56 protein-coding genes and 1 pseudogene (1 of these 57 cut by a window edge) are annotated in these 56434 nt (G+C 65.2%); 26 read left to right on the top strand and 31 right to left on the bottom strand.

Annotation, left to right across the window (positions count from 1 at the left end):
* Positions 1 to 151: the final stretch of an AAA family ATPase gene (locus AB0I14_RS31600; protein WP_358030769.1), read on the top strand. Its footprint begins 1028 nt before the window's first position; only the last 151 of its 1179 coding nucleotides appear in the window; its start codon lies off the left edge, out of view; it ends in the stop codon at positions 149 to 151.
* Here the strand turns inward: AB0I14_RS31600 and AB0I14_RS31595 are convergent.
* Together AB0I14_RS31595 and AB0I14_RS31590 are read right to left on the bottom strand one after the other, a co-directional pair.
* Positions 148 to 1047: an SDR family oxidoreductase gene (locus AB0I14_RS31595; protein WP_358030766.1), complete on the bottom strand. Its 900-nt coding sequence runs from the start codon at positions 1045 to 1047 to the stop codon at positions 148 to 150. The two genes, AB0I14_RS31600 and AB0I14_RS31595, sit on opposite strands and share 4 nt — an antisense overlap.
* A gap of 32 nt (positions 1048 to 1079) precedes the next feature.
* A complete protein-coding gene (locus AB0I14_RS31590) occupies positions 1080 to 1724 on the bottom strand; it encodes a TetR/AcrR family transcriptional regulator (protein ID WP_358030763.1) in 645 nt (214 codons plus the stop codon).
* A gap of 128 nt (positions 1725 to 1852) precedes the next feature.
* Between AB0I14_RS31590 and AB0I14_RS31585 the strand changes: the two genes are divergently transcribed.
* The 3 genes from AB0I14_RS31585 to AB0I14_RS31575 all read left to right on the top strand — a co-directional run bounded on the left by AB0I14_RS31585 (position 1853) and on the right by AB0I14_RS31575 (position 4665).
* Positions 1853 to 3334 (top strand): cytochrome P450, encoded by a 1482-nt coding sequence (locus tag AB0I14_RS31585; RefSeq protein WP_358030761.1) that lies wholly within the window; start codon positions 1853 to 1855, stop codon positions 3332 to 3334.
* Between the two features lie 93 nt (positions 3335 to 3427).
* Positions 3428 to 3907, top strand: coding sequence for a MarR family transcriptional regulator (locus AB0I14_RS31580; RefSeq protein WP_358030759.1), 480 nt, complete (start codon positions 3428 to 3430; stop codon positions 3905 to 3907).
* Between the two features lie 92 nt (positions 3908 to 3999).
* Positions 4000 to 4665, top strand: a complete 666-nt coding sequence (locus tag AB0I14_RS31575; protein ID WP_358030908.1) for a nitroreductase — start codon at positions 4000 to 4002, stop codon at positions 4663 to 4665.
* Between the two features lie 5 nt (positions 4666 to 4670).
* Here the strand turns inward: AB0I14_RS31575 and AB0I14_RS31570 are convergent, their stop codons facing one another.
* Positions 4671 to 5183 carry a homocitrate synthase gene (locus AB0I14_RS31570; RefSeq protein WP_358030756.1) on the bottom strand — a complete coding sequence of 171 codons (513 nt, stop codon included), beginning with the start codon at positions 5181 to 5183 and terminating at the stop codon, positions 4671 to 4673.
* A 191-nt stretch (positions 5184 to 5374) separates the two neighbouring features.
* Here AB0I14_RS31570 and AB0I14_RS31565 point away from each other — a divergent pair, with 191 nt between their 5' ends.
* A complete protein-coding gene (locus AB0I14_RS31565) occupies positions 5375 to 6136 on the top strand; it encodes a sulfite exporter TauE/SafE family protein (protein WP_358030753.1) in 762 nt (253 codons plus the stop codon).
* Positions 6137 to 6162: 26 nt separating this feature from the next.
* Here the strand turns inward: AB0I14_RS31565 and AB0I14_RS31560 are convergent, their stop codons facing one another.
* The gene (locus AB0I14_RS31560; RefSeq protein WP_358030751.1) at positions 6163 to 7227 is read right to left on the bottom strand and encodes a phosphotransferase family protein; all 1065 of its coding nucleotides are present in this window, start codon (positions 7225 to 7227) and stop codon (positions 6163 to 6165) included.
* 30 nt (positions 7228 to 7257) lie between these two features.
* On the bottom strand, positions 7258 to 8073 hold the full coding sequence (locus AB0I14_RS31555; protein ID WP_358030748.1) for a methyltransferase domain-containing protein: 816 nt from the start codon (positions 8071 to 8073) through the stop codon (positions 7258 to 7260).
* A 159-nt stretch (positions 8074 to 8232) separates the two neighbouring features.
* Between AB0I14_RS31555 and AB0I14_RS31550 the strand changes: the two genes are divergently transcribed.
* Positions 8233 to 8907: a helix-turn-helix domain-containing protein gene (locus AB0I14_RS31550; RefSeq protein WP_358030745.1), complete on the top strand. Its 675-nt coding sequence runs from the start codon at positions 8233 to 8235 to the stop codon at positions 8905 to 8907.
* A 4-nt stretch (positions 8908 to 8911) separates the two neighbouring features.
* Here AB0I14_RS31550 and poxB read toward each other — a convergent pair whose 3' ends face one another.
* Both poxB and AB0I14_RS31540 read right to left on the bottom strand, forming a co-directional pair.
* A complete protein-coding gene (gene poxB, locus AB0I14_RS31545; protein WP_358030742.1) occupies positions 8912 to 10648 on the bottom strand; it encodes a ubiquinone-dependent pyruvate dehydrogenase in 1737 nt (578 codons plus the stop codon).
* A gap of 71 nt (positions 10649 to 10719) precedes the next feature.
* Positions 10720 to 11487 carry an SDR family NAD(P)-dependent oxidoreductase gene (locus AB0I14_RS31540; RefSeq protein ID WP_055112536.1) on the bottom strand — a complete coding sequence of 256 codons (768 nt, stop codon included), beginning with the start codon at positions 11485 to 11487 and terminating at the stop codon, positions 10720 to 10722.
* A 157-nt stretch (positions 11488 to 11644) separates the two neighbouring features.
* Here AB0I14_RS31540 and AB0I14_RS31535 point away from each other — a divergent pair, with 157 nt between their 5' ends.
* The 6 genes from AB0I14_RS31535 to AB0I14_RS31510 all read left to right on the top strand — a co-directional run bounded on the left by AB0I14_RS31535 (position 11645) and on the right by AB0I14_RS31510 (position 17950).
* Positions 11645 to 12025, top strand: a complete 381-nt coding sequence (locus tag AB0I14_RS31535) for a glutamyl-tRNA amidotransferase (RefSeq protein WP_358030739.1) — start codon at positions 11645 to 11647, stop codon at positions 12023 to 12025.
* A 21-nt stretch (positions 12026 to 12046) separates the two neighbouring features.
* A complete protein-coding gene (locus AB0I14_RS31530; protein ID WP_358030736.1) occupies positions 12047 to 13570 on the top strand; it encodes an ATP-dependent DNA ligase in 1524 nt (507 codons plus the stop codon).
* Between the two features lie 114 nt (positions 13571 to 13684).
* Positions 13685 to 15991, top strand: a complete 2307-nt coding sequence (locus AB0I14_RS31525) for a carbon starvation CstA family protein (RefSeq protein WP_358030733.1) — start codon at positions 13685 to 13687, stop codon at positions 15989 to 15991.
* A complete protein-coding gene (locus AB0I14_RS31520; protein WP_358030731.1) occupies positions 15925 to 16128 on the top strand; it encodes a YbdD/YjiX family protein in 204 nt (67 codons plus the stop codon). The genes AB0I14_RS31525 and AB0I14_RS31520 overlap by 67 nt, the downstream gene beginning before the upstream one ends.
* Positions 16129 to 16220: 92 nt before the next feature.
* The gene (locus AB0I14_RS31515; RefSeq protein WP_358030728.1) at positions 16221 to 17507 is read left to right on the top strand and encodes an amidohydrolase family protein; all 1287 of its coding nucleotides are present in this window, start codon (positions 16221 to 16223) and stop codon (positions 17505 to 17507) included.
* A gap of 77 nt (positions 17508 to 17584) precedes the next feature.
* On the top strand, positions 17585 to 17950 hold the full coding sequence (locus tag AB0I14_RS31510; RefSeq protein ID WP_358030725.1) for a VOC family protein: 366 nt from the start codon (positions 17585 to 17587) through the stop codon (positions 17948 to 17950).
* Here AB0I14_RS31510 and AB0I14_RS31505 read toward each other — a convergent pair.
* On the bottom strand, positions 17939 to 19174 hold the full coding sequence (locus AB0I14_RS31505; RefSeq protein ID WP_358030723.1) for a cytochrome P450: 1236 nt from the start codon (positions 19172 to 19174) through the stop codon (positions 17939 to 17941). The genes AB0I14_RS31510 and AB0I14_RS31505 overlap by 12 nt on opposite strands.
* Positions 19171 to 20226 carry an LLM class F420-dependent oxidoreductase gene (locus AB0I14_RS31500; RefSeq protein ID WP_358030720.1) on the bottom strand — a complete coding sequence of 352 codons (1056 nt, stop codon included), beginning with the start codon at positions 20224 to 20226 and terminating at the stop codon, positions 19171 to 19173. The genes AB0I14_RS31505 and AB0I14_RS31500 overlap by 4 nt, the downstream gene beginning before the upstream one ends.
* Before the next feature lie 155 nt (positions 20227 to 20381).
* Between AB0I14_RS31500 and AB0I14_RS31495 the strand changes: the two genes are divergently transcribed.
* A complete protein-coding gene (locus AB0I14_RS31495) occupies positions 20382 to 21878 on the top strand; it encodes a carboxyl transferase domain-containing protein (RefSeq protein WP_358030717.1) in 1497 nt (498 codons plus the stop codon).
* Between the two features lie 95 nt (positions 21879 to 21973).
* On the opposite strand, the pseudogene AB0I14_RS31490 reads toward AB0I14_RS31495, so the two are convergent.
* From AB0I14_RS31490 to AB0I14_RS31475, 4 genes and pseudogenes are all read right to left on the bottom strand, one after another.
* A pseudogene (locus tag AB0I14_RS31490) lies at positions 21974 to 22207 on the bottom strand (FAD-dependent oxidoreductase); the annotation flags it as partial.
* Between the two features lie 90 nt (positions 22208 to 22297).
* Positions 22298 to 23362, bottom strand: a complete 1065-nt coding sequence (locus AB0I14_RS31485; protein ID WP_358030714.1) for a TIGR03857 family LLM class F420-dependent oxidoreductase — start codon at positions 23360 to 23362, stop codon at positions 22298 to 22300.
* Positions 23359 to 23736, bottom strand: a complete 378-nt coding sequence (locus AB0I14_RS31480; protein ID WP_358030712.1) for a nuclear transport factor 2 family protein — start codon at positions 23734 to 23736, stop codon at positions 23359 to 23361. Before AB0I14_RS31480 ends, AB0I14_RS31485 begins: the two co-directional genes overlap by 4 nt.
* The gene (locus AB0I14_RS31475; RefSeq protein ID WP_358030710.1) at positions 23733 to 24827 is read right to left on the bottom strand and encodes a phosphotransferase; all 1095 of its coding nucleotides are present in this window, start codon (positions 24825 to 24827) and stop codon (positions 23733 to 23735) included. Before AB0I14_RS31475 ends, AB0I14_RS31480 begins: the two co-directional genes overlap by 4 nt.
* A gap of 64 nt (positions 24828 to 24891) precedes the next feature.
* On the opposite strand from AB0I14_RS31475, the gene AB0I14_RS31470 reads away from it, so the two are divergent.
* Positions 24892 to 25503, top strand: a complete 612-nt coding sequence (locus AB0I14_RS31470; protein WP_358030706.1) for a TetR/AcrR family transcriptional regulator — start codon at positions 24892 to 24894, stop codon at positions 25501 to 25503.
* Here AB0I14_RS31470 and AB0I14_RS31465 read toward each other — a convergent pair.
* From AB0I14_RS31465 to AB0I14_RS31455, 3 genes are read right to left on the bottom strand one after another with little or no spacing between them, the layout of a single operon-like run.
* Entirely contained in the window at positions 25486 to 26541 is a 1056-nt protein-coding gene (locus AB0I14_RS31465) for an alpha/beta hydrolase (protein WP_358030905.1), read from the bottom strand. The two genes, AB0I14_RS31470 and AB0I14_RS31465, sit on opposite strands and share 18 nt — an antisense overlap.
* 31 nt (positions 26542 to 26572) lie before the next feature.
* Positions 26573 to 28201, bottom strand: coding sequence for an NAD(P)/FAD-dependent oxidoreductase (locus AB0I14_RS31460; protein ID WP_358030703.1), 1629 nt, complete (start codon positions 28199 to 28201; stop codon positions 26573 to 26575).
* The gene (locus AB0I14_RS31455) at positions 28198 to 29217 is read right to left on the bottom strand and encodes an NAD-dependent epimerase/dehydratase family protein (RefSeq protein WP_358030700.1); all 1020 of its coding nucleotides are present in this window, start codon (positions 29215 to 29217) and stop codon (positions 28198 to 28200) included. The genes AB0I14_RS31460 and AB0I14_RS31455 overlap by 4 nt, the downstream gene beginning before the upstream one ends.
* 78 nt (positions 29218 to 29295) lie before the next feature.
* Here AB0I14_RS31455 and AB0I14_RS31450 point away from each other — a divergent pair, with 78 nt between their 5' ends.
* Positions 29296 to 30237, top strand: coding sequence for an LLM class F420-dependent oxidoreductase (locus tag AB0I14_RS31450; RefSeq protein ID WP_358030697.1), 942 nt, complete (start codon positions 29296 to 29298; stop codon positions 30235 to 30237).
* A gap of 62 nt (positions 30238 to 30299) precedes the next feature.
* On the opposite strand, the gene AB0I14_RS31445 is transcribed toward AB0I14_RS31450, so the two are convergent.
* A complete protein-coding gene (locus AB0I14_RS31445; protein ID WP_358030694.1) occupies positions 30300 to 30734 on the bottom strand; it encodes a nuclear transport factor 2 family protein in 435 nt (144 codons plus the stop codon).
* Positions 30735 to 30813: 79 nt separating this feature from the next.
* Positions 30814 to 31377, bottom strand: coding sequence for a nuclear transport factor 2 family protein (locus AB0I14_RS31440; RefSeq protein WP_358030691.1), 564 nt, complete (start codon positions 31375 to 31377; stop codon positions 30814 to 30816).
* Between the two features lie 141 nt (positions 31378 to 31518).
* Here AB0I14_RS31440 and AB0I14_RS31435 point away from each other — a divergent pair, with 141 nt between their 5' ends.
* On the top strand, positions 31519 to 32163 hold the full coding sequence (locus tag AB0I14_RS31435; RefSeq protein ID WP_358030688.1) for a TetR/AcrR family transcriptional regulator: 645 nt from the start codon (positions 31519 to 31521) through the stop codon (positions 32161 to 32163).
* 12 nt (positions 32164 to 32175) lie between these two features.
* Here the strand turns inward: AB0I14_RS31435 and AB0I14_RS31430 are convergent, their stop codons facing one another.
* From AB0I14_RS31430 to AB0I14_RS31405, 6 genes are all read right to left on the bottom strand, one after another.
* Positions 32176 to 33354 carry an acyl-CoA dehydrogenase family protein gene (locus AB0I14_RS31430; protein WP_358030685.1) on the bottom strand — a complete coding sequence of 393 codons (1179 nt, stop codon included), beginning with the start codon at positions 33352 to 33354 and terminating at the stop codon, positions 32176 to 32178.
* A 96-nt stretch (positions 33355 to 33450) separates the two neighbouring features.
* Positions 33451 to 34377, bottom strand: a complete 927-nt coding sequence (locus tag AB0I14_RS31425) for a TIGR03564 family F420-dependent LLM class oxidoreductase (protein WP_358030682.1) — start codon at positions 34375 to 34377, stop codon at positions 33451 to 33453.
* Between the two features lie 10 nt (positions 34378 to 34387).
* Positions 34388 to 35251 carry an SDR family NAD(P)-dependent oxidoreductase gene (locus AB0I14_RS31420; protein ID WP_358030679.1) on the bottom strand — a complete coding sequence of 288 codons (864 nt, stop codon included), beginning with the start codon at positions 35249 to 35251 and terminating at the stop codon, positions 34388 to 34390.
* Positions 35252 to 35272: 21 nt separating this feature from the next.
* Complete coding sequence (locus AB0I14_RS31415) at positions 35273 to 36640, bottom strand: cytochrome P450 (protein WP_358030902.1); 1368 nt, start codon at positions 36638 to 36640, stop codon at positions 35273 to 35275.
* A gap of 10 nt (positions 36641 to 36650) precedes the next feature.
* A complete protein-coding gene (locus AB0I14_RS31410) occupies positions 36651 to 36881 on the bottom strand; it encodes a ferredoxin (RefSeq protein WP_358030900.1) in 231 nt (76 codons plus the stop codon).
* 72 nt (positions 36882 to 36953) lie between these two features.
* Positions 36954 to 37727, bottom strand: coding sequence for an SDR family NAD(P)-dependent oxidoreductase (locus AB0I14_RS31405; RefSeq protein WP_358030676.1), 774 nt, complete (start codon positions 37725 to 37727; stop codon positions 36954 to 36956).
* A gap of 152 nt (positions 37728 to 37879) precedes the next feature.
* Between AB0I14_RS31405 and AB0I14_RS31400 the strand changes: the two genes are divergently transcribed.
* Both AB0I14_RS31400 and AB0I14_RS31395 read left to right on the top strand, forming a co-directional pair.
* Positions 37880 to 39067, top strand: a complete 1188-nt coding sequence (locus AB0I14_RS31400) for a cytochrome P450 (protein ID WP_358030673.1) — start codon at positions 37880 to 37882, stop codon at positions 39065 to 39067.
* Between the two features lies 1 nt (position 39068).
* Positions 39069 to 39890: a mycofactocin-coupled SDR family oxidoreductase gene (locus AB0I14_RS31395; RefSeq protein WP_358030670.1), complete on the top strand. Its 822-nt coding sequence runs from the start codon at positions 39069 to 39071 to the stop codon at positions 39888 to 39890.
* A gap of 63 nt (positions 39891 to 39953) precedes the next feature.
* Here AB0I14_RS31395 and AB0I14_RS31390 read toward each other — a convergent pair whose 3' ends face one another.
* The 4 genes from AB0I14_RS31390 to AB0I14_RS31375 all read right to left on the bottom strand — a co-directional run bounded on the left by AB0I14_RS31390 (position 39954) and on the right by AB0I14_RS31375 (position 43705).
* A complete protein-coding gene (locus AB0I14_RS31390) occupies positions 39954 to 40724 on the bottom strand; it encodes an SDR family oxidoreductase (protein ID WP_358030667.1) in 771 nt (256 codons plus the stop codon).
* A gap of 113 nt (positions 40725 to 40837) precedes the next feature.
* The gene (locus tag AB0I14_RS31385; protein ID WP_358030664.1) at positions 40838 to 41323 is read right to left on the bottom strand and encodes a hypothetical protein; all 486 of its coding nucleotides are present in this window, start codon (positions 41321 to 41323) and stop codon (positions 40838 to 40840) included.
* 73 nt (positions 41324 to 41396) lie between these two features.
* Entirely contained in the window at positions 41397 to 42998 is a 1602-nt protein-coding gene (locus AB0I14_RS31380; RefSeq protein ID WP_358030660.1) for a GMC family oxidoreductase N-terminal domain-containing protein, read from the bottom strand.
* 83 nt (positions 42999 to 43081) lie between these two features.
* Positions 43082 to 43705, bottom strand: a complete 624-nt coding sequence (locus AB0I14_RS31375) for a carboxymuconolactone decarboxylase family protein (RefSeq protein ID WP_358030658.1) — start codon at positions 43703 to 43705, stop codon at positions 43082 to 43084.
* 29 nt (positions 43706 to 43734) lie between these two features.
* Between AB0I14_RS31375 and AB0I14_RS31370 the strand changes: the two genes are divergently transcribed.
* The 4 genes from AB0I14_RS31370 to AB0I14_RS31355 all read left to right on the top strand — a co-directional run bounded on the left by AB0I14_RS31370 (position 43735) and on the right by AB0I14_RS31355 (position 48000).
* Positions 43735 to 44547, top strand: coding sequence for an SDR family oxidoreductase (locus AB0I14_RS31370; RefSeq protein ID WP_358030655.1), 813 nt, complete (start codon positions 43735 to 43737; stop codon positions 44545 to 44547).
* Positions 44548 to 44670: 123 nt separating this feature from the next.
* On the top strand, positions 44671 to 45723 hold the full coding sequence (locus AB0I14_RS31365; RefSeq protein ID WP_358030652.1) for a Rieske 2Fe-2S domain-containing protein: 1053 nt from the start codon (positions 44671 to 44673) through the stop codon (positions 45721 to 45723).
* Complete coding sequence (locus AB0I14_RS31360; RefSeq protein WP_358030648.1) at positions 45720 to 46337, top strand: cysteine hydrolase; 618 nt, start codon at positions 45720 to 45722, stop codon at positions 46335 to 46337. The genes AB0I14_RS31365 and AB0I14_RS31360 overlap by 4 nt, the downstream gene beginning before the upstream one ends.
* A 19-nt stretch (positions 46338 to 46356) precedes the next feature.
* The gene (locus tag AB0I14_RS31355) at positions 46357 to 48000 is read left to right on the top strand and encodes an acyl-CoA synthetase (protein ID WP_358030645.1); all 1644 of its coding nucleotides are present in this window, start codon (positions 46357 to 46359) and stop codon (positions 47998 to 48000) included.
* Here the strand turns inward: AB0I14_RS31355 and AB0I14_RS31350 are convergent.
* Entirely contained in the window at positions 47984 to 49471 is a 1488-nt protein-coding gene (locus tag AB0I14_RS31350; RefSeq protein ID WP_358030643.1) for an aldehyde dehydrogenase family protein, read from the bottom strand. The two genes, AB0I14_RS31355 and AB0I14_RS31350, sit on opposite strands and share 17 nt — an antisense overlap.
* Positions 49472 to 49631: 160 nt before the next feature.
* Here AB0I14_RS31350 and AB0I14_RS31345 point away from each other — a divergent pair, with 160 nt between their 5' ends.
* From AB0I14_RS31345 to AB0I14_RS31335, 3 genes are all read left to right on the top strand, one after another.
* Positions 49632 to 50417 (top strand): SDR family oxidoreductase, encoded by a 786-nt coding sequence (locus tag AB0I14_RS31345; RefSeq protein ID WP_358030641.1) that lies wholly within the window; start codon positions 49632 to 49634, stop codon positions 50415 to 50417.
* 82 nt (positions 50418 to 50499) lie between these two features.
* Positions 50500 to 51720 carry a cytochrome P450 gene (locus AB0I14_RS31340; protein ID WP_358030638.1) on the top strand — a complete coding sequence of 407 codons (1221 nt, stop codon included), beginning with the start codon at positions 50500 to 50502 and terminating at the stop codon, positions 51718 to 51720.
* 12 nt (positions 51721 to 51732) lie between these two features.
* On the top strand, positions 51733 to 52431 hold the full coding sequence (locus AB0I14_RS31335) for a TetR family transcriptional regulator (RefSeq protein ID WP_358030636.1): 699 nt from the start codon (positions 51733 to 51735) through the stop codon (positions 52429 to 52431).
* A 2-nt stretch (positions 52432 to 52433) separates the two neighbouring features.
* On the opposite strand, the gene AB0I14_RS31330 is transcribed toward AB0I14_RS31335, so the two are convergent.
* Both AB0I14_RS31330 and AB0I14_RS31325 read right to left on the bottom strand, forming a co-directional pair.
* A complete protein-coding gene (locus AB0I14_RS31330; protein ID WP_358030633.1) occupies positions 52434 to 53969 on the bottom strand; it encodes an aldehyde dehydrogenase family protein in 1536 nt (511 codons plus the stop codon).
* Positions 53970 to 54000: 31 nt separating this feature from the next.
* Positions 54001 to 56217, bottom strand: coding sequence for a molybdopterin-dependent oxidoreductase (locus tag AB0I14_RS31325; RefSeq protein ID WP_358030630.1), 2217 nt, complete (start codon positions 56215 to 56217; stop codon positions 54001 to 54003).
* Between the two features lie 95 nt (positions 56218 to 56312).
* Between AB0I14_RS31325 and AB0I14_RS31320 the strand changes: the two genes are divergently transcribed.
* The coding region (locus AB0I14_RS31320) for a zinc ribbon domain-containing protein (protein WP_358030898.1) at positions 56313 to 56434 on the top strand (122 nt) is incomplete at its 3' end.

Here is a 56434-nt window from a genome sequence, read left to right as displayed (position 1 = left end):
CACGCTCTTGGACTTCCTGGAAACCACCCCGGCGGCGGACGAGGAGCGCGGCACCGCGATCGAGGTCGAGCTCTACAAGCAATGGGGTGAGACGAAGGTGGAGGGGTTCGGCATGCTCAACACGCCCTCGTGGCATTGGGGAAAGCGTTAGCGCTGCACGGATTTCGGCCGCAACGCCCGGCTGAAGAGCACGTTGACCTGGCGCATGGCCACGCTGTAGGGCCACCACGCGACACGTTTGAAGGCGTACAGGACGCGGATGTCGACCGACGTGTAGATCAGGAACCGGTTGCGCGTCATCCCGGCGAGGATCTTGTCGGCAGCCTTCTCCGCCGAGATGGCGTGGCCGGCGAACCGGTCCACCCATTTCTGCACGTTCGGATCCTCCCGGTCCACGCCGGCGATCTGAACCGTCTGCACCAGACCGGTTTTCACCGCGCCCGGCACCACCACCGACACCCCGATGCGGTGACGCGCCAGGTCGAAACGCAGTACTTCACTCAGTCCGCGCAGCCCGTACTTGCTCGCGCTGTAGGCGCTGTGCCAGGGCAATGCCACGATGCCGGCGGCCGAGGACACGTTCACCAGGTGGCCGCCGCGGCGGGCCTGCACCATCGGCGGCAGGAACGTCTCGATCACGTGGATCGGGCCCATCAGGTTGACGTCGATCATCGAGCGCCAGTGTTGATGGGTGAGTTGGTCGACGGTCCCCCAGGCCGACACCCCGGCGATGTTCATCACCACGTCCATCGACGAATGCGCCGCGTGGACGTCGGCGGCGAAGGCCGCCACCTGGTCATAGTCGGAGATGTCCAGCGCCCGGTGCGCGGGTACGTCGGCGCCGAGTGCCTTGGCGTCGGCGACGGTCTGAGCCAGCCCCACTTCGTCACGGTCGGTGAGGTACAGCTCAGCACCCCGGGCCGCCAGAGCCAGGGCGGTGGCCCGGCCGATGCCGCTCGCGGCACCGGTGATCAAGCACTTCTTACCCTGGAAGTGCCCCCGAAGACTCGCCTGCTTGCTTCCCACGACGTCGCTCCCCTGCGCCATGGAGTGACCTTACCGCGGACCTGCGGTACCGGTTACCCGCCCCACAGCGCGTTGAGCCACAACCGCTCGAGAACGTCGCGAGCCCGCTCTGGATCCTCGCCGCGCCCGATGAACGCGGGATCGTGGGCAAGTGTCAGCGCAGTGGTCGAGGTCAGCATCCGCACCAGCGCAGGAATGTCGTCGCTGATCGGCCGCGCACCGCGATCCTGTTCGACGAGCCCGACGATCTTGGCGATCACCACATCCTCGAAATCGTTCATTAGTTCGCGGATCTGCGCGTCGGTGTTCTGCGCGACCGTGCAGGCCGACATGATCGGGTCGTTGGTGGCGAACACGGCCGCGGCACTGCCGACCATCCGCTTGGCGAAATCCGCCGGTGACTCATCGGATTCACGCGGTGCGAAGTTGTGGGTCAGCGCGTCGAGTTCCTCCATCGCCTCGGCCACGATGACGGCAAGAACGGCGTACTTCGAGTCGAAGTAGAAGTAGAAGCCCGACCGGGCCACCCCGGCGCGTTCGCTGATGGTGCTCACCGACAAATCGGCGAACGAGTGCTCTTGGAGCAGTTCCCGCACAGCCGTCACGATGGCCTCGCGTTGCCGGTCACCCCGGCTGCGTCGGGCCTGCGGACGCCCGGTGGAGTCACTGCTGCTCCCCGGTATCGATTCGGCTGTCATGGCATTAGACCTTTGCATCCGCGACGCGCCAGTTCAAAACTTGACATGCGTCAAGTCTGACAGTCAGGATGGCCCCAAGTGGTGACATCGACCACACTTCGTCGGACTTTGTTGGTCAGGAGCGGCCCATGACAACCATCAGCACCCCGCAATACCTGCTCGATCAGGCCAAGCGCCGGTTCACCCCGACGCCCAACACACTGCCGGGCATGGGTGCGCTGGAAAAGCGCCTCAAGGCCAAGGACTGGGACCAGTTCGTCTTCGCCGAGCCGCCGGCCGGCAGCGGCCTCAAGCCGATCATGGGCGACTCCGGTTTGCCGATCATCGGCCACATGATCGAGATCTTCCGCGGCGGTCCTGACTTCATCCTGGAGCAGTACCGAAAGAACGGGCCGCTCTACTACGCGCAGTCGCCCGCCCTGTCATCGGTGATGGCGCTGGGGCCCGACGCCACCCAGGCGGTCTTCTCCAACCGCAACAAGGATTTCTCGCAGCGCGCCTGGGACCCGGTGATCGGCCCGTTCTTCGAAGGCGGCCTGATGCTGCTCGACTTCGACGAGCACATGTTCCACCGGCGGATCATGCAGGAGGCGTTCACCCGCACCCGGCTGAGCGGCTACATCTCCCACATCGACTCGGTCGCCTCGGCTGTGCTGGCCGACGATTGGGTGGCCAACGACCCTCGGTTCCTGTTCCATCCGGCGATCAAGGAGCTCACGCTCGACATCGCTTCCGAGGTGTTCATGGGCGTCCCGGCGGGCACCGACCGCGCCCTGGTCACCACGATCAACAATGCGTTCACCACCACCACGCGAGCCGGCAATGCGATCGTGCGGACGCCGGTGCCGCCGCTGAAGTGGTGGCGGGGCATCCAGGCCCGCAAGACCCTCGAGAACTACTTCGCCAGCCGCATCGGCGAGAAGCGCCAGTCGGAGAGCACCGACATGTTCAGCGTGCTCTGCCATTCCGCCGACGAGGACGGTCAGACCTTCACCGACGACCAGATCATCAGCCACATGATCTTCGTGATGATGGCCGCCCACGACACGTCCACCTCGACGATGACGACGATGGCCTATCACCTGGCGGCCAATCCGGAGTGGCAGGAACGCCTGCGCGACGACTCCGCGCGCATCGGCGACGGACCGCTGGACTTCGAGTCGCTGGACAAGCTGGAAACCTACGACCTGGTGATCAACGAGTCGCTGCGAATGATGACGCCGCTGCCGTTCAACTTCCGCGAGGCCGTGCGCGACACCGAGCTGCTGGGGTACTTCATCCCGGCCGGGACGAGCGTGGTGACGTGGCCGTCGATCAACCACCGGCTGCCCGAGTTGTGGACCGACCCGGACAAGTTCGACCCGGAGCGCTTCGCGGAGCCGCGTAGCGAGCACAAGCGTCACCGCTATGCGTTCGCTCCGTTCGGCGGTGGCGCGCACAAGTGCATCGGCATGGTGTTCGGCCAGTTGGAGATCAAGACCGTGATGCACCGGCTGCTCCGCCGCTACAAGTTGGAGCTCGCCAGCCCGGATTACCGGCCGAGCTACGACTACGGCGGCATGCCGGTCCCGATCGACGGCATGCCGATCGTGCTGCGCCCGCTGCACTGACGCAGCGCACCGCCTTGGCCGGCTATTGCTCAGCGGACCGTATCGCCGTGCAATAACTGGCCATTCGGCGTCGCGGCCGTCTAACGTCGCGACATGACCGCCGACGCCGCCAAGGAGTCATCCGCGCCACACGCGACCGACCGCGCCGGCGACACCTCGCCGTTCGCCCTGGGATTACTTCTGAGGCGGGCCCACTGGCATGCGGCGGCGGTGATGTCGGAGGCACTTGCGCCGCTCGGTATCGAGATGCGGCATTTCGCGGTTCTGCTCGAGCTGATCAACCACGGCCCGACAGAACAACGGGATCTGGTGGAGGCGACCGGGTCCGACAAGTCCGCGATCATGCGCGTCATCGACGACCTGGAGCACAAAGGCCTGGCGGTACGTAAGGCCGTCCCAGGCGACCGGCGCGTGCGGGCCGTTGAGATCACCCCGGAAGGCATGGAGCTTTTCGATGCGGCGCACGTGGCCGCGCAGCCACTGGCGGAGCGGCTGGTCTCCACGTTGCGCCCCGGCGAGGTTGAGCAACTGAAAGACCTCCTGATCCGCCTGAGCCCGCCACCGGAGTCCTAGGCGCCCCCGGCACGGCCGGGAATAATCTCCGGTTGGATCGTCTTGAATAAGATAGTCGCAAACGCGACGATCCAGCCGGGAGGCACACGATGATTGACGTGTATGACGCGGTCACCAGCCGACGGGCGGTGCGCGGATTCACTGATCAGCCCGTCCCAGCCGAAGTCCTACAGCGCGTGCTGGAGGCCGCCGCTTCGTCCCCGTCGGGCTCGAACATCCAGCCCTGGCACATCTACGTGGTAACCGGGGCGCCGCTGGCCGAGCTCAAGAAGCTGGCAACCGAACGCGTCGCCACCGGCGTGCCATGGGACGAGCGGGAGTACGAGATGTATCCCGCCGACATGAAATCGCCCTACCGCGACCGCCGCGCGGCCTTCGGCAAAGAGCGCTACAGCGCCCTCGGCATTGCCCGAGACGACTGGGAAGCCCGCCAACGCGCCGCAATCGCCAACTGGGACTGCTTCGGCGCACCGGCCGCGCTGTTCTGCTACATCGACCGCGATCTGGGACCCGCGCAGTGGGCAGACCTGGGGATGTACCTGCAGACCGTCATGCTTCTGCTGCGCGCCGAAGGCCTGCACAGCTGCCCGCAGATGGCCTGGTCCCAGGTCCGCACCACCGTCGCCGACGTCCTCTGCCCTCCGCCGGAACTGACCCTGTTCTGCGGCATGTCCATCGGCTACGAGGACCCCACCGTCGACTACATCCGCACCGGCCGCGCGCCGCTGGACGAGACCGTCACCTTCGTCAGCGGGTAGTCGGCTCAGGCCGTCGCGAGATACCGGTTGGCCATCAGCCGATTGGCACACGCGATCACGGCATACAGCGCCGACTGCTCGGGATCCTCGTCGAGCCCCATGGCCCACTCGCTGTGCAGGCCGTCGCAGCCCTCGATGAAAGTCACGATCTGGCCGCCGGTGGGCAGCTGATGAAACGACTTGGTCTCGACGGTGATCCCACGCGCGTAGAGCATCTCGGTGAGTGCGGCGATGGGTCCACTCGCAGCGGCGGTCGATGTACTGATGGTGTCGCCGAGAGCCAACGTGGCCTCGTAGTGGCGAGCCTGCGGCCCCAACCTGCTGGCTGACCGCTCCGTATCGGTGCAGGTCCACTGCCCCAGTTTCAACGCACCCGGGCCGGCCGCATATTCGTCGAGGAACTGCTCCCAGGAGGCTGACTCGCCGGCTTCGCGCAGGCCGCGCGGTAGCGGGTTGGAGAAATGAGCGGCGAACGACGAAGTGGCGCTCGATTGCGGTGCCGATGAAGTGAGATACATGTGCCGGTCTTCTCTGGCTAGAGGAAGTGACCGACGAAGTAGCGAACGACCCACAGCGAGGGGTCGGTCTGATCAGACCCCGCTGCGGGTTGCTACTACAAATCGCCTTGGCACGTTGGCGATGCTAGACGCAGCTCGTCCGGTCACGCAAACACTTTTTGGCTACGTAGTCTCGGCGGGGTGGATGGCTCATGAGCGTCGGTGAGGTCGTCCTGCTCGTGGTGGCCGGCATCGGCGGCGGACTCACCGGCAGTATCGCCGGGCTGGCCTCGGTTGCGACCTATCCCGCGCTGCTGCTCATCGGCCTACCTCCGGTCACCGCGAATGTGACCAACACCGTGGCGTTGGTGTTCAACGGCGTGGGTTCGGTCTTGGGGTCGCGGCCCGAGCTCGCCGGGCAGGGCGCCTGGATCAGGCGGATCATCCCGATCGCCGTTGTCGGCGGGGCGGTCGGCGCGGCACTGCTGCTATGCACCCCGGCCGAGGGCTTCGAGAAAGTGGTGCCGGTGCTGCTGGCGTTCGCGTCGGTGGCGATCCTGCTGCCCCGAGGTCGCGAGCCGGGTACACGGGTGGCCAACCACCGCGACCATCGGATCAAGGTGACGCTCGAAGCCGGGGCCATCTTCCTGATCACCATCTACGGCGGGTACTTCGGCGCGGCCGCGGGCGTGCTGCTGCTGGCCCTGCTGCTGCGCACCGGCGGTGCGACGCTGGCACACGCCAACGCCGGCAAGAACGTGATCCTCGGCGTGGCCAATGCCGTTGCCGCGGTCGCGTTCATCGTGGTCGCCCCGGTGTACTGGCCGGCGGTCCTGCCGTTGGGCGCCGGGTGCCTGATCGGTTCGCGACTCGGTCCGATGATCGTGCGGCATGCGCCCGCCGCCCCGCTGCGGTTCCTGATCGGCGCGGCGGGCGTGGCGCTTGCGATCAAGCTCGCACTCGACACGTACTGATCTCTCCAGCGGGAGCGGCCCGGAGGCTACTCGAAGGGGTTGTCCCCCTTGGCAACCCGCGTCCCCAGCGCGAGGAGGTTCTCTGCTGACGCGTGCAGCTGCTCGCCGGCATCCCGGCTGGCCCGCCCGGCAAGGTATCGCGACCAGGTGCCCTCGATGACGATGCCGAGTTTGAAGCAGGCCAGCGCCACATACCAATCCAGCCGGTCGGTCTGACGGCCTCCGGCGGCGCGGTACGCCTCGATCAGTTCACTGCGGTGGGCCAGTCCGCCGAGGGCGGCCAGTGCCGAACCCGCGTTGATCGGATTGGGATCGTCGGGCCAGCACACCAGCATCCACCCGAGATCGAGCAGCGGATCGCCGATCGTGCACATCTCCCAGTCGATGAACGCGGCCAGTTCGGGGGTGTCCCGGCGCAGCAGGACGTTGTTGAGGTGCGCGTCGCCGTGCATGATGCCGGGTTCGGCGTCTGGCGGGCGGTTGTCCTCCAGCCACTGCGCCAGGTCCCCGACGCCCGTCAACGACTCGGGTGAATACAGCTCGTGGCGATAGCTTTCGAGCAATCCGAGGAACTGCGGAACCTGGCGGGCCAGAAACGATCCCGGCCGACGGATGGCGGCGAGCTCACTGTTCTCCCAGGCGACATTGCCCAGCTCCGCGAGACTCCCCGCATAGGACAGCCCGACCCGGTAACGCAGGTCGGCGTCGTCCCGGTAGGCCTGACTCACGTCGGTGCCCGGATTGAACCCGTCGACCTCCTCCATCAGGTAGAACACCACGCCGATCACGTCCAGATCGGTGCAGGCGGCGATGAATCCCGGATGCGGCACGGCCGACCCCGCCAGCGTGCGCAGCACCGCGATCTCCCGCAGCATGGTCTTGTCACTGTTCGGTCGGGGGTGTAAAGGCGGGCGCCGCAACACCATTCGACGTCCGTCGACGCACATGCCCACCACGATGTTCTGCGTCCCGCCGGTCAGCGGCGCCACGTCGGTCAGTGTCGTTCCGATCCCCTGCGCTCGCAGCCAGCGCCCAATGGCGTCCCGATCGGCGGCGCTGAGCGTGGGCAATTCCTGTACGTCGTCGGGCATGCCAGTCATGTTGCCAGCTGCCCGCTCCGATCAGTGCGTGTTCACCACGGTCAGCAGGTATTCCCACGGCATCGAGGAACCGGTGAGGAACCGGTCACCCAGCGCGGCGATCTCCGCGTCCAGCTCCGCGACCCGATCGGGATCGGCGGTGATCGCCCGGTAGGCCGAGATCGTGGGGCCGTAGTTGGCCTTGAAGTAGTCGCGGAACGCTGCACCGTCCGGGAACGCGGTGACAGCGAGTTCCCGCCGCTCACAGTTCAACTCGCCGACCCGGCCGCCCAGCAGGGCGCGCAGATACTGCTCGTCTCCCCACCGCGGAGGTGGGGACACCCCCGGAGGTGGCGCGGGCACATACGGCTTCATGGTGGCAAACAACTGTCCGATGAAACCCTCTGGCGTCCAGGAGATCAGACCGATCCGCCCGCCGGGTCGAGTCACCCGCAGGAGTTCATCAGCGGCCTGCTGGTGATGCGGCGCGAACATCACCCCGATGCAGGACAGCACCGCATCGAAGGAGTCGTCGGCGTAGGGCAACGCCTCGGCGTTGGCCTCGGCCCAGTCGATCGTCATTCCAGCCTCGGCGCCGAGCTGTCGTCCCTGTTCGACCAATTCCGGGCACAGGTCACTCGCGGTCACGTGCGCACCCGTTGCGGCGGCAGGGATGGCGACGTTGCCGGTCCCGGCCGCGACGTCCAGCACGCGGTCACCGGACCCGATGCCGCTGGCCTCGACCAGTACCGGACCGAGCGGGCGCACGATGTTGGCGGCGATCGCCGCGTAGTCACCGAGCGCCCACAGCGCCCGGTGTTTGGCCTCAAGCTCACCACCGGTGGACGTGACGTTCATGACGGCTCCTTTCACAGGTTGGCTTCATCGTCATCCCGCGTGGGCGCCTAATCCAGTACCAAATCTGTAGCGCGCCCAGTTCTAGATCTGTACTGGCTTCGGAGCCCCGACAGCGGTGTACTTAGAAGGCCGCGCACTTTCCGGGGAGGAAGACCGCCGATGTCCACGTATGGCCAGTTCTGTCCCGTGGCCAAAGCCATGGAATTGCTCGACGAACGCTGGACCTTGCTGGTGGTCCGGGAGCTGCTGCGGGGCAGCGCGCACTTCAACGATCTGCGTCGCGGGGTTCCGAAGATGTCGCCGGCACTGTTGTCCACGCGGCTGAAGTCGTTGGCCCGCGCCGGGGTCATCGAGCGTTCTGAGATCGACGGGCGGACAAGCTATTCACTGACCCCGTGCGGTCAGGAACTCGCCGGTGTGGTCGACGCGCTCGGGTCGTGGGGGGTGCGGTGGATCGGCGAACTCGGCGAGCAGGATCTCGACCCGCATCTGCTGATGTGGGACATGCGCCGCACCATTCCCATCGCCGACTGGCCGCGTTCGCGCACCACGGTCGCGTTCGTCCTCGACGGTGTCGCATCCAAGGCGTCGAGGTGGTGGCTCACGGTGAGCGACGGGCAGGCCGATGTGTGCGATTTCGATCCCGGCTACGAGGTGGCGGGGACCGTGCAGACCGACCTGCGCACGCTGGTCGAGATCTGGCGCGGCGATGTCGGCTGGGCCCGGGCGGTGCTCGACGGCAGTGTCGCGCTGTCCGGATCCGCCGACGTCCGCCGGGCCATCCCGAAATGGCTGGGCCAGAGCACGGCGGCCGCGATCCCCCGGCCGGCCTGAGCGGTCAGTCCAGGATCCGGCGGGCGACGTTGGTGGTGACCAGGTCAAGGAGTTCGTCGGCGCGACCGGCCAGGATGGTCCGGATCGCGTAGAGCGAGAAGCCCTTTGCCTGCTCGACGGTGATCGCCGGCGGTATCGACAATTCCTGGCGCGCGGTGTGCACGTCGATGACGGCGGGGCCGTCGTAGACGAATGCGTCGGTCAGAGCCCGTTCCAACTCACCCGGTTCGGTGACCCGGCGGCCGAACACGCCCATGGCCTGGGCCACCGCGGCGAAATCCGGGTTGACCAGGTCGGTGCCGAACGTGACGATGCCCGCGGCCTTCATCTCCAACTCGACGAAGTTCAGCGACGAGTTGTTGAACACGATCACCTTGACCGGAAGCTTGTTCTGGATCAGCGTCACCAGCTCGCCGAAGAGCATGGTCAGCCCGCCGTCACCGGCCAGCGCGACCACCTGCCGGTCGGGGAAGGCGGTCTGCGCGCCGATCGCGTGCGGCAACGCGTTGGCCATGGTGCCGTGGTTGAACGACCCGAGCAGTCTGCGCCGGCCGTTCATGGTCAGGTACCGCGCCGCCCACACCACGGGCGACCCGACGTCGCAGGTGAACACCGCGTCATCAGATCCCAACCCGTTGGCAAGCGCGGCAACATATTCCGGGCGGATCGGGGTCTTGTCGCGATCGTTGACGGCCAACGAGTCGAGCTGCGCTCGTGTCTTGCGGTAGTGCCGAAGCGACCGGTCGAGGTGCTCACGGTCGGTCTTGGGGCGCAGCAGCGGCTGCAACGCCGCCAGGGTATCGGCGACGCTGCCGCGCAGGCCGAGGTCGATCGGGGTGCGGCGGCCGAGGTTGCGTCCCCGGATGTCGACCTGGATGACGGTGGCGCCCTCGGGATAGAACTGCTGGTACGGGAAGTCGGTACCCAGCATCAGCAGGGTGTCGGCCTCCTTGATGGCCTTGTACCCGGATGCGAACCCCAGCAGTCCGGTCATGCCGACGTCAAAAGGATTGTCGTACTCGATGAATTCCTTGCCCCGCAACGCGTGAACGATCGGAGCCTGCAGCGTCGACGCCAGTTCGATCAGGGCGTCGTGGGCTCCGGCGGCGCCCGCGCCACCCAATATGGTGACCCGCTCGGCGGCGTTGAGGATGTCGGCGGCACGACGCACCGACTCGTCATCGGGACGCACGACCGATCGGGTGGGTCGTACCGGGCGCGTCGTCCAGCCGGCCTCCCCCGCCCGCTGCAGGAAGATCTCGCCAGGGATGACAACGACGGCAACGCCGTTCTCCTCGACCGCGGCACGCAGTGCCATCTCCAGGATGCGTGGTGCCATCTCGGGAGTGCTGACCAGTTCGCAGTAGACGCTGCACTCGCGGAAGAGTTCCTGCGGATGGGTTTCCTGGAAGTACTCCGACCCGATCTCGGTGCGCGGGATGTGTGCGGCAATGGCCAGCACCGGGACACGGCTGCGCTGCGCGTCGAACAGACCGTTGATCAGATGCAGATTGCCCGGACCGCAACTGCCCGCGCACACCGCGAGCTGACCGGTCAGCGCGGCATCGGCCGCCGCCGCAAACGCAGCGGTCTCCTCATGACGGACGTGCTGCCAGGAGATCTCGCCGCTACGCCGGATGGCGTCGGTGAATCCGTTGAGACTGTCGCCGGGAAGCCCGTAGACCCGCCGCACCCCGCTCAATGTCAATGCGGAGATGAACTGGTCTGCAATGGTCGCCATCACGCCTCCCCAGTATGCGATTCCGGCGTGACCGCTGACGCTGGGCGTCCTCGATCACGCCGGAATTCACTCTACTTGGGGGCGAAGCGCTGGCCGGCGTCCAGACGCAGGCACTGGCCGTTGAGCATCGGGTTCTCGGCGATCGCGACGGCGAGCTTCGCGTACTCCTCGGGCTTGCCCAGACGCTTGGGGAATGCGGCGTCCTTGGTGAGCACCGCGGCGAACTCGTCGGGGATGCCCTCGGTCAGGCCGGTCGCGAACAGGCTCGGGGCGATGGCCAGCACGCGGATGCCGAGGCTGCCCAGGTCACGCGCCATGGTCAGGCACATGCCGGCGATGGCGGCCTTGGACGCCGTGTAGGCGACCTGCCCGATCTGGCCTTCGAACGCCGCGATGGAGGCGGTGTTGATGATGACGCCGCGCTCCTCGGCCTCTTCGTCGACGGGCTCGTTCTTGCTCATGTGCCAGGCCGCGAGCCGGCTGATGTTGAACGTGCCGATCAGATTGAGGTCGATGGTGGAGCGGAACGAATCCAGGCTGTGCGGACCGTCCTTCTTGATGGTGCGCTCGCCGATGCCGCCACCGGCGGTGGTCACGATGATGTGCAGGCCACCCAACGCTGCGACGGCCTCCTCCAGCACCTTCTCGGTGCCGTCGAAGTCGGTGACGTCGACGGCGAAGAACGAGCCGCCGATCGCGTCGGCCACTTCCTGCCCCTTGGACTGCGGCCGGTCCAGCACGGCCACGCTGGCGCCGCGCTTGGCCAGTGCCTCAGCGGTGGCCCGGCCGAAGCCCGACGCGCCGCCGACGACGATAGCCTTCTTGCCTTCGATCTCCATCTAGCTTCCTTTCCAAAAATGACCGAAATCGTAAAGCAACCTATCCCATCAACCCTTCCCGTAAGCCTTTCGGGTTGGGCGTCCCGGTCCCCTTGGCACCGCGAGCGTGCGTAAATCCCTCGACGCAACCACCGGAGACCGAATAAGTTCGCCTGCCATGACACCGGCACACCATTGGCGCGACCGACTCCGTCAGTCCCTGCTGGCGGCGCGCAAGTCCCGCGACACCGACACCGTGTCGGCCATCCGGTCGGCGTTGAGCGCCATCGACAACGCCGAGACACCGCAGGCAGATCAGACCGACACCCGCACCGGCGGACCGATCGCGGGCGCGGTGTCCGGGGTGGGCTCGACCGAGGTGGCGCGCCGGGAACTCAGTAATGCCGAGATTCGCAGCCTCATCCAGGCCGAGATCGATGAACGGCTCACCGCGGCAGAGCAATACAACGCGAACGGCCACCAGAGCCGGGCGTGGAGCCTCCAGTCGCAGGCGGCCGTCCTGAACGAGATGCTCAGCCAAGCTCCCGAGGTTGTCTGACCTCCGTGGCACGCTGAGGATGTGTTGCTCGCCGACGTCGCTGCCGCATCCGCCGACATCGCGGGGACCTCGGCGCGGCTGGCCAAGATCGCCCGCATTGCCGCCCTGCTGACCGAGGCTTCCGCCGACGGCGACGCACGCGCGATAGCTGTGGCGGTGTCCTGGCTGTCCGGGGAGCTCCCCCAACGCCAGATCGGTGTCGGGTGGGCGGCGTTGCGTTCCCTGCCGGCGCCGGCAGAGATCCCCACGTTGACCATCACCGGCGTCGACTCCGCATTCACCGAGATCAAAGAAATCGCAGGCAAGGGCTCGCAAGCCCGACGCGCCGAGTCGGTCCGCAACCTTTTCGCCACAGCCACCGATACCGAACAGACGTTCCTCCGGCGGCTCCTGGGTGGCGAGCTGCGCCAGGGCGCCCTGGCCGGGGTGATGGCCGACGCCGTGGCCCGGGCCTCCGATATACCGGCGGCCGAGGTGCGGCGCGCGGCGATGCTCGCCGGTGATCTGCCCGCCGTGGCCGCCGCGGCTCTGACCGGGGGCCGTACCGCACTGGCCGAGTTCGCGCTGCAGGTCGGTCGTCCGGTCGGACCCATGCTCGCCCAAACCGCGACCGACGTCGCCGACGCGCTCGAACGGCTCGGCGGTACAGCGATTCTGGAGGCCAAGCTGGACGGCGCCCGCGTGCAGATCCACCGCAAGGGATCGGAGGTGTCGGTGTTCACGCGCAGCCTCGACGACGTCACCCACCGACTGCCCGAGGTGGTCGAGGCGACGCTGGCATTGACCGCCACCGATCTGATCGCCGATGCAGAGGCCATCGCGCTGCGGCCCGATCGGCGGCCCCAGCCCTTTCAGGTCACCGCCGCCCGGTTCGGCAGCAAGTCCGCGAACGATCTCGGACCGTTGTCGGTCTTCTTCTTCGACCTGCTGCACGTCGACGGTGAGGATCTGCTCGATCTGCCCACTGAGGAGCGGCTGGCCGCGCTCGACGCGCTGGTACCGCAGGACCGACGCGTCGATCGCGTCGTCACGGCCGACGCCGCGGTGGCGCAGAAGTTCCTGGATCGCACCCTGGCCGCCGGTCACGAAGGCGTGATGGCGAAGGCGCCGACGACACCGTATGAGGCCGGCCGCCGCGGTGCCGGCTGGCTCAAGGTCAAGCCGGTACACACCCTGGATCTGGTGGTACTCGCGGTCGAGCGCGGGTCGGGCCGGCGCACCGGCAAGCTGTCCAACATCCATCTGGGCGCCCGGGATCCGGACACCGGCGGATTCGTGATGCTGGGCAAGACGTTCAAGGGCATGACCGACGCGATGCTGACGTGGCAGACCGAGCGTTTCACCGAATTGCAGGTCGACGACGACGGCTGGGTGGTCACCGTTCGGCCCGAGCAGGTCGTCGAGATCGCCTTCGACGGCGTCCAACGGTCCACCCGGTACCCGGGCGGCGTCGCGCTGCGCTTCGCGCGGGTCCTGCGCTATCGGGACGACAAGACCCCGGAAGAAGCGGACGCGATCGACACCGTGCGCACATTCCTGACCTGACGCGACCCCGCTCGCCTGGTTAGGGTGCGGAAACCAGGATTCGATGCCGCGCGGTTTGGCTCGATGAAAGGATCACTCACGACGCGTACGACACTGGGCGAACGAGGAGAGACCGTGGCAACACCGGATGCCCCACCAACGGATCGCATCGAGGAGCACGACGGCGACGTCACCTTTATCCGCACCGACAAAGACCTTCCGCCGGTGGCGATCGTCGACCGCTCGCCCATCACCGCCAAGCACAAGGCGATCTTCGCGATCGTCGCGGTGCTGGGCGCGATCTCCTGGGCGGTGATCGCCTTCTTCCGGGGTGAGACCGTCAATGCGGTGTGGTTCGTGATCGCCGCGATCTGCACGTACGTCATCGGCTTCCGGTTCTACGCCCGGCTGATCGAGATGAAGATCGTCCGCCCTCGCGATGACAATGCCACTCCGGCAGAGCTTTTCGACAACGGCACGGACTACATGCCTACCGACCGCCGGGTGCTGTTCGGTCACCACTTCGCCGCGATCGCCGGGGCCGGCCCGCTGGTCGGTCCGGTGCTGGCCATGCAGATGGGCTATCTGCCCGGCACGATCTGGATCATCATCGGCGCCGTCGTCGCCGGCTGCGTCCAGGACTATCTTGTGCTGTCGATCTCGGTGCGCCGGCGCGGACGCTCGCTCGGGCAGATGGCGCGCGACGAGCTCGGCCTGATCGGCGGTGTGGCAGCGATCGTCGGCGTGCTGGTCATCATGGTGATCCTGCTGGCGGTGCTGGCGCTGGTGGTGGTCAACGCACTGGCCGAGAGCCCGTGGGGTGTGTTCTCGATCGCGATGACGATCCCGATCGCCATCTTCATGGGCCTGTACCTGCGGTTCTTCCGGCCCGGCCGGGTCTCGGAGGTTTCGCTCATCGGCGTCGTGTTGCTGTTGCTCGCGGTCATCTCCGGCGGCTGGGTGGCCGAAACGTCCTGGGGTGCGGACTGGTTCACGCTCTCGAAAGTCACCCTGTCGTGGTGCATCATCATTTACGGCCTGGCCGCCTCGGTGTTGCCCGTGTGGTTCCTGTTGGCCCCGCGCGACTACCTGTCGACGTTCATGAAAGTCGGCACCATCGCACTGCTGGCGGTCGGCATCTTGATCGCCCGGCCGGTGATGCAGGCGCCCGCGATCTCGCAGTTCGCCGCCAGCGGCACCGGCCCAGTGTTCGCCGGCTCGTTGTTCCCGTTCCTGTTCATCACCATCGCCTGCGGTGCGCTGTCGGGTTTTCACGCGCTGATCTCCTCGGGCACCACGCCCAAGCTGCTGGAGAAGGAAAGCCAGATGCGGCTGATCGGCTACGGCGGCATGCTCACCGAGTCGTTCGTCGCGATCATGGCCCTGATCACCGCGGCGATCCTCAACCAGCACCTGTACTTCGCGATCAACGCGCCGACGGCCGCCACCGGTACCACCGCGCAGACCGCGGCCGACTACGTCAACGGGCTCGGCCTGTCCGGTCAGCCGATCACGGCACAGGAGATCACCGCTGCCGCCGACGGCGTCGGTGAGCACTCGATCGTGTCGCGCACCGGCGGCGCCCCCACTCTGGCCTTCGGCATGTCCGAGGTGCTGCACCAGGTGTTCGGCGGCGCCAGCCTCAAGGCGTTCTGGTACCACTTCGCGATCATGTTCGAGGCCTTGTTCATCCTCACCACGGTCGACGCCGGCACCCGAGTCGCCCGGTTCATGCTCTCCGACGGCCTCGGCAATCTCGGTGGGCCGCTGAAGAAACTGCGCAATCCCAGCTGGCGACTGGGCGCCTGGGCCTGCTCGATCATCGTGGTCGCCGCGTGGGGTTCGATCCTGCTGATGGGTGTGACGGATCCGCTGGGCGGCATCAACACCCTGTTCCCGCTGTTCGGCATCGCGAATCAGCTGCTGGCCGCCATCGCGTTGACGGTGGTCACCGTGGTGGTGATCAAACGCGGCTTGGTGAAATGGGCCTGGATACCGGGCCTTCCGTTGTTGTGGGATCTGACGGTGACGATGACGGCGTCGTGGCAGAAGATCTTCTCCGCCGATCCGAAAGTCGGTTACTGGAAGCAGCATTCGCAGTACGTCGCGGCCCAGGAAGCCGGAAAGTCGACGTTCGGCGCGGCGAAGAACCCCGATCAGATCGATGCCGTCATCCGCAATACCTTCATTCAGGGCACCCTGTCGGTGGTGTTCGCCGTGCTGGTGTTGATCGTGTTCATCGCGGGCGTGGTGATGGCGCTGCAGGCGCTGCGCGGCGCGGGCCGGCCGCTGGCCGTGGAAGAGGAAGTGCCCTCGCGCATCTTCGCACCATCAGGACTGATCGCCACACCGGCCGAGAAGGAGGTGCAGAAGCAGTGGGACGCCTTGCCCGGAGCACACGCCAGGCCGCACGCCACATCGGGTGGTACTGCTCAACATTGATGGGCGACAACCATTATCGGCGCTACGTCGCGCACCGAGAGCGGACACACCCGGGTGAGCCGGTGCTGTCCGAGCGGGATTACTGGAAGATGCGGCACCGCAATACCGAAGCCAACCCCGGGGCGCGCTGCTGCTGAGCCGAGGAATCTGCTGATCGCCTGGCTCGGGGGCGTCGCGTCGGGCTAAACTGTCGTCCATACGGTAAGGCCGTCGTGAATGGAGCGCGTTCGTGAATAAAGACGACATGATCCTGATCAGCGTGGACGATCACATCGTCGAACCACCTGACATGTTCAAGAACCACCTTCCGAAGAAATACGCCGACGAGGCACCGCGCCTGGTGCACAACCCGGACGGCAGCGACACCTGGCAGTTCCGCGACATCGTCATCCCCAACGTCGCGCTCAACGCGGTGGCGGGCCGGCCCAAGGAGGAGTACGGCCTGGAGCCGCAGGGTCTCGACGAGATCCGCAAGGGCTGCTACAACGTCGATGAGCGGGTCAAGGACATGAACGCCGGCGGCATCCTCGGCTCGATCTGCTTCCCGTCGTTCCCCGGATTCGCCGGCCGCCTTTTCGCCACCGAGGATCCTGAGTTCTCCCTGGCCCTGGTGCAGGCCTACAACGACTGGCACATCGACGAATGGTGCGGCGCCTACCCGGCCCGCTTCATCCCGATGGCACTCCCGGTGATCTGGGATGCCGAGGCGTGCGCTCAAGAGGTGCGCCGGGTGTCGAAGAAGGGCGTGCACGCCCTGACCTTCACCGAAAATCCGGCCGCGATGGGCTACCCGAGCTTCCACGACGATTACTGGACCCCGCTGTGGAAAGCATTGTGCGACACCAACACCGTGCTCAACGTGCACATCGGATCGTCGGGCAAACTGGCCATCACCGCCCCCGACGCACCGCTGGACGTGATGATCACCCTGCAGCCCATGAACATCGTGCAGGCGGCCGCGGATCTGTTGTGGTCCAAGCCCATCAAGGATTACCCGGATCTCAAGGTCGGGCTGTCCGAGGGCGGCACCGGCTGGATTCCGTATTTCCTGGAGCGCGTCGACCGCACCTATGAGATGCACTCGACCTGGACGCACCAGAACTTCGGCGGCAAGCTGCCCAGCGAGGTGTTCCGCGAGCACTTCCTGACCTGCTTCATCTCCGATCCGGTCGGGGTGGCCCTGCGCGACAAGATCGGTATCGACAACATCAGCTGGGAAGCCGACTACCCGCACAGCGACTCGATGTGGCCCGGTGCCCCCGAGGAACTGTGGGATGTGCTGACCGAAAACAACGTGCCCGACGACGAGATCAACAAGATGACGTACGAGAACGCCATGCGCTGGTACTCGTTCGATCCGTTCACCCACATCGCACGCGACCAGGCTACCGTCGGCGCGCTACGCAAAGCCGCTGAGGGCCATGATGTTTCAATCCAGGCGCTGAGTCACCACGAGCAGGGCACGCGTGGTGACGCGCTGCACGCCGCTGCGCGGGGCAACTCGGGGTCCAGCTAAGTCAGACACGCGGCGGGCCCGCGAGGCGTACCTTTCCTACTGTCGTCAAGCTGGACGAGGGAGGGAAGGTACGCCGCATGCCCGATCCGCCTCCGGGGTACCACACGGTCACGCCGCGCATGGTCGTCGCCGACGTCGCAGGGGCGGTGGACTTTCTACGGACCGTCTTCGGCGCCATCGGCGACGTTCATCCCGATCGCCCGGCCGAAATGCACATCGGCGACTCATTGATCATGGTCACCTCAGTCGGCGAGCGTGGGCTGTTCCCCTCATTCCTCTACGTGTATGTCGAGGATGCCGATCGTGTCTATCAGCGGGCCATCGACGCCGGCGCGACAAGCATCGAGCCGCCACGTGACACCCCCTACGGCGACCGGCGCGCGATGGTATCCGACCCGCACGGCAACCTGTTTCAGATCGCCCGTCGCCCGCTAGCGCAGTGAATACCGCACCGGCAGGTGCTTGAGCCCGCCGACGAACGTGGTAGCCATGTGCTGCGGCACGCCGGCCAGCTCTGCCGAGCACAGCCTCGGTAGCAGTTCGGAAAAGAAGCTGTTGATCTCCATCCGGGCCAGTGCGGCACCGAGACAGAAATGCACACCGTAGCCGAACGAGATGTGCTTGTTGGGATCTCGCCCGATGTCGAAGCGGAACGGGTCGACGAAGACGTCCTCGTCGCGATTACCCGACACGTAGGACAGCAGCACCGATTCACCCTTCGCAATCCGTACACCGCGAATCTCGTAGTCCTGCTGCGCGGTGCGCATGAACTCCTTGACCGGTGTCGTCCAGCGGACCATCTCCTCGACCGCCAGCGGCATCAGACTCATATCGTTCTGCAGCCTGGCGAGTTGGTCGGGGTTCTGCAGCAGCGCGTGCATGCCGCCGGAGATGCTGGCACTACTGGTGTCGTGGCCCGCCGCGGCGATGATCGCGTAATAGGAGACCGTGTCGATATCGGATAGCGGTTCCCCGTCCAAGGTGGCGTTGGCGATCGTCGAAGCCAGGTCGTCGGTCGGATTCGCCCGACGTGAGGCAGTCAATTCGGTGAAGTACTGGAACATCTCGAGCAGCGCCATGCCCTGCTCTTCCATACTGGTGCCGCGCTTGAACTCGTCATCGTCGCTGCCGAACAGCTCCTGGGTGAGTTTGAGCATGAACGCAAAGTCAGTCTCGGGCACACCGAGCAGCGTCATGATCATGTACAACGGATAGTTGACGGCGACCTGCTGCACGAAGTCGCATTCGGGCCCTTCGTCGACCATTCTGTCGACGAACCGCTTGGCCAGTTCGTCAGCACGATCCTTTAACGCGCGCATGGCTTTTGGCCTGAACCAGTTGGCTCCGATGGCCCGCAGGTCACGGTGCAGCGGGTCGTCGGTGTGGATCAACGTGCGGATGCCGATCGCGGCCTGCTGCTCGTCGCCCTCGTGAGTAACCAGTACCGGGCGCGGCGAGTTGGTGAAGATGTCGTTGGCGCGCTCGATCTCCATGATGTCTGCGTGCTTCGTGATCGCCCAGAAGGGGGCGTACTCCGGAACCTCGACCCAGGACACCGGGGAGTTCGCCCGCAGGTGAGTCAGCGCCGTGTGCAACGTCTCCTCGTCGGTATATGCCGATGGATCGGCGAACATCCTGGCGGCATCATCGATCGTGCGGACGGTCATACGTTGCTCCTCACTGACGGGCATTCGCGAAACTCCTGCAGCACCGCATTGACGGTTTCCGGGGACACAGCGGCGGGAAAGCCGGGCAGCACGCGGTCGATGACACCGTCGCAGCGGCGCCGCAACGCCGCGGCCAATTCGGGGATCGGTGCGACCACGGCGAATGCACCGAGCACTTCGTCGTCGATCAGCTCGCCCATCGCGTCCCACTGGCCGGCCAGCGACAATCGGTGTAATTCGGTGTGCAGATCACCCCAGCCGTGCAGTTCCAGGACTTTGCGGTAGGCCGGCGTCGAACCGTAGAACGCGAGTTGTTTGCGGGTCGCGACCGATGCCGCAGCCATCTCCTTTTCGTCGGCACCGGTGACCACGAAGACGGGACAGGACAACTCGAAGTCGCCACGGTCACGCCCGCTGCGGTCCATCCCGCGCTGTAACGCGACCGTGGTCACCTCGTCCAGATAGCGCCGGGTGGTGAACGCGTGGGCCAGCAGCCCGTCGGCCACCTCGCCGCACACTTCGGTCATCAGTTCACCCACCGCGGCAAGGAACACCTTGGGAAACGGCAGCGCCGACGGTTCCGGGGTGAACATCGGCGTCATGATCTTGTGGGTGTAGAACTCGCCCTCGAACCGCAGCTTGGTGCCGTCGCGCCAACAGCCCCAAATCGCCTGCAACGCTTCGATGTACTCGCGCATGCGGCGCGCCGGATGACTCCACGGCATGCTGAAGCGTTTCTCGATGTGCGGCTGGATCTGGGTGCCCAGTCCGAGGATGAAACGTCCGCCCGAGTAAGTCTGCAGATCCCAACCCAACTGGGCCATCGTCATCGGATTCCGCGCGAAGGCCACCGCGATGCTGGTGCCGATCTGGATCCGCTGGGTGTGCTCGGCCGCCATCGCCAGGGGCAGGAACGGGTCGTGGTTGATCTCGCCGGTCCAGCATCCGTCGTAGCCGCTCGCCTCGAGTTCACGGGCGATGTCCGGCACTTCGGCCAGCCGGCTGGGGACGCCGCGATCGATCTTGACGCTTCGGGGAACTTCGTCACTCATCGCTGGTGCGCGCCTTTGCCATGTTGTCCGCCCATGTGCATCCCGACCACCTGATCGACGCTACAGTAAGCAATTCAGTATGGTCAACGGCGGTAGGCTGAGCCCCCAGGGCACTGCGCGACGAGTGAGGACAGTGGCATGACAAGGACGCCGGCATGACGAACGACCCGGAGTGGAAGGAAACACTCGAGGACCTTGCTCGTCGCCGTGAGCACACCCACGGCATGGGCGGTCCCGAGCGGTTGGCCAAGCACCACGGCAAGGGCAAGCTCGACGCCCGGGCGCGGATCGCACGGCTGCTGGATCCCGGAACCTTTCAGGAGTTCGGGACGCTGGTCGGCGGCGACATCGCCGCCGACGGCCTCATAGCGGGCGCGGGCCGCATTGACGGCACACCGGTGATGGTGGGAGCCGAGGATTTCACCACGCTGGCCGGCAGCATCGGCCCGGGCGGCAACGCCAAACGGTATCGGCTCGCCGAGTTGGCCCTGCGCAACAAGATCCCACTGGTGATGTTGTTGGAGGGCGCGGGTTTTCGCCCCAGCGGCGAGCACTACGGACGCACACCGACCGACCTGATCGCCCAGGCGAGATGTTCGGGAAAGGTGCCCACCGTTTCGGCGATCCTCGGTCCGTCGGCCGGCCACGGCGCCCTGGTGGCGCCCGTGTGCGACTTCAGCATCATGAGCCATCAGGGAGCGATCTTCACCGCCGGGCCCCCGGTGGTGAAAGAGTCGACCGGAGAGGATATCTCGAAGGAGGATCTCGGCGGTCCCAACGTGGCACTGGCCAGCGGCGTGATTCACAACTACGCCGAGGACGACGAGACGGTCATCGACGACATCCGGCGCTACCTGTCCTACTTCCCGTCCAGCGCATGGTCGTATCCGCCGACCCGGCTTGCCGATGACACCGCAGACCCGAGACCCACCCCCGAGATTCTCGACATCGTGTCCCGGGACAACCGCCAGATCTACGACATGCGCGCGGTGATCGACGAGATCTTCGACCGCCCCGACTGGTTCGAGGTGCAACCGAAATTCGGTCGCGCGATCATCTGTGCGCTGGCCCATCTGGGCGGCTATCCGGTCGCCGTGGTGGCCAACCAGCCACAGGTGATGGCCGGTTCGATCGACGCCGACGCCGCCGACAAGGCAGCCCATTTCATCACCGTTGCCGATTCGTTCCACCTGCCGATCGTGTTCCTCGCCGACAATCCCGGCATGCTGCCGGGCAGCCAATCCGAGCGCAGCGGAGTGCTGCGCAGCGGGGCACGCATGTTCGCCGCCCAGACCGCGGCCACCACCCTCAAACTGCACGTGACATTGCGCAAGGCCTTCGGGTTCGGGTCAATGGTGATGTCGCTGCTGGGGTTTGACGATCAGGTCGCCACGTTCGCCTATCCCGGGGCGACCATGGGCGCGATGGGCGCGGCGGCACTCAGCGCCGCCACCCATGCCGGTGAGGATTACACGGAGGTGCTCAAGAAGATGGAGCTGGAGGCGTCCTTCCGGTCCGCAGGCCACCTCGGTTTCGATGAGCTCATCTCACCCGAGGAAACCCGCAACGCGCTGCTGGTCACCCTGCAGCACGGCATCTTCAGCCGTCAGGCGGTCGCCGAGCCCGTATCCCGCACCCTGATCACGCCGTAGCCCCAGCACCGCGAGCGTGCGGGTCTTCCGGTCGAAACGCCGTGTTTCATCGGCATCTTGCGCGCACTCACGCAGGACCGTCTGTGCCCAAACCATCAGCACGTCTCAGCGCCGAACCACGTCGGCAGGTGACTCTCGAGGTCCTGCTGATCCTCACCGACCCACGCCACATGTCCATCGGGCCGCAGCAGCACCGCGGGCACATCCAGCTCGGCGCTGACGTCGACGACGTGGTCGACGCGATCCGCCCAATCATCCACCGAGAGTCGGTCGGTCTGATCGAGCAAGAGTCCGCGGCCGGCGTGCATCAGTTCGTAGAGACGCCCGCGCTCGCCACAACACCACCGGGGTCTTGCCGCAAGACCCCGGGTGCGCCATATGTTAGAAGTGGCAGGGAGCGGATGACGCCCCTGCTTTTCCTATTTCCCGGATCCCGGTGACACCTTGGTAGCCCGGTACTCGGTGACGATCGGCTCGAGCTCGTCGGGGGTTGCCCCGTGCATGATCACCGCGTCGGCGCCGTAGTCGAACTCCTGGCGGATGCGGTCCACACACTGGCTCGCCGATCCGGTGGCCGACGGTTCCAGCCATTCGTCGGGAATCAGTGTCGCGATGTGCTCGATCTGCTCGGCACTGGCCTTGTGGTCGATGCCACCCGGGATCGACGTGACCACCGGATCTTCCCGGAACCGTTGCAGCACAGCGGGATCCCAATTGTTGGTGCGCACCATCAGATCGCCGTAGCCCTGCAGATACGTGGCGAGCCGGGCAACGGTCTTCTTCAGCCGCAGTTCCTCGGGCAGGTGGTCACCCACGGTGGCGAAGCAGGACCACACCCGCACGCTGTCGGGGTCACGGCCGGCCTGCTCGGCCGCGTCTTTGACGGTCTTGACCGCGCGCTGCAGTGTCTCCGGGGTGAAGTAGGTGTGCAGGATGACGTCGTCGAACTCCCGCCCGCCCAGGGCCAAGGTCTGCGGTCCGAAGGCCACGATCGCCAGGCGGATGTCCTCCTTGAAGTCCGGGTCGAGGAAGAGCACCTGATACTTGCCGATCGGACCGTCGTGGTTGAAGATCACCTCGCCGTGCCACAGCTTGCGCATGACCTGCGCGAAATCCTCCATCTGCGCGGTGGTCACCGCAGGTACCCCGAACGCGTTGTACATCGCGGCGATGCCGCGGCCGATACCGAGCGTGAACCTGCCCCGGGACAGCCTGTGCATCGTGGTGGCCCACGATCCGGTGATCAGCGGGTGACGGGTGTTGTGATTGGTTGCCGCCGTGGCGATCTGCATGCGTTCGGTCACCGCGCAGGCTGCGCCGACGAGTGAGGACGCTTCCTTGACGTTCCACCGTTCGGAGATGAACGCGGTACCGAACCCGAGTTCCTCACCGCGGCGCGCCTCGTCCATCAGGGCGGCCGGGCCTTCACCGCCCGCACCGGCCAACAGGTAGTAGCCAAGTTCATCGAGAACCGGTTCGCTCATGCCCAAACTCCTTGTTTGTAACCACAATTCCAGACTTCGACGATCCGGCCGTCGACGACGCGGAAGATCTCCATGCTGCTGATCGTCACGGAATTGCCGTCGGGGAAGGTCATCGGCGATTCATAGACGATGGTGACGTGCTCGCCGTCCTCGCCGGCGAGCACCAGGTTGAGGTCGAACCGGATTGTCTCGAACATCGCCCAGTGGTCGACGATGCGCTGGACGGCCTGCTGATGCGTGAGTGTCTGGGCCTCCCCCACATCATGACGAGTCACGCTGTCGCCCATCAGCTCTTCGGCGAGAGCGAAGTCGCGTTTGTTCCACACCACCAAGTTGTAGAGTTCGACGACCTCACGGGCGGTACGCACACTCATGCGAACACCTCCAGGGCATTGATCTCGTCGACGGTCGCAACCGCGCGGTCCACCAATGTCAGGCACAGTTGCCGGGAGCGTTCCGGCATCGCATCCCAGCCGACCAACGTGATGACCGGAAGCACCATCAGGTACGCCACCGCGAACTGGTAATGACGCCAGGCTTCGTCGAACGAATAGTCGGTCAGCCCGTGTCCGGCGAGTTGCTCCAGATAGGCGCGTAGCAGGGCCTGGTCCTGGCCGCGCCGTAAGTCAGTGGGTAGCCCTTGGCTCACCAGGTACCCGATGTCGGCCGCGCCTGCCCCGTGGCTGGCGAACTGAAAGTCCACCACCTTGAGGCGATCTCCGTCGAAGAACATGTTGTCGGCACGGATGTCGCCGTGCAGCAGCATCGTTCGCTCGGTGAGTGCGGTCAGTGCCTGCGGGGCCAGTTCGGCGAAGCGCTCGGCGAACCGGGCGACCGCGGGCGGGACGGCCTGCGACGAGTGCTCACGGTAGACCTGCCATCCCATTCCGAACGCCGGGAGGAACAGATCGCGGGCCATCGGGGTGTCCAGGCTGGGGAATTCGCTGACCAGCGCCGGGGTGGCGTCGGTGACCGACCACGCGTGCAGACCGGCGAGTTGATCGATGGCTACTCGCGCCTGATCGAGCGAAAGCCCGGCCAGGTGGTCCGCATTGACCCAGTGCTGCAGGTCTTCCATCACCAGAACGAAGTCGACGGAACCTTCGGCTATGAGGGCTGTGTACACGTGCGGCGTGGCGATCGGCGCGTGCCCGGCGATCCGTTGATAGAAGGCGAGTTCGCGGCGGTATCCGCCGAGCATGTCCATGGCGCCGCGGGCCTCGGATTGGGCAGGCAGTTTGACGATCACGGTGGGTGGCACCCCATCGCCACTGAGGTGCAGGCGGTACAGCAGTGAGGAGAAACCGCTGTCCATCGCGATCTGCTCGGCACGCATGGCGGTCACAGTGGCGGTGGCTGGGAGGCCCGGGTCGGCGCGCAACGCCTCCGTCAGCCAGTCGGCGGTCACCGCGTCGATTTCGGCCGGAATCCGTGCGGAGTCCGAAGCATGGACGTCGGTCACCATCGCACTCCCAGATCAGTTATTTGACACTAAACAAAAAACATAATTGCTGTGCGTCTAATATGCAATGGTGCCTTCGCCTGAGCGCGGGTTGACCCAACCGCAACGCGTCGAGATGTCCAGTCAACGGCTGCTGCAGGCCGCAGCTCAGCTGATCGTCGAAAAAGGCTGGGAGGCAACTACTGCCGCCGAGATCGGCCGACGGGCTGGGTACAGCCGGGCCATGGTTCATGCCCGCTACGGCAGCAAGGACGCCATCTTGGAGGCCTTCCAGGGGGCGTACGTTGTGCGTCTGAACCCCGATCCCGAACCGGGCGCCACCGGCCTGCAGCAGGTGCTCGCACACTTCGACCGTATCGACGAGATCCACGCCGAGGACCCGGCACTGATGCGGGCGATGTTCGTCTCGGCGTTCGAAGCGGTCAAGACCACTTCCCCACTGCGCGATGCCGTCCGGGCACAGCTGAGCGGGGCCGCGCTCAAAGTCGCGGCTGGCTTGCGGACCGGTATCGGCGACGGGTCGATCCGGCCCGACATCGACCCGGAGGCCGCCCGGCAGGACATCACCGGCTCGGTGTTCGGCATTGCCTACCACTGGGTGGTGTTGCCAGAGGAAGTCGATCTGCACCACGAACTGAATTGTGTTCGAGGCAGGATCATTTCACAGTACGGCACGTAGCGGTTCGAGGAATCGATTCGTCGCAGCCTGCACCTGGGGCGAGAACAGATGCCCGATGTGACTGCCGTCGTGCCAGTGCAATTCGCCTCCCCACCGCTCGTGGAGGGCCAGTGCCGAATCGCGCATCGCCATCCGGTCGTGCCAGGCGCCGACGATCAGGCGACGCTCGGTTTGCGGAATGGTGCCCAGCGGATCGATCACCGAGGTCAGCGCCGTCACGGTGTCGGACTGCAGCTGCAAGCCGGCCTCCCGCCCCGCCGTTCCCCAGCGACCCAGATGCAGGCCGATCATCGTGTTGAGGCCGAGGATGGGCGTATAGACCGCCACTGCGCCGACGCGAGAGTCCAGATGCGAAACCAGTGCCGCCACAGCGCTACCCAGCGACAGCCCGGCCACCGCGATCGACGACGCCTGCGATTCCAGCCAGCCGATCAGTGCCCGCACCTCCGACACCGCGCGCATCATCCCGGCCACATTGGCCAGCGGATCGCGGGCGGGATACTCCGGCCAGGATCCGCGCCGCGGCCCGTGCCCGGGCTGCACCGGCAGCGCCACATTGAATCCCAGGTCGCGCAACTGCCGCACACGGGCCACCAGGAGATCCATCGAGTCGCCCTGACCGGCCCCGTGCACCCAGATCAGCCAGGGACGCGCGTAGTCTCCACATCGGTACAGCCGCACCCTGGCGGTGGCTGCACCGCCGTGCCCGTCGGCCAGGACCGAGGCCGGCAGCGCGGGCTCGTGGTCGAAGATCAGCTCGTCGAAGGTGAGTGCACCGAACCGGCGCGGCCGGATGCGTTTGGCCTGCAAGGAATCCGGGCAGATATGCGCCCCGTCGATGCCGAGTGCACCGAGTTCGTCGGCAGCCTGCCGATAGTCGCCCAGCGGTCGCGGTAACTGCGGCGGCGGTCCGGTCAGCGTCATACCGGTGACCACCAGCTCGTCGAGCGTCACTTCGCCGAGTTGGCGCAGCCCGGTGACCGACAAGGCGTGCCAATCCCGCGCGCCGGCGAGCGCTGAAACAGAACGCGGCACCACGCCAGCGAGCTCCCAGGCGATCCGGGCGGCCCTATGCAACGGTGAATCCCGTGTAGCCGTCAGCGGCGATCGCGTCACAGCGGCGCCGGTACTCGGGGATCCCCGCGGTGTAGCCCAGGTACATCCGCTTCTTCCCGGGCACATTGCCGCCGTTGTACCAGGAGCTGCAGCTCGGGTGCACCAGCACCGTCGGCGCCACCAGGGCTGTGGTGTGCTCGACCCAGTCGGCCTGCGCCTGTGGGGTCGCCTCGATCCGGCGGTGCCCGGCGGCCCTCAGGTACGCGATGCAGTCCGCAATCCACTCCACGTGTTGCTCCAGGGCAGCCACGAAGTTCGTTGCCGCCGAGGGACTTCCCGGCCCCTGGATGGTGAACAGGTTGGGGAAGCCTGCCACGGCCACGCCCAGGTAGGACAAGGCGCCTTCCTTGGCCCAGTACTCCCCCAGCACCAACCCGTCGCGGCCACGCACGTCGATTCGGCTCAAGGCGCCGGTCATTGCGTCGAAACCGGTGGCGTACACAATCACGTCGAGGTCGAAATCGCCTTGCTCGGTGGATATCCCGGTCGCCGTCACCTCGCGGATCGCACCCTTGCGCAGATCAACGAGGGCGACGTTGTCGCGGTTGTACGTCTCGTAGTAGCCCTGGTCGATGATCGGGCGCTTGCACGCGAACGGATGGCTGGGCGTCAACGATGCCGCAGTCAGCGGGTCGGTGACGATGCGGGCCACGGCCTCGCCGTACAGTTCGGTGGCCATCCGGTTGGCGTCGATATCGAAGAAGACATCGCCCCAGTTGAGCGCGCCCATCACGCCGTGTTCCTCGACCGCGCGGCGTTTCTCCTCGGGTGAAGCCGATTTCACCGGCGGCCGCGCAAGCATCTCGAGCAGCACCGAGAACGCACTGAGCCGCGCCGCGCCCACCGGATGGAGCCGTTGGGCGGCGCGGATGTCGTCGTATCCGGCCTTGAGTCCGTCGAGCTCGCCGGGCTCGAACGCGCGCACCTGCCAGGGCAGTGTGAACGCCGGTGAACGCTGGAACACCGTCAGCTGCGCGGCCTGCGCGGCGACCACCGGGATCAGTTGCACCCCGGTGGAGCCGGTGCCGATCACCCCGACGCGCTTGCCCGTGAGGTCGATGACCTCGCGCGGCCAACGGCTGGTGAACAGGGACGTTCCGGTGAACCGGCTCATTCCGGGAATGTCGGGTTCCAAGGGCACCGAAAGGATTCCGGTGGCCGCCACTACGAACGGGGTACGCAGCGTCTGACCGTCGGCGGTGGTGACCGTCCAGTGCGACGTGCCTTCGTCGAAGGTCATCGCGACGACCTCGGTATCGAATGCGATATCGCGGCGAAGGTCGAGCCGGTCGGCGACGAAGTTCAGATACGCCTCGATTTCCGGCTGAGCCGGCATCGTCTCCGTCCAGACCCACTCCTGCTGGATCTCATCGCTGAAGCTGTAGGAGTATTCGATGCTCTCGATGTCGCAGCGCGCACCCGGATACCGGTTGACCAGCCAGGTCCCGCCGACGTCGTCGGCCTTCTCCAAAACCTGCACCCGCAGGCCCTGCTCCCGTAGCCGGTGCAGCGCGTACAAGCCGGAGAACCCGGCGCCGACGACTACGGCATCAAAGGCGAAGTCCGAGTCCTGGGCACTCACAGGTCGATGACCTTCTCGTTGCGGTCCCTGCGGTCGACGTAGAACTGTGCTGCGCGGGCGATGGATTCCGCGGTCGGCGCGGGTGTCCAGCCCAAGTCACGGGCCGCCTTGCCGTGGTCGGCCGGCGACGTCAGCCACATCAGCCGCGCGGCCGTGAGGTTCATCGGAAAATCGGTGCCGAACAACCGATTCGACACACCGGCCAACCATCCGAAGGCATACAGCGGGGTCATCGGGATTCCGAATCTGGGCGGCCGGGCGCCGACGGCCTGCGCGGCCGTGGTGAACATCTCCCGCTGGGACATATACCTTTCGGACACGATGTAGCGTTCGCCGATCCGCCCGTGTTCGGCGGCCCGAATGAGTGCATCGGCCGCGTCATCTATCCCGACCACCTCGGAGCCGGCGCCTCTCACGTATACGGGTAGCTTGCCGAACGCGGCCATCGCGACGAGCGCGCCCTGTCTGGGTTGCCAGTCGGGCGGCCCATACGGGTTGGACACACACATCGCCACGGCGGGCAGGGCACGCTCCCGGGCGTAGGACAGCACCAGATCCTCGGCCTGGCGCCGGGATTCGATGTAGGGACCGCCCTTGCCGCCCCAGTTGAACGGAGTGTCCTCGTCCACGGTCGCGCCGTCGTCACCGACCGCGATGGTTCCGATGGTGCTGAGGAACACGAAACGCTGCAGGTCGGCATTCACCGCCACGTCGAGGACGTTGCGCAGGCCCTCGACGTTGGTGGAGAACAGCGGGGCCGGATCGGCCAGGTGGGCGCGGGTGTCGACGACGCAGTAGAACACCACATCGCGGTCGGCCATCGCCGCCGCCACCGCCTCGCTGTCGAAGATGTCGCCGTAACAGCGTTCGACCTCGACACCGTCGATGCCTTTGGTGGAACTGCTCTTACGCAGCAGTACCCGCACATCATCACCGCGCTCGACGAGTTGGCGGGTGACGCAGGCGCCCACGTTTCCGCTGGCGCCCATCACGAGTACTTTTCGTCGGCGATCCATCCCTGCTCCATCCCGTCTGACGACCAACGATGGATGCTACGGTAATGCTTACAGTATCGTGCCGAAACGGGGAGATCGATGAAGTACACCCTGGAATATCCCAGCGAGCTGCCCACCGCACCTGACGATTTCCTGCAGCCGGAGGTCATCCGCGCGGTCGCCACCCAGGCCGAATCGGCGGGGTTCTCGGCGGTCGCGTTGAGCGAGCATCCGGCTCCTTCGGCCAAGTGGCGGAACAACGGCGGCCACAACACTCTGGACCCGATTGCCGCCCTGAGCTTCATGGCCGCGGCCACCACGCATATCCGGTTGATGACCAATCTGTACGTGCTGCCGTTCCGCAACCCGTACCTCTCGGCCAAGGCGCTCGGCAGCTTGGACCTGGTGTCCGGCGGCCGGCTCATCGCCGGGGTCGGCGCGGGTTACCTGCGATCCGAGTTCGCGGCGGTGGGTGTGGACATCGACCGTCGCGCCGAACTGCTCGACGAGTCCCTCACCGCATTGCGCTCCATCTGGACCGAACCCGAAACACCTTCTTCCGGAGCTGATTTCGCGGCGGTCGGGCCAGTCTGGCTGCAACGGCCCTTACAGCGGCCCCACCCACCCATCTGGATCGGCGGGAACGGCGCCGCCGCGATCCGGCGCGTGGTCGAACACGGTGACGGGTGGATGCCGATCATCGCCGCGGCAGGTATGGCGTCGGCCATGCGTACCGCCGCCATCGAGGACACCGGCCAGTTCGGCACCGCCGTGCAGCGATTGCGCAACCGCCTCACCGATGCCGGCCGTGACCCGGACTCGGTCGACATCCAGGTGGTGTGCCCACCGGTCGAGCTGGATGACGAAGCCTCGCTGCGTCGCGCGCGTGAGGTTCTCGCCGAACTGGAAGACCACGGCGCCACCTGGGCGGTCGTGCATGTGGACGGCAGCAGCCCGGAAGCCGCGCTCGATTACATCAAGGCGTTCAGCGAGGAAATGAATCCTGCTGCAGAGCGCGGTGTCTCGGCATCACGTTCGTAACGCTGTGGCGGTGATCCGCGCGATTTCCCGCCACCGTGTTACGCACGCGGCCAGCGTGCCGGCTACGCAGTCTTGAACTTCAATAGGGTCCTGGTCAGGTGAAGACTGGTGATCTGCCAAGTGCCGTCACGCTTTTCATAGGTCTCGTGATAATGCCCAGCCCCGTGCAGCTCACCGCCATCAGGGAAGTACAACATGTCCTCCATCGCCCAGATGCCGGTTGCGGTGGTGTCAGAAGTCAGCATGATCTCCGGGGTATGACAGTGGTGCACCGTCGCCGCATGCTCTACACCGCCCCACACCACCGGGAAGAACTCGTCGAAGCTGTTCAGCGGTGGGGCGGTCTGCGGATCGGCACCCCCGGTCGACACGGCCATGTCGAGTGTCACCACGACATCGTCGACGAACAATCCCCGCCACGCATCGATGTCCTTGGTGTCCAGGAACCGGCAATACCGGGCCTTGAGCTGCTTGATCGCCTCGATGTCGTCGGTCATAACGCCTCCTCGGTAGCCACCGAAATGTATACCGTAATGACTTCGGGGACCAGCCGCTACCCGCCGCGGTCGGAGACCGCTACCAACGCGCCGGCGCCGGGGTTTCCGTGGATAGCGGACGGTCATAGGACAGGTCGGCTCGGTCGCGGGTGCCGACGAGATAGCCCTTCTCGGTGAAGAAGGACGACTGCAGCACCCGTGCATCGGCGAGGAACATTCCTTCTACGGTCGATCGGCGAACGGAGATGCGCCACTGATCATCTCGGCGCTCCAGCCGGTCAATGTAACGTCCGGTGATGAATTGGGCACTCTTGCCGTCGATTCCGATCAGAACGACGATCACGTAACTCTCCGCATGCGCGGTGTCGCCGTTGATCTCACAGGTGTGCGTGGTGATGTTGTGGGTGTGCACGCGGGATGTTTCAGCGTGGGTCTCGTTGGCCCATGCACCATAGTCGGTTCCCGCATTGACGGCATGACCGTGTTCATCGACGCCGTCAGGATGGTAAGCCGAAGTTATGAGGTCGATGTCGTGCCGGTCGCATCCACGGGCATGGCGGGCAACGCAGTCGAGGATCTCGGTTCGGTCCAGCAGATACCGCACATCTCGCTGAAGCCCATTCAGGGCGGAATCGACGGTCATCGGAACTCCTGCTCAGTCAGGTGAAGGAAACGCGTGTCTCGGACGCACGTTCACGTGCGTAGACAACTCCCGAATTAGACTATACGACCGTACAGCAGTTATCGAGTGTCAAAATGCTTGTATCGACCGAGCGAGGAGACCATGGCAGCATCGTCGCGACGGGTGGGCGCCGAAACGTCCAAGACCAGGGACACTCTGCTGGATTGTGTCGAGCGGATGATGCTCAGCGAGGGCTATGCGAGCGTCACGTACCGTGCGCTGGCCGCAAAGGCCGAGGTGACTCCCAGTTTGGTGCAGTACTACTTCCCCACCCTCGACGACATCTTCGTCGCCGCGATCCGGCGGTACTCCGAACGCGGGATCAGTCACCTCTCCGAGCTACTCACATCACGCGCAGACGATCCGCTGCGAGCCGTATGGGAGTACAGCTGGGATGAGGCCACCGGTGCCCTGATAACCGAGTTCATGGCGCTGGGCAACCATCGCAAATCGATCCGCACCGAGATCGCCAAGGTCACCGAAAATGTGCGCAAGATGCAACTCGACGCACTGATAGCCAAGTTCGGCGAGGACGCTCGGCCGATCGGGGACCTCTCCTTGCCCGCACTGCAGGTGCTCATCTCCGGGCTGCCCAAGTTCCTCAACCTCGAGAAAGGTATCGGCGTCAAAACCGCACATGCGGAGGTCATCGAAGCGTTCGAACGCTACCTGGACCTCGTTGAGCCGCCGGTCTCACCGAAGAAGAAAGCTGCGCCACGCCGGCGTAAGACACAGACCGCGCGCTAGGCCATCCGCGGGCTAAGCGCGCGGCAGTCCGAGTGTGCGTTGGGCGATGATGTTGCGTTGAATTTCTGATGTTCCACCGGCGATGGTCGCTCCAAAACTGCGCAGGTAGCGGGTGAACCAACTACTGGTGTAGCTCTCGAGGTGGTAGGGCGAGAAGGAACCCGTCTGAGCGGGATCGGTAAGCGCGTCGGTACCCGAATTGTTGAAGGCGGCCTCGGCTGCCGCTTGAATCGCCTCGGAGCCCATCAGTTTCAGCACCGACATCCTGGACGGGTCGTCCACTCCCCGGGCGGCTCTGGCGAGCTCCGCTGAACCCATCAGGCGCAGCGCCCAGTCGTCCATGACCAACGTCGCATAGGCGTCGCGGTCCAGGTCCGACGCAGGTCTCCAGTCCTCGATGAACTCGTGCAACCGGTCGGCGTAACTCAGCCACAGCAGGGTCCGCTCATGGCCTAGTGAGCCGCTGGCCACCCGCCATCCCCCGTTGAGTTCACCGACGAGATTGTCGACGGGCACACGCGCGTCGGAGAAGAACACCTCGTTGAAATCGATGTCGTCAGGGCCGCAGGCTGATGCAAACGGCCGGCGGGTCACGCCCGCCAGATCGGTGGGGATCAGCAGGACACTGATGCCCCTGTGTTTCGGTGCGTTCTGATCAGTTCGGACCAGGGTGAACAGCACGTCAGCGTCGTGTGCGCCGGACGTCCATACCTTCTGACCATTGACGACGAAGTGGTCGCCGTCGCGTACGGCACGGGTACGCAATGACGCCAGATCGGATCCGGCCCCGGGTTCGCTCATTCCCAGCGCCGCTGTCATTTCCGCGCGCAGAATCGGTATCGCCCAACGACTCTGCTGTTCCGGTGTTCCGAAGTGGATGAGTGATGCGGCGATGATTCCCACACCTTGGGGATTGAACGTCTGATACACCCGACGGCGAGAGAGTTCCTCGAAGTACACGTACTGCTGAACGACGGTCGCGTTGCGACCCCCGAACTCGGGCGGGTATCCGGGTTGCAACCAACCGTTGTCGAACATCAGGCGCTGCCATTGTCGCGCCCATTCCGGAACGTGCGCGCTCGACGACGAACGCTCCGTGGCTGCGAGCGCGGCATCCGGTAGATGCGTGTCCAAGAATTCCACGAACTCGGCGCGGAATGCCTCCACCGTCGGAGCGAAGTCGAGCTGCACTATGTCTCCTCCTGCGGGTCATCCATGGCTGAACATGCTCCGATAGCCGCCGGCGTGAAGATCATCCGTTCCGGCATTGCGACCTCGTTTCGATTTTCATTCCTGCACGAGTTCGCGCAGAAGACCGTGCGTTCGACGCAGAGATGCCCGCCGTGCGTCGCGGTCAGCGCCGACCGCGACAGGTTGAGCCCAGATGTCCGTCGCACCGGCATCGAGTAGGTGTTGCAGGCCGGCGCGCACTGCATCCTCATCGCCCACAATGGCGAGATCGGCTGCCGACGATCCCCCACCCGCCTCGATGATCCGCTGATAGTTGGCCATGCCGGCATAGCCCTCCGAGGTTGCCGCGACCGCCTGGCGCGCTTCGCGGGTGTCGGAGTGCACCGCGACGGGAAGTCCGGCCACGATCCGGGATGCTGGTCGTCCGGCTTCCTTTGCCGCCTTGAAAAGGCCCGGGGCAATATGTGTTTCGATCGCCTTGGGGGCTGCCATCCACAGCACCACACCGTCGGCGTGCTCACCCGCAATACGCACCATTCTCGGCCCGAGGGCCGCGAGCAGAACGGGCACTCGTTGGTCGACGTTGACCATCCGGCCGTGGCTTCGCAACGACCAGTGTTCTCCCGTGACGTCGATGTCCTCGGCGCGCAACAGGGCGGCGAGGATGCGGAGGTACTCGTCGGTGTTCTGGGCGGCCTGTGCGTAGGACAGACCGAGAACGTCGCGTACCACCGGCTCGTGGGAGGGTCCGATGCCGAGAGTCAAACCTGGTCTGCCCATCGCATTCGACGCGGCCGCAACCCGGTTTGCCTGCAACAGCGGATGACATGGATAGGTCTGCAACACTGCGGTGCCGAGTTCTATCGATGAGGTCGCACGTCCGGCGATCGCCATGGCCACCAAGGGATCCCCCGCGACAGCGCTGGCGTACCACAGCGCACTGAATCCGTCGGCCTCGGCCTGCTGAGCCTGACCGATGATCTTGTCGACCGTCGATCCGCTGCCGGTCAAGCCGATACGCATCGCCACACCCTCAACGCATCACGTGCGTGTACTGGCGGGGCGGATGCACATCGAACATGTCGCGGTACGACGGTGGTTGACGGCCATCCTCATCGGCGATGCCGTACTTGACGGCGAGTTCCGCGCCGATCAGTGTCTGCCCGGTGACCTCCATCAGATCGGGATCGTTGTACAGCGCCCAGATGACATGCCCCGTCAGCTCGGGTGTTTCAGCGGTATCAAGGATGTGCCCGAACTTCTCGGGTTTGGCGGCGATGATCTTGCGAACTCGGTCGGTAAGCAGTGAACCCATCCAGATCGAAACCGCGGCAACGCCGAACTCGCGCAGATCGAAGGCCATGTCAGCGGCCATCTTGTCGGTCGCCGCTTTCGGCACGCCATAGGCAGGACCAAATGCGTAGTGCACGGCACCTGACGACGACGAAAAGGCAACGAGCCCTTTGTGTTGCGGGAGCATCAGCGGTGCCGCGTGGACGGTGGCAACATAGCTGCTGCGCAATCCGACGTCGAACGTGTCGATCACGTTGATCGGCTCTTCCCAAAACTTGGTCCGGCCCATCATCTCGTCGCGGATGATCGCCGCGTTGTTGACCAGGATGTCAACCCGGCCGTGGTCGCGCGCGATCTGCCCGAACATCTCCTCGACCTGACCGTCATCGCCGTGGTCTACTGCGACTGCGATCCCGGTTCCGCCTGCGGCCGTTACGCGGGCGGCGGTCTCGTCGATCGTGCCCGCTTGGCGTTTCGGGGTGCTGTCGCGGGTGCGCCCGGTGACATAGACGGTGCAGCCGTGGCTGCCGAGCGCCTGAGCTATGCCTGCGCCGGCGCCTCGACTGGCTCCCGTTACGACGGCGACCGGTGTGGTGCTGGTCATTCTTGCCCTTCCAGACGTGATTCAGTCGGAAATCTTCGCTGCTTCTTTGAATTCCGTGATCGGCCGCGCGAGTCCCTGTTCATCACAGACGAACTGCAGCTTCTCCACGGTCTCGGCAACACCGGGTCCCAGCCGTTTTCCCGGCGTGAAGCCGGCCGGCAGATGACGCATGCCCTGAATGACGCCGATGCTGTCGTAGTGGACGGTGCCCGCTGCATCGCATCGGTAATCCGGCATACGGTCGAGCACGGCGGTGAGCATCGACTTGAAGACGGTCCGTGCCACGTTGGAGCCGATGCACCGGTGTACGCCGAGACCGAAGCTGAAGTGGCGGTTGCCCTTTCGGTCGAGAATCACTTCGTCGGGATCGCTGAACACGGCAGGATCACGATTGGCCATAGCCCAGGACAGCCAGAGTCGCTCGCCCTCCTGCAACACCGCGCCACTGAGGTTCATATCTTGCGCGACCGTCCGGGCATCACCGGGTGCCGGAGTGAAATAGCGAAGGAATTCCTCGGTGGCGGGATTCAGCAGATCCGCACGGCTGGTGCTGAGGCGTGTCCTGTCACGAGGATTCTGGGCGAGCCACTCCAGGGCATGCGCGGTGAGGGCTGTCGTGGTGTCGAAACCTCCGCCGATCAGCAGATTGAGCATCCCGATCAGTTCGATATCCGGGGGTGCTTCGCCGTCGATCCGTAGATTCGCCAAGGCGTCGATGATTCCCGGTCGGGGTTGTTCCCGTATCTCCACCAGATTGGTGAACAGGTCTACGCCCATGGCCATGTACTGTTCACGCACGCGTGCGGCGTCCGGCGAGTCAGGCGGCGTGTACACCGAAGCGTGCGCAGGCTCGTTGTAGAGCGTCCACTTGTCCAGCCGCACCCCGAGCATGGCCAGGGTCAAAACAGCCGGCACCACGTTGGCCAGATCGTCGACGAAATCGATCTGCCCGCTCTCGATGTGGTCATCGATGCATGCCCGAACGATCTCATCGACGAAGGGTTCCCAGCGCCGCACCGCCGCCGGTGAGAGGTACGGATTCAGCGCGGTGCGATAGAAACGGTGTTCGGGGTCATCCATCTCCAGCATTCCGCCGCGGAAGTTCTCCGCATCGACCATCAGCGGTATGGAGATGCCTTTGTACCCGCGCCGTTCGTTGTGCACGTCGTGGTCGTTGGAGATGTGTGGACACCGTGCGAGTTCGAAGACCTCGCTACTACCGGCAGCGACCCAGTGGCCGTCGTAGGTATCGGTCCAGGCGATCGGGCACTTGCGCTGCATCTCGTGGGTGATGTCCAGGAAGTTCTCACGGTAGTCCGACCGGTGTCGGTCGAAGTGGAAGCGCGGCGGCCCAGCGTGATTCGAGGAGTCGGCAGCGCTGTCGGACAAGGTGCTCACGTCATTTCCCCATTCGTCGGCCATGAGCTGCACGAGCCGAAGCCACTCGGTCAATAAGGACTTCGATGGCTTGTTCCGGGCAGGAGTTGACCGCCTCCAGCACCCCGTCTCGGTGTTCGTCGGGAACGTCTTCGACGACGGCACGGGCATGACCGTCCACGTCGTCCAGTTCGAACGACTCCGTGGCGATCATGGCGCATAGCGTGTGCCCCTGGCACCGCTCAGAATCCACTCTGATGCGCACGCTATCTCTCACCTCGTTCCCCGAACAATGACATTCCCAGGAGTGTCCGATGTGTCGCCATCACACGACGGCCCCGCCGTTGACACCGATCACTTGCCCGTTCACGTAACCGGCACTGTCAGAACACAAAAAGGAACACACCGCGGCGACGTCGGTCCCGGCTCCGAGACGCCCGGCCGGAATGGCTTGCGTGAGAAGTTCCGTTCGGGGCAGCTTGCCCTCTTCTTGCTGTTTGCGCAGCATCGGCGAATCGATCACGAACGGCGGAACGGTATTGGCGGTAATGCCCTTCTTGGCGTAATCCAGCGCGATGGTCTTGGTCATCGCGATGACCCCGCCCTTGGTCGCCGAGTAGTGCCCCTGGCGGGGAGCGCCCTGCTGACCGGCCGCCGATGAGATGGTCACGATGCGGCCCCAGCCGGCGGCGACCATATCGGAGAGGGCGGCGCGGGCACACAGGAACGTCCCGGTGAGATTGACCGCCAGATAACGGTTCCACTCGTCCAGGGTGATTTTGTCGAACCGGGTGAAACCCGCAATCGCGGCACTGGTCACGAGAATCTCCACCGGGCCGAAAGTGTCACGGACAACGTTGAATCCATCGATCACCGACGACTCATCCGATACGTCGACAGCTACCGCTGCGGCCATCCCGTCGGCTGCCCGTACTTCGGCGACCACCTTCTCGGCTGCTTCGGCGTTGACATCCATCACCGCTACCCGGTGTCCATCGGCCGCGAGTTTGGCGCTGATTGTCCGGCCCAATCCGGACCCACCGCCGGTCACCACTGCTGTACGACTCAACTCACACGGCTCCTCATCTGTGGCCGGCATCGAACAATGCTGTACATATGTATAGCTGATGCCAGATCGCCACACAACAGTGCGGAGCCATCGAAATGGTTGCCGGCCGATCGAGCCATCCTATACAGTCGTACAGCAGACGCGTCACACGTGCGTGGACAACCCTTGCCGAGGAGCCGATGTTGACCGATTTGTATTACGACCCATGGGACTTCGACATCGACCTGGATCCCTATCCCACATACCGGCGGCTGCGTGACGAGTGCCCGGTGTACTACAACGAGCGGCACGACTTCTGGGGTATCAGTCGCTACGCCGATGTGGATGCGGCCCTCAAAGACACTGCCCGGCTGAGCTCAGCCAAAGGCGACATCCTCGAAGTCGTCATGACGGACCCGGTGATGCCTCCGGGGATATTCATCAATGAGGATCCGCCACTTCACACGATCCACCGGGCCATCGTGTCCCGGGCATTCACACCGAAGAAGATGCGCGCCATCGAAGATAAGATCCGCGCGTTCTGCGTCGCCTGCCTGGACCCACTCGTCGGTGGAGACCGGTTCGACTTCGTCGGGGACCTGGGCGCCGAGCTGCCGATGCGCACGATCGGCATGCTCGCCGGCATCCCGGACGCCGAGCAGCCTGCGGTTCGCGAGCATGCCAATCAGGTATTGCGCAACGAGCCGGGCAAGCCGATGGAGATCAAGAAAGACCGCTACTTCACCGGTGAGATGTTCGGCGAATACGTCGAATGGCGCGAGAAGAACCCCTCCGACGACTTGATCACCGAACTGCTCAATGTCGAGTTCGTCGACGAGAACGGAACCACCCGAAAACTGGCCAAGCAGGAGCTCATCGTGTTCTTGGCCGTCGTCGCCGGCGCGGGTGTCGAGACGACAGGCCGTCTGTTCGGCTGGATGGGCAAGGTGTTGGCCGAACACCCCGAGCAGCGCAAGGAATTGGCCGAAGATCACGCCCTCATCCCGACGGCGATCGAAGAGCTACTCCGTTACGAGCCACCGGGCCCACACGTCGCGCGGTACATCACCAACGACGATGTCGCCTTCCAGGGACAGGTCGTGCCCGCCGGGAAGCCCCTGCTGCTCATGCTTGCCTCGGCCAACCGCGATGAACGACATTTCGACGACCCTGACAAGTTCGACGTTCACCGCAAGCCCGGCGGCCATCTGACGTTCGGGCGCGGACCGCACTTCTGTGTGGGGTCACCCCTGGCGCGCCTCGAAGGCAGGGTGGCTCTCGAGGAGGTGCTCAAACGGTGGCCCGAGTGGGAGATCAACATGTCGGGAGCACGACGATCACGTACCTCGACCGTGCGCGGGTGGGACAGCATGCCGGCGGTTGTCTCCTGATATGACCGCGACAATCACCCGGGTCGCAGTCATCACCGGCGCTGCCCGCGGCCAAGGACGCAGCCACGCCGTGGCACTCGCAGCCGAGGGGTACGACATCATTGCCATCGACCGCTGCGCCGATGTCGAGTCCATCCCCTATCCGCTGGCCAGACCCTCCGACCTCGACGAGACCGCCCGCCTGGTGACCGAGGCCGGAGGCCGCATCAAGACAGTCGTCGCCGACGTGCGTGATTTAGGCGAGCTTCAGGCAGGAATCGATTCGGGAACAGCCGAATTCGGCGACATCGACGTGGTGGTGGCGAACGCCGGCGTAGTCGGGATGGGGCTCACGGATCCGATGGACGCCCAGGTGTACCGGGATATCGTCGACACCAATCTGAACGGCGCGTGGCACACCATCGCGACCACCGCGCCGTCGATCATCCGCAAGCAGACCGGCGGATCGATCGTCCTGATCAGCTCGATGCAGGGACTCGTGGGCCGAGGCGGTGACGGCAGTGCGTCCACCTTCGCCTACGCGGCATCCAAGCATGGTGTCGTCGGCCTGATGAGATCGGCTGCTTATGCCTACGCACCGCACCATATTCGGGTCAACTCAATCCATCCGACGGGCGTCGCGACGCCCATGATCTTCAACGATCACATGGCGCGCGTTCTCGAGGCCAACCCCGACTCCAGTGCCATGTCGGGGAATTTGCTTCCCGTCCCGTTCGTGGAACCCATCGACGTGACCAACGCCGTGCTGTTTCTCATCGGTGACTCCGCCCGTTACATCACGGGGATGACGCTGCCGGTCGACGCCGGATTCGCCGTCAAGTAACCGCACACAGCGTCAAATGCGTGTGGACCCCGACAAGTTCTGTCGGGGTCCACATGCATGCGTTCATACCCCTGCAGGCCCCGGCGCGCCGTGCATGTACAGCGTCTGACCGGAGCAGAAGCTGGAGGCGTCAGACGCGAAGAACAGGGCACCGTAGCCGATTTCGTCAGGCTCGCCGAGTCGACCCAGTCCATTGGTCAAGGCGATCGCCTCGGGATCGAGGCCGTACCGTGCCGCATCGTCGGTCAGTGTCGCAGCCCGCACCGCACCGACGGCGATCGCGTTGACCCGCACACCTTTCTTGGCCCAGGCGGCTGCCATTGATCCCGTCAGGTTGTTCACGGCAGCCTTTGCGGCGCCATAAGGCGCCGCCTGAGGCATCGCCAATAGGCCTGCGCCAGAGGAGATATTGACGATTGATCCCTTACCCTGACTGATCATCAGGCGGGCAGCAGCCTTCGACAGATGCCAGACGGCCTTGAAGTTGAGCGCCAGCACCCGTTCGAATTCGTCTTCCGGGAATCTCATGATCGACTTCGTCTCTGCGCCGCCGGCACAGTTGATCAGGATGTCAACTCGCCCGAACTCGCCGACCGTCTTGTCGATCAGCGCGTCGCAGGCGTCCGCGGTGGTGACGTCGGTCGACACGGGAAGTGCCCGGCGCCCCAGATCGACGACCTCCTTCGAAGTCGCCTCCAGCGGGCCGGGGCGCCGTCCCGCAAGCACCACGTCGGCACCGTGTTCCGCGAGCACGAGTGCCGTTCCGCGGCCGATTCCGGTGCCGCCACCCGTGATGACGGCCACTCGGCCCTCTAGCGAGAATCGGCTGGTCATGAAACTCCTTGGGGTTGGGCGATAGCCGTGCCGACAAGTGGATGTCAAACAAGCGGCCTGTACGATCGTATAGCATCCGGATTGCGTGCGCATAGCCGAGGCGCCGAGGCGCATCAATTCTTGTGAATGACGAAGAATGTTCCGGGTTGCAGCAGGAAGTCGGTGGCGTTGGCACAGATGACAGCGGTGACGGACGATCCGCCGTACTGGCCGCCGGCTTCGATGCTGCCCGACACGTTGGCCTTGACCGGATGATCCGCCGGGCAATCGGGAGATGGCCCGAGCACCGTGTTCGCGATGTTGACCAACTGGAAGCTCTTACCACTCTCGAACGGCGCAGCCCACGTGATCGTCTCGCTTCCCGGCGCAGTGCGCATCGTCTGCCCCGAACCGTTGTCCGAACTCCGAGAAGCACATCCCGAGAGCGCATGCGGCCACTGCGTATTGGGCCCGGAGAATCCGGTGCATTGAATCCAGACGTCGTTGGGTACCCGGGGGTCGGCAAGAGCTGGTACCGCCGCCACCACCGCCACGGCAGTTGCCGCCACCGCCACGGATACGGCCGCTACGAGATCACGGCCCGGGTCCACAAATTCCACAAGATTCTCCTTTTGTCGCTGCACATGGGCGGGCGTTGCGACCGCACCGACCGCCTGTCGCCCTCGATCGAGCTCAGAGACCCTGCAGGATCAGGTCCGCCGCCTGCCACGCCATCGCCATGATCGGCCCGTTGAGGTTTCCGGCGACCATTGTCGGCAGGACCGAACAGTCCACTACGCGAAGCCCTTCGACTCCGCGCACCCTCAGCCGACCATCGACCACATCGTCATCGTCGGGGCCCATGGCGCAGCTACCGGCAGCGTGGTATCCGCAGTAACCGCCGGTCAGCACTGAGTCGACGAGCGCGTCGTCGGATTGAACCATCGGCCCCGGGTAGGTCTCGTGACTGATCCGCTCGGCGATCGGCGACTGCTCGAACAGGGCGCGCATCCGGCGGACCAGATCCGCGGTGGCGGCGCGGTCGTATTCGGTGCCAAGGTAGTTCGGATTGATCCGCGGCGCGGCCTGCGGATCGGCGGAGGTGATTTCGATGGAACCCTCCGAAGTCGGCCGCAGCACCATACCCAAGCAGGAAACCCCGGCCTGACGCTCGATGGCCACCGGCTCCCCGAGGTTGTAGGGCGGTATCGTCCAGGGACCTAGCATCAGCTGAGCGTCCGGACGCTCGACATCAGGCCGGGATTTCGCGAAGCCAACAATGTCGAAAGACGGTGCAGCCAAAGGGCCTTTACGTGTGGCGAGGTACTTCGCGCCGGTCACTGCCTGGCCGACAAAACTGGATAGCAGACGGTTGTAGCCGAGATCTTCCTTGAGTTGGAACCGCATGGTGGCGCATCGATGTTCACGGAGACCCCGACCCACCTTGTCTCGATCCAAGTACACCTCGACACCTGCGGAGGTAAGCACCTCACGCGGACCGATCCCCGACAACTGCAGCAGTACGGGGGTATTGAGGCTGCCGAGCGACACGATCACCTCGCGGGTGGCCCGCATCATCCCGGTCACACCGCAGCGTGCAACCTCGACTCCGACCGCCCGGCCACTCTCGAACACGAGCTTCTGCACCACCGTGTTGGCCGCAACGGTGAGATTGGGGCGATGCAGAGCCGGCTTCAGAAACGCCGTCGCGGCGCTCACCCTCCGGCCGTTCCTGATCGTCGATGTGGCATACCCGATACGTTCGCCATCCGACTCATTGATGTCCTGTACCCGCGCCAGTCCGAGCGCCTCCCCCGCCGCGACCATCTCATCACACAGGGGATCGGGATCTCGGGGCACGGAGATATGCAGCGGGCCGCCGGATCCACGGGTGGCAGAGGGCCCGAACACATTGTCCTCGAAACCCTTGAAGATGGGCAGCATCTGACCCCAACCCCACCCCTTGTTGCCGAGCCTCTCGATCTCGTCCCAGTCGGCGCGACTCCCCCGGTTGTAGATCATTCCGTTGATCGAACTCGAACCGCCGATCACCTTGCCGCGCATCCATTGCTCGGAGTGACCATCCGGACCAAACGGCGTCGTCTGGTAGTGCCACATGTGCTTCGGGCTCTCGAAAAGCTTGCCGGATCCCTTGGGAACCAAGAACAGTGGATTGCGGTCAGCGCCACCTGCTTCCAGCAGCAGGACGCGCACGCCGGGATCCTCGGTGAGGCGATTGGCCAGCACACATCCGGCGGATCCCGCTCCCGCAATGATGTAGTCAAAGCTGGTCATGATGTGCCCCTCCTCAGTTGCCGGCGCCGACGCGCTGTACGACCGTACAATATTCATGGGGCTTGGCACATCGCAATCGGAAATCAGCCCGGCAGAGGTGGGACAGCGCTCACGTCGACACCGCCTTCCACCTGAAGGTTCCAGCTGTTGAATGCCATTGCCAGGCAGGTGTATGCGCCAACAATGAATGGCAATTCGACCAACTGGCGTTCATCGAGATGCCGGGCCAGCCGACCCCAGGTCGCATCGTCGATGCGATAGGTATCGAGCAACTGATCGGTCGCGTCGACAAGATCACACTCCAGCGGCGACCAGCGATCGCACACACCGTCGATCACACCCTGCACATCGTCAGCGTCGAGCCCATACTGCGTAATCAGACGCACGTGGTGGACCCATTCGTACTGCGCGCGGGTTCGCCAAGCCACCCGCAGCAGCATCAACTCGCGTTCCCGGTGGCCGATCACAGGCTCGCGCAACAGCACACTGCCAAATCTGTTGAAGGCCTCGGCCAGTGCCGGATGATGAACCATCGTCGCCAGCACATTCGGCGCCGCACCCACCTTCCGAAACTCGCGCACCGCCGCTTCCGATAACGCCGAAACCACTGCGCCAACGGCCTTCTCATCCCAATCCGCCGGAGGAACCGGCGCTATCCGAGGGCCTGCTCCCGGGTGCTCATCTGACGTCATCTCCACACTGTACATTCGTACAGCATGACTGGTAGGTTTCGGCCATGACACTCAGTCCCGAATCAGCAGGCAGCGCACCCGGCCGTGGCAGGCTCGCGGGCCGCCGCGTCGTCGTCATCGGTGCCGGGTCACGCCCGTCGAACGACCCGGAGGTCACGGTCGGCAACGGTCGCGCCATCGCGGTGCTGGCTGCCCGTGAGGGCGCCCAGGTGGTGTGCGTCGATATCGACGAGGCCGCCGCGTCAGCAACCGCCGATATGTGTGCGCAGGAGGGCAGCGAAAGCATCGCCGTGGTCGCCGACGTGCGTGATGCCACGGCGTGTGAACGTCTGGTTCTCGAGGCCCATGAGAAGCTCGGCGGACTGGACGGAGTGGTCGCCAACGTCGGATTCGGTACGGGGCAGGGACTCGCAGGCACCTCGCCCGAGTTATGGGACGACCTCTTCGCCCTCAACGTCCGATCGCACTTCCTCGTTACCCGGGCCGCAATGCCCCTGCTGGCTGACGGGAGCGCCCTTGTGTTCATCGGCTCTGTCGCCGGCGTGAAGGGCGGCACCCGAATTCCCGCCTACGATGCGTCCAAGGCCGCGCTGTTCGGGCTGTGCCGGCACGTCGCCCTGGAGGGCGCACCCCGCGGCATCCGCGCCAACCATGTGATACCCGGGCCGGTCGACACCCCTCTCGGACGGGTCGGCGATGCTTCCGTAGCACGCAGATCCAAGATCCGCTGGCCGCTGGGGCGCCAGGCCACCGCATGGGACATCGCCTACGCCACCGTCTTCATGCTCAGCGGCGAGTCTGCATACATCACCGCGCAGTCACTGGTCGTGGACGGCGGCATCACCCAGTTCGGATAAGTACTGCACCCCCCGCTGGTCACCCACAGGAGACCGACCCGATCGCGCTTCCCGTGCGGTAACCACTACTGTAATGTCTTCCGTACCTATTGCGAAGGCAGTGGAAACGGGAGGGTAGTGGTCATGAAAGTGCCGTTCACCTGGAAGGTCACCGGCTGGTTCATGATCGGCTGGTCGGCCGAGTACGAGGTCGGCGATGTGAAGGCGCTGAAGTACTTCGGCGAGGACCTCGCCGCCTACCGCGACGAGTCCGGCAAGCTGCATGTGCTCGAAGCGCATTGCAAGCACCTCGGTGCCCACATCGGTCACGGCGGCAAGGTCGTCGGCGACTGCGTCGAGTGCCCGTTCCACGGATGGCGGTGGGGCCCCGAGGGCAACAACACCTATATCCCCTATCAACCCGACAAGCCCAACCGCGGCCTGCGACTGCGTTCCTACCCGGTCAAGGAGCAGTACGGCTGCATCTTCATGTGGTACCAGCCCGCCGGCTTGGAACCGCAATGGGAACTGCCCGACATCTTCCACAAGTTCCCGCAGTTCGAAACCGATCCGAATGCGTACTACCGGCCCTACCCGGAGTTCTCCAGCCGGGCCGAAGCGATCCCGGTCCATCCACAGATCGTGGCCGAAAACGGTCCCGACAGTTCACATTTCCGCTACGTGCACGGCGCGACGGTGACGCCGGTGTGCCTGCACTGGGAACACGTCGACGAGGAATGGCGGTTCCTCACGGGCTGGCCCGATGCCCGCAGTGACGATCCGAACCAGATGGCGCTGCGGATTCACAGCCATTTCTCCGGGCTCGGGTTCGCCATGAGCGCCTTCGAGGGTTCGTCCAACCACCGGTTGATCTTCGCCTGCACGCCGGTCGATGACGAGGTGTCGGACATGTTCTATTCGATCTGGTGGCCCAAAGAATCAGGCACAGCTGCCGGGTCCGATGTCCCACCGGAACACGTGCGCAAGAAGGTCGAGAAGCAGTTCCTCAAGACCGTGTGGGAGGACTGCGACATCTGGCGCTACCAGAAGTATGTCGAGCATCCTCCGCTGGCCAAGATCGACGCGAAACCGTATATGGCCATGCGCAAGTGGGCCACTCAGTTCTACGAGGTTCCCCCCGCCCCACCCGGTGACGTCCCGCCCGTCTCCGACAACCAGCCCGCCGTCCACGCATGAGGCCCAGTCTGACCGAACTGGTGGCACCCGAGCACACCGCGATCGTCACCCAGGAATGCCAGGGCGCGGTAGTCGGCCCCGACGCCGGACTCGCCGCACTCGCTGACGAGGCCCGACGCGTTGCACTACCCAACATCGCCCGTCTGTTACCGGCAGCCCGGGCCGTCTCGGCCCAGGTGGTGCACTGCCTGGTGCAGCGACGCCCGGATGGGTTGGGCTCCAACCACAACGCCAAGATCTTCGCCATCGGCCGCAATGACGTCGGCATCCTGCCCGGCAGCCCGGGAGCCACGTTGCTTCCCGAATTCGGCCCGGAACCAGACGATCTCGTGCTGGCTCGCTGGCACGGTCTGGGTCCGATGGGCGGCACCGACCTGGATGCGATCCTGCGCAACCTCGGGGTACGCACCATCGTGGCCGTGGGCGTCTCCGTGAACATCGCGATCACCAACCTGGTGATGGACGCGGTCAACGCCGGGTACCAGGTGGTGCTGCCACGGGATGCAGTGGCAGGAATTCCGACAGCCTATGCCGACGCGGTCATCGACAATACGTTGTCTCTGCTGGCCACCGTCACCACCACCGAAGACCTGCTGCACGCCTGGCAGCACTGACCCGCCAAGAGGAGAAACCGTGCAGTTCACCGTCCCAGCCGTAGCCGAAGCCGTCACGGCCGCCATCGGAGACCGCCCGCTGATCATCCAGGGCGACCGTCGGTTCACCTACCGCCAGATCGTAGACCGGTCGAATCGCCTGGCGGCGTACCTGCATTCGCGCGGGTTGGGGGCGCAGACCGAACGTGGCGCGCTGGCCGGCCACGAGGTGGGTCAGGATCTGCTCGGCATCTACGCCTACAACGGGCCGGAATTCGTCGAATCTCTGCTCGGTTCCTTCCGGGCCCGGGTCGCCCCCTTCAACGTCAACTACCGATACGTCAAGAACGAATTGCAGTACCTGCTCGCCGATTCCGGTGCATCCGCGCTGGTGTATCACGACGCGTTCGCACCGCGAGTGGCCGAGGTACTCCCGGACCTGCCGGGATTGCGGGTGCTGATCCAGATCGCCGACGGCTCCGGCAGTGAACTGCTCGACGGTGCAGTGGATTACGACTCGATCGTCGCCGAGGGCGCTTCGGCAGAGGTGCCGGTCGAGCCCTGCCCGGATGACCTCTACGTGCTCTACACCGGCGGTACGACCGGAATGCCCAAGGGCGTGCTGTGGCGGCAGCACGACATCTTCATGACCGCGTTCGGCGGACGCAACATGGTGACCGGCGAGAAGGCCGGGTCCGTCGAGGAGATCGTCGGGCGTGCAGTGGAGAATCCCGGAACCAAGCTACTGATCCTCCCGCCGCTGATTCACGGCGCGGCGCAATGGGGTGCGATGACGGCCGTGACCACCGGCCAGACCGTGGTGTTCCCGAGTGTGGTCGACCACTTCGATGCCGACGACGTGGTGCGCACCATCGAACGCGAACAGGTGCTGGTGGCGACGGTCGTCGGCGACGCGATGGCACGGCCGCTCCTCGATGCGATCAAGAGCGGCGCCGCCGATGTGTCGTCTCTGTCCGTAGTGGCCAACGGAGGCGCGCAGTTGACTCCCTATGTCAAACAGCAACTCATCGACGCGAAGGCCAACCTGATCGTCGTCGACGGGGTGGGGTCATCGGAGACCGGCGCGCAGATGAGTCACATGTCAGCCCCCGGTGCGGTGTCGACCGGAACTTTCAACGCCGGACCCGATACCTGTGTGGTGACCGAGGATTTCACCGCAGTCCTGACCGCCGGCCACGAGGGGCTGGGCTGGCTGGCGCAGCGAGGTTTCGTGCCGCTGGGTTACAAGGGTGATGCCGTCAAGACCGCGGCGACATTCCCGGTGATCGGCGGGGTGCGTTATGCGACGCCGGGTGACCGGGCCCGCCACCTGAACGGCGGTGCAATCGAACTGCTCGGTCGTGACTCGGTCACCATCAACTCCGGTGGCGAGAAGATCTTCGCCGAGGAAGTCGAGTCGGCGATCGCCTCGCATCCCGCGGTGCGCGATGTGGTGGTCACCGGCCGCCCCAGTGAACGCTGGGGGCAGGAAGTGGTGGCTGTCGTTGCGCTCGCCGAGGGCGCTGAGGCCGACGCCGATACCCTTATCCGGCACGCCGAATCCTCGATCGCCCGCTACAAGCTTCCGAAGGCCGTGGTGTTCCGCCCGATCATCGAGCGCAGCCCCGCCGGTAAGGCTGATTACCGCTGGGCCCGCGAGCAGGCGGTCAGCGAAACTTCTTGAGCCGGGCGGCGGTTCGGCTGCGGGCCCGCCGCAGCATGAGGTCGGTGCTGACCCGCATCGAGGCGGTGAACGGCTTGGCCGCCTGGCCGGTGACGCTGAACGGCAGGTCATTGCCCACCACCGAGCGGTAGTGGCTGAACGTATCGAAGCCGGCCTTACCGTGATAGGCGCCGGTCCCGCTGCGTCCGACGCCGCCGAACGGGGCGTCGGACGGGATCATGTGCGCGGCAAAGTCGTTGCGGGCAACCCCGCCGCTGCGGGTGCGGCTCACGAATTGCCGGAAGTCGGCATCGTCCGGCCCGAACCAGTAGGCCACCAGCGGTGACGGGTTGGCGTTGATGTGATCGACCGCCTCGTCGAGCGCGGAGTACCCGCGAACTACCAGCACGGGCCCGAACACCTCTTCGCTCGCGATCCGCATCCGGTCGTCGACGTCGCGCACGATGGTCGGGGCGACCTTGCGCGAGCCCGGATCGGGCAGTACCTCACCCGCGGGCACAACGGAGTCGATTCGGGCTCCCTGGGCGCGGGCGTCGGCGATCAGCCCCACCACCCGGTCGAAGTTGGCCTGGTTCACCGACGAGCAGTAGTCGGGATTGCCGACGATGCTGGGGAACAGGTCGCTCAAGGTCTTGCGTGCCACCTCGACGAACCGATCCACCTGCGCATCGGGCACGAAGACGTAGTCCGGACAGACGCACACCTGACCGCCATTGACCATGCGCGCCTGGGCGATTCGACTTGCCGCCCGTTCCAGATCGGCGCCGGGGGCCACCACGACCGGGTTCTTGCCGCCCAGCTCCAAGGTGACGGGAACGAGGTTGTCCGAGGCGGCCCGCGCGACGAGCTTCCCGACCGAGGGCGAGCCGGTGAAGAACAGGTGGTCGAACGGCAGGCCGGCGAACGCTGCGGCCACCTCCGGTCCCCCGGTCACCACCTGCAGTTCGGTCGCGTCGAAATACTTCGGTGCGGTGACCGCCATCAACTCGGCGGTGCGCGGGGTGACCTCAGACATCTTGATCATCACCCGGTTGCCGGCGGCGAATGCCGCCGCCGCGGGCAGCACCGTCAATTGGATCGGGAAGTTCCACGGACCGATCACGCCGACCACGCCGAGCGGACTGGGCAGCACCTCGGCGCGCAGCCCCGCGAAACGAGCTGCTCGCATCAGCTTCGTCGCACGCATCCACTGCGGCACATGCGCCCTGGTGTGCTCGACCACCGAGAGCATGCCGAGAATCTCGGAGAGAAACGCCGCCGACCGCGACCGCGACCCGTAATCGGCTGCGGTGGCAGCGACGAAATCCTCGGAGTTGTCCAAGACCATCGCGAGCAACCGGTCAATACGATTGCGGCGCAGTGCGACATCGGGCGGGCCATCGGCGATGAAAGACCGGCGCTGGGCAGCCAGCAGCTCATCCAGGCCGTCGCGCGGCGACGTCATTGCCGCACGCTCCTCGATCGCGCTCATCGAATCCGTCTCCTCGCCAGGGCACGCGTGACAATTCCCGGAGATCCTTCCGGGAAGGCTAACGGTAGCACTCCGCCAACAGGTCGAAGGCAATTGTCCAACCTGCCCGAATTGTTTACAGTCGTCCTTACTGTCGTTCATTCGGTGAGAGGTTTGGGGCATGTCGGAAGCCGCACGCAGAGTCGTCGTCGTCGGAGCCGGATCCGGGATCGGGGCAGCCACCGCGGCGCACTTCTTCGATCGAGGCGACCACGTCCTCGCAGTTGATCTGCGTCCCAACGACACTCCGGCCTCGGAGCACGCCACATGCGACCTTCGGGACGCCGCAGACATCACTCGACTGCTGGGCGAGATCGGCGACGGCTGGGACCTGCTCGCGCATGTCGCAGGCGTTCCGGGAACCGCGCCGGCCGCCGACGTTCTCAAGGTCAACTATCTCGGCATGCGACTGGTGGCCGAAGGCATGCTGCCGCTGTTACGCCACGGCGGATCGATCGTCACGGTGGCGTCGACCGCCGCGTTGGGCTGGCAGCAACGCATCGACATCCTCGACGGGCTCCTCGAACTCACCGACGGGGATGCGGTGGCGCAGTGGCAGACCGGGCAGGATCCGGGCTTTCCGGTCTACACGACCTCCAAGCAGGCCGCGATCCTGTTCGTCAAGCGAGTCGCGGGGCCGGCCTGGAGCAAGTACGGGGTCCGGGTCAACACGGTCAGCCCGGGCCCGGTCGAGACGCCGATCCTGTCCGACTTCGAGCAGACCATGGGCAAGGACGTCCTGGACCTGGTGCGGGCCACGGTGGGCCGGCACGCCACCGTCGACGACGTCGTCCCACTGATCGCCTTCCTCGCCTCTCCCGAGGCACGTTGGATCAACGGTCAGGACATCCAGGTCGACGCCGGGTTCATCGCGGCGATGAGCAACGGGGCCCCGATCGCACTCTGATCACCGCCCAGATTTCATTACTGTAATATTTACAGTAATATGCATCAGTGTGATCGGTCGGCTCCGACAGGTGGGGTGAGCTGTGGATAGTCAAGTGCAGGACTTTGCGTCGGAGGACGCCGTCGTTGACACGGCCGGCCTGCTGCGTGACCCGTACCCGATCTTCGCGCAGCACCGCGCCAAGCACGGCGTCTTCCGCGGCTCGGTGATGGACTGGTCCAAGACTCCGGAATCCCTTCTGCCGGAACATCAATTCGCCGCGGTGTCGTTCGACGCGGTCAACACCGTCTTCCGGGATGGAAAGTCGTTCAATTCGAAGATCTACGACAGCACCATCGGACTGTTCATCGGTCCCACGATCCTGGCCATGGAGGGCAAGACCCACCGCGACCACCGAAACCTGGCCTCGGCCGCGTTCAAGTCGCGATCGTTGCAGCGCTGGGAGCCCGAGATCGTTCGCCCGATCTGCGAGGCGCTCGTCGACGAGTTCATCGAGGCCGGCAGCGCCGATCTGGTGCGCGACTTCACCTTCGAGTTCCCCACGCGGGTGATCTCGAAGCTGCTCGGACTGCCCGAGGAGCACCTGCCGTGGTTCCGGCAGCGCGCCGTCGAACTCATCAGCTACACGGTGAAGTACAAGCGCGCGTTTGAAGCATCTGCGGCCCTGAAAGAATATTTCCTCGGTCAGATCGACCTGCGCCGCTCGAAGCCCACCGACGACATCATCGGCGACCTCGTCACCGCGGAGATCGACGGCGAGAAGCTGACCGACGAGGCCATCTACTCGTTCCTGCGGTTGCTCCTGCCCGCAGGGCTGGAGACCACATACCGGTCCTCGGGCAACCTGCTCTACCTATTGCTCACCCACCCTGAGCAGTTCGCCGCGGTGCAGGCCGACCATGGGCTGATCGATCAGGCCATCGAGGAGGGGCTGCGCTACGAGACCCCGCTGACCACTGTGCAACGTTCGGCCACCCAGGCCACCGTACTCGACAGTGTGGAGCTGCCCGCCGGTGCGGTGATCGACGTCTGCATCGGCTCGGCCAACCGCGACGAGAAGCGGTGGGAGCTCCCTGAGGAGTTCGACATCTTCCGGAAGCGGGTACCGCACATCACCTTTGCCGCCGGTGAGCACACCTGTATGGGGTTGCATCTCGCCCGGATGGAAACCCGGGTGGCGTTGGAGAGCCTGCTCGGCCGCGTGCGCAACCTTGAACTGGTCACCGACGACGACCCCCATATCTTCGGTCAGCCGTTCCGCTCCCCCACCGAAATACCCGTCACATTCGATCCAGTCCGCTAGAGGTACGCCCGCATGGTCAGACCCGCTAGCACCCCTGGTCGGCAACGCCGCGAACGCGGGTCGATCAGTATCGACGAAATCCTGCGCGGCGCTTTCGAAATCGCCGACGAGGTGTCGATCGACAACCTCAGCATGCCGCAGCTTGCCCGCCATCTCGACGTCGGCGTGACCAGCATCTACTGGTACTTCCGCCGCAAGGACGAGTTGCTCGATGCGATGACGGAGCGTGTGCTGACCGATTACGACCTGAGTGTGCTGTCCATCGAGGCGGGCACTTGGCGAGAATCCCTGCGCGCGCACGCCCACCGCATGCGAGAGATGTTCACCAACAATCCGATTGTGTGCGACCTGATCCTGATCCGCGGCACCCGGGGGATACCGGCGGCACGCACCGCACTCGAGAAGATCGAACAGCCCGTGGCCGCCCTGGTGGCGGCCGGACTCACCGCCAAGCAGGCATTCGACACCTACACGGCCATCTCGGTGCTGGTGCGTAGTTCGGCCGTGCTGCAACGGCTACAGAGCCGGACACCCGAGGTCCAATTCCCCCGTGAGTACTGGGAGCAGGTGATCGACGCCGAGGCGATGCCGTTGATCGCCTCAATCCCCGGGCGGGGTTACCGGATCGGGATGGCCGATGACATCAACTTCGACCACATCCTCGACAGCATCCTCGACCGCGCCGCGCTGTTCGCCTCCGCGCGGGGATAACGCTACTGCCGGGGCAACCGCCAGCCGATCGTCTTGGTCTCGGTGTACTGCGCGAACCCCTCTATGCCGCACTGCCTTCCGACACCGCTGTTCTTGTACCCGCCGAACGGCGCGTCAGCACCGTAGTACATCCCGCCGTTGACCCCGATGGCCCCGGTACGGACACGCCGGGCGATCCCCATCGCCCGCTCGGATGACGCCGACATCACCGCACCGGCCAAGCCGAACGCACTGTCGTTGGCGATCCGCACCGCCTCATCGTCATCGTCGAACGGCAGCATCACCAGCACCGGTCCGAACACCTCGTCCTGGGCGATGGCCGATCCGGGATCGGCTCCCACGATGACGGTAGGTGCGACGAAATGCCCGTCGGCCAGATAGGCAGGCAGCCCGTCCGGCACCCCGCCGCCCACGACGATGTCGGCGCCGTCGCGGCGGGCGCCCTCGATGGCGTCGAGCACACGTTGCTTGGCCGCCGCGGTGATCAGCGGACCGACCAGCGTCGTCGACAATGCCGGGTCGCCCACCGGGACCGCGCCGAAAGCCATCGTCACATTGGCAACCGCTTCGTCGAACAGGCTGCGGTGCACCAGCATCCGGGTGTTCGCCGCACAAGCCTGCCCGGCATGCACGCACGCCCCGATCGCGCCGGGGATGATGTGGCCGGGCTTGGCGTCGTCGAGCACGATCATCGCCGACTTGCCACCGAGTTCCAGGAAGGTGCGCTTCATGGTGTCAGCCCCGACCCGCATCAGATGCCTGCCGACGGCCGTCGACCCGGTGAACGACACCATGTCGACACGAGGATCGGTGCCCAACTGCCCGGCCACCTCGTTGGACGGCGTCGGCACCACGTTGACGACGCCGGGTGGCATGTCGGTGCGCTCGGCGATCAACCGGCCCAACCGGGTGGCGTTCCACGGCGTGTTCGGATCGGGCTTGAGCACCACGGTGTTCCCTGCGGCCAGCGCGGGCCCAAGCTTGTTGAGGATCACCTCGATCGGGAAGTTCGACGGGGTGATCGCGGCGACCACGCCGACCGCTTCCTTGACCACGGTGCGGGCGTTGCGCTCGCCGAACAGCCCGCCGCCGTCGAGCGTGCGCTCCCATTCGAACTCGTCGATCAGCCGAGCCGGGTACCGCAGCGCATCGGCCAATGGCCAGTCCAGCTGGGCATTCTCCGTCGTCATCGCCGGGCAGCCCACCTCGGCGATCAATTCCTCACGCAGGTCGTCTTTCTCGGCCTCGATGGCCTCCTGCAGCTGAGCCAGCACACGCCGGCGCAGCCCGCGGTCGGTACTCCAGTCGGACTCATCGAACGCACGCCGGGAGGCACTGATCGCGGCGTCCATGTCCTCGGCACCGGCGGCCGCCGTCGTTCCCAGCACCAGACCCGTGGCCGGACTGAGATTGTCGAACTCGGCACCGGAAGCAGCGGCCACCAGCTCACCGTCGATCAGCATCCGCTTCTCGGCCCGACCGGCAGCACGCCGACCGATCTCCACACTGGTGACGGCCTGCTCAACGACTTCACTCACAGTCGCAACTGTAACACTTACAGTATAAGAATCAGCACGGTTCCACCTGCACCGGCACCCCAGTCAGCCAGGACATGCCGGCCAGCGCCTCGATATCGGCCGGATCGCTCGACATCAACTGGTTGACGTTGGCGCCACCGGCCTGATTGGCGATCCGCCAGCCGCCATTCCCCTTGTGCCCCCATCCATGCGGTATCGCCACGGTGCCGCGCACGATGTCGTCGGTGAGCGACAGCGCGATATCGATCTGACCGTACGGCGATCGAACCCGCACCTCGTCACCGTCTGCCAGGCGTCGCATCGCAGCATCCTCGGTATGCATGAGTGCCCGTTGAATCCTGTTGCCGCGCATGAGTAACGGCGAATTGTGCAACCACGAGTTCTCCGATCGGGGCTCGCGCATCCCGATCATGCGCAGCGGATAGCCCTCGGGCGCAGTGCGTCCCGACATCGCGGTGATTTCTGACGCGATGTCCGCGTGCGCGAGGCGAATCCGCCCCTTCGGGTACACCACCACCTCGCCGAGTACCCCGGTCCGGATGTTGGGTGCCACCACGACGCCATGCGGATGCCGCTCGGTCAGCCGGGCGAAGGTCAACCCGTCGCGGCGCAGCCCGAAACGGTCACCGCCATCGGCCATCCTGATCATCATGTCGATCATCGGCCGTGGGCTGATTTTCCGGTGCCGGCGTGCCGCGCGCTTGGCCGCCAGCCGGAGCGCGACGAAAAGCGGTGTGCGAACGCCCATTCTGCAGATCAGGTCGACGACGATGTCCCATTCGGTGCGTGCCTGTCCCGTTGGTTCCACCACCGCGTCGGTAGCCTGACGGAACGGCGTGGCCTGGAACATCTGGAACGTCACGGCGAAGTCATCACGTTCGTACATCGTCGTCACCGGCAGCACGTAGTCACAGTGCGCGGTGGTCTCGTTGACATAGAGATCCAGCCCGACTGAAAGATCGACCGTGTCCAGCGCTTCTTCCAACTCCGTGCCGTTGGGAACCGACAGCACCGGGTTTCCCGCCCCGATGAACATCGCCTTGACCTGGCCCCGACCGGGCGTGGTGATCTCCTTGGCCATGAACGCGGCAGGCTCGGCCCCGATCACCGAACGGAATCCCCCGACCCGGGTGCGCTTGGTGCGATAGCTCCGGCGCAGCGAGACACCCATCGCTATCGAACCCCACTTCTGACCGGGGATACCCAACGTGCTGAAGACACTGCCGCCCGGCACGTCGAGGTTTCCCGCAACGAGATTGACCGCGTCCAGCAGGTAGGTGGTCAGCGTGCCGTTGCGGCCGACGCAGGTGCCCAGCCGACCGTAGACCGCGGCCCGCGTAGTGGTCGCCAGGTCACGGGCCAACATGCGCACCGTCTCGGGGTCGATACCGGTGTGCCCTTCGGTGTCTTCCGGGCTGAACGGCGCGCATTGCTCACGCAGCCAATCCAATCCATCGGCCTGGACCCGGGCCCTCGCACTGACGAGCCCCTCGGCGAACACCACCTGCAAGATCGACAACAGCAGGTATGCATCCGCGTCCGGGGTGATTCCGAGCCATTCGAACTGGGCCGCCGTCTCGCTGCGCCGCGGATCGACGACCACGACCCGCCCACCCCGCTTGACGATGTCGTGCATGCGATCCTTGATCCGCGGTGCTGTCAGGAAACTGCCATGGGACACCACCGGATTCGCGCCGAGCATGACCAGCAGGTCGGTTCGGATCAGGTCCGGGATGGGTACCGGGAACGGCGCTCCATAGAGAAACTGGTTGGCCAGCAGGCGGCTACTGGTGTCCTGGGTCGAGGAGCTGAAGAAATGGCTGTCGCCACCGATGCCCTTGGCGAACGCCATCGCGGCGAACAGATGCGAGTAGCTGAAGGCCGCGGGATTCCCCATGTACCAGGCCAGCGCTCCGGAACCGTGCCTGCGGTGGATCGCGGTGAGCCTGGCGGCGATGTCGTCGAGCGCCTCATCCCAACTCACCGCTTCGAATTCCGCCGATGAGCCGCTTGCGCGAAGAGAATCTGACCGGGCGGTGCGCTTCAGCGGCGTGGTCACCCGGTCCGGATCGTTGACCACCTCGTTGAAGGCGATGCCCTTCTGGCAGGCGAAGCCCGCCGAAAGCGGGTGTTCCTTGTCCGGGCGCAGCGCGGTGAGACGGCCGTCCTCGACGGTGGCGATCATGCCGCACAGCGGTTCGCAGATGCGGCAGAACGTCGGCTTGTGTTCGACGGTGTGGGGTGACATCGACACCTCTGAAGGGGGGCTGGAACGCGACACCAGATACGCTACTGTAAGAATTACAGTTGGTGTGCGTAGTTCGGCGATAAGAGGAGCTCACAATGCAGAAAGCGCTGGCCCCCGAGATCTCGACGTGGCCCGACGCCGAACCCCAGCTGATCGGCAGCCGCTGCACCGACTGCACCGCCACCACCTTCCCCGCCCAGGCCCGCTGCCCCAAGTG

Source organism: Mycobacterium sp. NPDC050441, assembly GCF_040655355.1.
Lineage (GTDB): Bacteria > Actinomycetota > Actinomycetes > Mycobacteriales > Mycobacteriaceae > Mycobacterium.
Note: the sequence above shows the minus strand (reverse complement) of the source record. Positions and strands in the feature narration are given on the sequence as shown.

Bases quoted from the DNA above. Each gene is read 5' to 3' on its own strand.
- AB0I14_RS31375 (WP_358030658.1), bottom strand. From the start codon at position 43,705: ATGTACAGTGTGGAGATGACGTCAGATGAGCACCCGGGAGCAGGCCCT.
- AB0I14_RS31585 (WP_358030761.1), top strand. From the start codon at position 1,853: ATGACAACCATCAGCACCCCGCAATACCTGCTCGATCAGGCCAAGCGC.
- AB0I14_RS31540 (WP_055112536.1), bottom strand. From the start codon at position 11,487: ATGGAGATCGAAGGCAAGAAGGCTATCGTCGTCGGCGGCGCGTCGGGC.
- AB0I14_RS31380 (WP_358030660.1), bottom strand. From the start codon at position 42,998: ATGACCAGCTTTGACTACATCATTGCGGGAGCGGGATCCGCCGGATGT.
- AB0I14_RS31370 (WP_358030655.1), top strand. From the start codon at position 43,735: ATGACACTCAGTCCCGAATCAGCAGGCAGCGCACCCGGCCGTGGCAGG.
- AB0I14_RS31480 (WP_358030712.1), bottom strand. From the start codon at position 23,736: ATGAGTGTGCGTACCGCCCGTGAGGTCGTCGAACTCTACAACTTGGTG.
- AB0I14_RS31505 (WP_358030723.1), bottom strand. From the start codon at position 19,174: ATGACCGTCCGCACGATCGATGATGCCGCCAGGATGTTCGCCGATCCA.
- poxB (WP_358030742.1), bottom strand. From the start codon at position 10,648: ATGGCGACCATTGCAGACCAGTTCATCTCCGCATTGACATTGAGCGGG.
- AB0I14_RS31405 (WP_358030676.1), bottom strand. From the start codon at position 37,727: ATGCCGGCCACAGATGAGGAGCCGTGTGAGTTGAGTCGTACAGCAGTG.
- AB0I14_RS31535 (WP_358030739.1), top strand. From the start codon at position 11,645: ATGACACCGGCACACCATTGGCGCGACCGACTCCGTCAGTCCCTGCTG.
- AB0I14_RS31325 (WP_358030630.1), bottom strand. From the start codon at position 56,217: ATGTCACCCCACACCGTCGAACACAAGCCGACGTTCTGCCGCATCTGC.
- AB0I14_RS31445 (WP_358030694.1), bottom strand. From the start codon at position 30,734: ATGACCGACGACATCGAGGCGATCAAGCAGCTCAAGGCCCGGTATTGC.
- AB0I14_RS31395 (WP_358030670.1), top strand. From the start codon at position 39,069: ATGACCGCGACAATCACCCGGGTCGCAGTCATCACCGGCGCTGCCCGC.
- AB0I14_RS31345 (WP_358030641.1), top strand. From the start codon at position 49,632: ATGTCGGAAGCCGCACGCAGAGTCGTCGTCGTCGGAGCCGGATCCGGG.
- AB0I14_RS31455 (WP_358030700.1), bottom strand. From the start codon at position 29,217: ATGGATCGCCGACGAAAAGTACTCGTGATGGGCGCCAGCGGAAACGTG.
- AB0I14_RS31500 (WP_358030720.1), bottom strand. From the start codon at position 20,226: ATGAGTGACGAAGTTCCCCGAAGCGTCAAGATCGATCGCGGCGTCCCC.
- AB0I14_RS31580 (WP_358030759.1), top strand. From the start codon at position 3,428: ATGACCGCCGACGCCGCCAAGGAGTCATCCGCGCCACACGCGACCGAC.
- AB0I14_RS31420 (WP_358030679.1), bottom strand. From the start codon at position 35,251: ATGACCAGCACCACACCGGTCGCCGTCGTAACGGGAGCCAGTCGAGGC.
- AB0I14_RS31560 (WP_358030751.1), bottom strand. From the start codon at position 7,227: ATGCCCGACGACGTACAGGAATTGCCCACGCTCAGCGCCGCCGATCGG.
- AB0I14_RS31390 (WP_358030667.1), bottom strand. From the start codon at position 40,724: ATGACCAGCCGATTCTCGCTAGAGGGCCGAGTGGCCGTCATCACGGGT.
- AB0I14_RS31450 (WP_358030697.1), top strand. From the start codon at position 29,296: ATGAAGTACACCCTGGAATATCCCAGCGAGCTGCCCACCGCACCTGAC.
- AB0I14_RS31550 (WP_358030745.1), top strand. From the start codon at position 8,233: ATGTCCACGTATGGCCAGTTCTGTCCCGTGGCCAAAGCCATGGAATTG.
- AB0I14_RS31470 (WP_358030706.1), top strand. From the start codon at position 24,892: ATGGTGCCTTCGCCTGAGCGCGGGTTGACCCAACCGCAACGCGTCGAG.
- AB0I14_RS31350 (WP_358030643.1), bottom strand. From the start codon at position 49,471: ATGAGCGCGATCGAGGAGCGTGCGGCAATGACGTCGCCGCGCGACGGC.
- AB0I14_RS31435 (WP_358030688.1), top strand. From the start codon at position 31,519: ATGGCAGCATCGTCGCGACGGGTGGGCGCCGAAACGTCCAAGACCAGG.
- AB0I14_RS31510 (WP_358030725.1), top strand. From the start codon at position 17,585: ATGCCCGATCCGCCTCCGGGGTACCACACGGTCACGCCGCGCATGGTC.
- AB0I14_RS31565 (WP_358030753.1), top strand. From the start codon at position 5,375: ATGAGCGTCGGTGAGGTCGTCCTGCTCGTGGTGGCCGGCATCGGCGGC.
- AB0I14_RS31570 (WP_358030756.1), bottom strand. From the start codon at position 5,183: ATGTATCTCACTTCATCGGCACCGCAATCGAGCGCCACTTCGTCGTTC.
- AB0I14_RS31440 (WP_358030691.1), bottom strand. From the start codon at position 31,377: ATGACCGTCGATTCCGCCCTGAATGGGCTTCAGCGAGATGTGCGGTAT.
- AB0I14_RS31590 (WP_358030763.1), bottom strand. From the start codon at position 1,724: ATGACAGCCGAATCGATACCGGGGAGCAGCAGTGACTCCACCGGGCGT.
- AB0I14_RS31335 (WP_358030636.1), top strand. From the start codon at position 51,733: ATGGTCAGACCCGCTAGCACCCCTGGTCGGCAACGCCGCGAACGCGGG.
- AB0I14_RS31360 (WP_358030648.1), top strand. From the start codon at position 45,720: ATGAGGCCCAGTCTGACCGAACTGGTGGCACCCGAGCACACCGCGATC.
- AB0I14_RS31485 (WP_358030714.1), bottom strand. From the start codon at position 23,362: ATGAGCGAACCGGTTCTCGATGAACTTGGCTACTACCTGTTGGCCGGT.
- AB0I14_RS31475 (WP_358030710.1), bottom strand. From the start codon at position 24,827: ATGGTGACCGACGTCCATGCTTCGGACTCCGCACGGATTCCGGCCGAA.
- AB0I14_RS31555 (WP_358030748.1), bottom strand. From the start codon at position 8,073: ATGAACGTCACGTCCACCGGTGGTGAGCTTGAGGCCAAACACCGGGCG.
- AB0I14_RS31425 (WP_358030682.1), bottom strand. From the start codon at position 34,377: ATGCGTATCGGCTTGACCGGCAGCGGATCGACGGTCGACAAGATCATC.
- AB0I14_RS31365 (WP_358030652.1), top strand. From the start codon at position 44,671: ATGAAAGTGCCGTTCACCTGGAAGGTCACCGGCTGGTTCATGATCGGC.
- AB0I14_RS31495 (WP_358030717.1), top strand. From the start codon at position 20,382: ATGACGAACGACCCGGAGTGGAAGGAAACACTCGAGGACCTTGCTCGT.
- AB0I14_RS31595 (WP_358030766.1), bottom strand. From the start codon at position 1,047: ATGGCGCAGGGGAGCGACGTCGTGGGAAGCAAGCAGGCGAGTCTTCGG.